Annotated in this window: 57 protein-coding genes and 1 other RNA gene (1 of these 58 running past the window's edge); 9 read left to right on the plus strand and 49 right to left on the minus strand. The window is 31.5% G+C overall.

Features of this window, described 5'->3' with window-relative positions:
• Positions 1 to 75 precede the first annotated feature (75 nt).
• Together CN925_RS04975 and CN925_RS04980 are read right to left on the minus strand one after the other, a co-directional pair.
• Positions 76 to 261 carry a zinc-finger domain-containing protein gene (locus tag CN925_RS04975; RefSeq protein ID WP_098845168.1) on the minus strand — a complete coding sequence of 62 codons (186 nt, stop codon included), beginning with the start codon at positions 259 to 261 and terminating at the stop codon, positions 76 to 78.
• Between the two features lie 16 nt (positions 262 to 277).
• The gene (locus CN925_RS04980; protein ID WP_098845169.1) at positions 278 to 934 is read right to left on the minus strand and encodes a reverse transcriptase-like protein; all 657 of its coding nucleotides are present in this window, start codon (positions 932 to 934) and stop codon (positions 278 to 280) included.
• A 133-nt stretch (positions 935 to 1,067) separates the two neighbouring features.
• Here CN925_RS04980 and CN925_RS04985 point away from each other — a divergent pair, with 133 nt between their 5' ends.
• Both CN925_RS04985 and CN925_RS04990 read left to right on the plus strand, forming a co-directional pair.
• Positions 1,068 to 1,448, plus strand: a complete 381-nt coding sequence (locus CN925_RS04985) for a reverse transcriptase-like protein (protein WP_098845170.1) — start codon at positions 1,068 to 1,070, stop codon at positions 1,446 to 1,448.
• 16 nt (positions 1,449 to 1,464) lie between these two features.
• Positions 1,465 to 2,400 carry a DMT family transporter gene (locus CN925_RS04990; RefSeq protein ID WP_180232855.1) on the plus strand — a complete coding sequence of 312 codons (936 nt, stop codon included), beginning with the start codon at positions 1,465 to 1,467 and terminating at the stop codon, positions 2,398 to 2,400.
• Positions 2,401 to 2,637: 237 nt separating this feature from the next.
• Here the strand turns inward: CN925_RS04990 and CN925_RS05000 are convergent, their stop codons facing one another.
• The 8 genes from CN925_RS05000 to CN925_RS05035 all read right to left on the minus strand — a co-directional run bounded on the left by CN925_RS05000 (position 2,638) and on the right by CN925_RS05035 (position 13,847).
• Positions 2,638 to 3,471, minus strand: coding sequence for a sulfurtransferase (locus CN925_RS05000; RefSeq protein ID WP_286138272.1), 834 nt, complete (start codon positions 3,469 to 3,471; stop codon positions 2,638 to 2,640).
• A 21-nt stretch (positions 3,472 to 3,492) separates the two neighbouring features.
• Positions 3,493 to 7,089 carry a dynamin family protein gene (locus tag CN925_RS05005; protein WP_098845172.1) on the minus strand — a complete coding sequence of 1,199 codons (3,597 nt, stop codon included), beginning with the start codon at positions 7,087 to 7,089 and terminating at the stop codon, positions 3,493 to 3,495.
• 289 nt (positions 7,090 to 7,378) lie between these two features.
• Positions 7,379 to 7,882 carry an isoprenylcysteine carboxyl methyltransferase family protein gene (locus CN925_RS05010; protein WP_098845173.1) on the minus strand — a complete coding sequence of 168 codons (504 nt, stop codon included), beginning with the start codon at positions 7,880 to 7,882 and terminating at the stop codon, positions 7,379 to 7,381.
• A complete protein-coding gene (locus tag CN925_RS05015) occupies positions 7,882 to 8,973 on the minus strand; it encodes a type III polyketide synthase (RefSeq protein WP_098845174.1) in 1,092 nt (363 codons plus the stop codon). Before CN925_RS05015 ends, CN925_RS05010 begins: the two co-directional genes overlap by 1 nt.
• Positions 8,974 to 9,234: 261 nt before the next feature.
• A complete protein-coding gene (locus CN925_RS05020) occupies positions 9,235 to 10,764 on the minus strand; it encodes a carboxypeptidase M32 (protein ID WP_098845175.1) in 1,530 nt (509 codons plus the stop codon).
• A gap of 308 nt (positions 10,765 to 11,072) precedes the next feature.
• A complete protein-coding gene (locus CN925_RS05025) occupies positions 11,073 to 11,534 on the minus strand; it encodes an RDD family protein (protein ID WP_098845176.1) in 462 nt (153 codons plus the stop codon).
• 232 nt (positions 11,535 to 11,766) lie between these two features.
• Entirely contained in the window at positions 11,767 to 11,970 is a 204-nt protein-coding gene (locus CN925_RS05030; protein WP_098845177.1) for an aspartyl-phosphate phosphatase Spo0E family protein, read from the minus strand.
• A gap of 362 nt (positions 11,971 to 12,332) precedes the next feature.
• Complete coding sequence (locus tag CN925_RS05035; protein ID WP_098845178.1) at positions 12,333 to 13,847, minus strand: carboxypeptidase M32; 1,515 nt, start codon at positions 13,845 to 13,847, stop codon at positions 12,333 to 12,335.
• Between the two features lie 160 nt (positions 13,848 to 14,007).
• Between CN925_RS05035 and CN925_RS05040 the strand changes: the two genes are divergently transcribed.
• Complete coding sequence (locus CN925_RS05040; protein ID WP_098845179.1) at positions 14,008 to 14,637, plus strand: NAD(P)-dependent oxidoreductase; 630 nt, start codon at positions 14,008 to 14,010, stop codon at positions 14,635 to 14,637.
• A gap of 14 nt (positions 14,638 to 14,651) precedes the next feature.
• On the opposite strand, the gene CN925_RS05045 is transcribed toward CN925_RS05040, so the two are convergent.
• A complete protein-coding gene (locus tag CN925_RS05045) occupies positions 14,652 to 16,583 on the minus strand; it encodes an ATP-dependent DNA helicase (protein ID WP_098845180.1) in 1,932 nt (643 codons plus the stop codon).
• A gap of 209 nt (positions 16,584 to 16,792) precedes the next feature.
• Positions 16,793 to 17,719: a Gfo/Idh/MocA family protein gene (locus CN925_RS05050; protein ID WP_098845181.1), complete on the minus strand. Its 927-nt coding sequence runs from the start codon at positions 17,717 to 17,719 to the stop codon at positions 16,793 to 16,795.
• A gap of 160 nt (positions 17,720 to 17,879) precedes the next feature.
• Here CN925_RS05050 and CN925_RS05055 point away from each other — a divergent pair, with 160 nt between their 5' ends.
• Positions 17,880 to 18,098: a hypothetical protein gene (locus CN925_RS05055; protein WP_098845182.1), complete on the plus strand. Its 219-nt coding sequence runs from the start codon at positions 17,880 to 17,882 to the stop codon at positions 18,096 to 18,098.
• Between the two features lie 121 nt (positions 18,099 to 18,219).
• Here the strand turns inward: CN925_RS05055 and CN925_RS05060 are convergent, their stop codons facing one another.
• The 4 genes from CN925_RS05060 to CN925_RS05075 all read right to left on the minus strand — a co-directional run bounded on the left by CN925_RS05060 (position 18,220) and on the right by CN925_RS05075 (position 20,937).
• Positions 18,220 to 19,371 (minus strand): THUMP domain-containing class I SAM-dependent RNA methyltransferase, encoded by a 1,152-nt coding sequence (locus tag CN925_RS05060; RefSeq protein WP_098845183.1) that lies wholly within the window; start codon positions 19,369 to 19,371, stop codon positions 18,220 to 18,222.
• Between the two features lie 151 nt (positions 19,372 to 19,522).
• An RNA gene (gene rnpB / locus CN925_RS05065) (RNase P RNA component class B) lies at positions 19,523 to 19,910 on the minus strand.
• A gap of 78 nt (positions 19,911 to 19,988) precedes the next feature.
• Complete coding sequence (gene gpsB, locus CN925_RS05070; protein ID WP_088010652.1) at positions 19,989 to 20,294, minus strand: cell division regulator GpsB; 306 nt, start codon at positions 20,292 to 20,294, stop codon at positions 19,989 to 19,991.
• Positions 20,295 to 20,370: 76 nt separating this feature from the next.
• Positions 20,371 to 20,937: an SLOG family protein gene (locus CN925_RS05075; RefSeq protein ID WP_098845184.1), complete on the minus strand. Its 567-nt coding sequence runs from the start codon at positions 20,935 to 20,937 to the stop codon at positions 20,371 to 20,373.
• 676 nt (positions 20,938 to 21,613) lie between these two features.
• On the opposite strand from CN925_RS05075, the gene CN925_RS05080 reads away from it, so the two are divergent.
• On the plus strand, positions 21,614 to 22,342 hold the full coding sequence (locus CN925_RS05080) for a GntR family transcriptional regulator (RefSeq protein ID WP_098845185.1): 729 nt from the start codon (positions 21,614 to 21,616) through the stop codon (positions 22,340 to 22,342).
• A 30-nt stretch (positions 22,343 to 22,372) separates the two neighbouring features.
• On the opposite strand, the gene CN925_RS05085 is transcribed toward CN925_RS05080, so the two are convergent.
• Entirely contained in the window at positions 22,373 to 23,161 is a 789-nt protein-coding gene (locus tag CN925_RS05085) for a YppG family protein (RefSeq protein ID WP_142339188.1), read from the minus strand.
• A 200-nt stretch (positions 23,162 to 23,361) separates the two neighbouring features.
• Between CN925_RS05085 and yppF the strand changes: the two genes are divergently transcribed.
• Positions 23,362 to 23,538, plus strand: a complete 177-nt coding sequence (gene yppF, locus CN925_RS05090; RefSeq protein ID WP_098845186.1) for a YppF family protein — start codon at positions 23,362 to 23,364, stop codon at positions 23,536 to 23,538.
• A gap of 141 nt (positions 23,539 to 23,679) precedes the next feature.
• Here the strand turns inward: yppF and CN925_RS05095 are convergent, their stop codons facing one another.
• Positions 23,680 to 23,931, minus strand: coding sequence for a hypothetical protein (locus tag CN925_RS05095; RefSeq protein WP_098845187.1), 252 nt, complete (start codon positions 23,929 to 23,931; stop codon positions 23,680 to 23,682).
• Positions 23,932 to 24,423: 492 nt separating this feature from the next.
• Positions 24,424 to 25,431, minus strand: a complete 1,008-nt coding sequence (locus CN925_RS05100; RefSeq protein WP_180232856.1) for a DUF2515 family protein — start codon at positions 25,429 to 25,431, stop codon at positions 24,424 to 24,426.
• Between the two features lie 94 nt (positions 25,432 to 25,525).
• On the opposite strand from CN925_RS05100, the gene recU reads away from it, so the two are divergent.
• Together recU and CN925_RS05110 are read left to right on the plus strand one after the other, a co-directional pair.
• Positions 25,526 to 26,137, plus strand: coding sequence for a Holliday junction resolvase RecU (recU, locus tag CN925_RS05105; RefSeq protein ID WP_098845189.1), 612 nt, complete (start codon positions 25,526 to 25,528; stop codon positions 26,135 to 26,137).
• A gap of 50 nt (positions 26,138 to 26,187) precedes the next feature.
• On the plus strand, positions 26,188 to 28,881 hold the full coding sequence (locus CN925_RS05110; RefSeq protein WP_098845190.1) for a PBP1A family penicillin-binding protein: 2,694 nt from the start codon (positions 26,188 to 26,190) through the stop codon (positions 28,879 to 28,881).
• A 127-nt stretch (positions 28,882 to 29,008) separates the two neighbouring features.
• Here CN925_RS05110 and CN925_RS05115 read toward each other — a convergent pair whose 3' ends face one another.
• The 16 genes from CN925_RS05115 to CN925_RS05190 all read right to left on the minus strand — a co-directional run bounded on the left by CN925_RS05115 (position 29,009) and on the right by CN925_RS05190 (position 43,820).
• Positions 29,009 to 29,512 carry a YpoC family protein gene (locus CN925_RS05115; RefSeq protein ID WP_098845191.1) on the minus strand — a complete coding sequence of 168 codons (504 nt, stop codon included), beginning with the start codon at positions 29,510 to 29,512 and terminating at the stop codon, positions 29,009 to 29,011.
• Positions 29,502 to 30,164: an endonuclease III gene (gene nth / locus CN925_RS05120; protein ID WP_098845192.1), complete on the minus strand. Its 663-nt coding sequence runs from the start codon at positions 30,162 to 30,164 to the stop codon at positions 29,502 to 29,504. The genes CN925_RS05115 and nth overlap by 11 nt, the downstream gene beginning before the upstream one ends.
• Positions 30,165 to 30,209: 45 nt before the next feature.
• Complete coding sequence (locus tag CN925_RS05125; protein ID WP_353616063.1) at positions 30,210 to 30,920, minus strand: DnaD domain-containing protein; 711 nt, start codon at positions 30,918 to 30,920, stop codon at positions 30,210 to 30,212.
• 285 nt (positions 30,921 to 31,205) lie between these two features.
• Positions 31,206 to 32,393: a pyridoxal phosphate-dependent aminotransferase gene (locus CN925_RS05130; RefSeq protein ID WP_098845194.1), complete on the minus strand. Its 1,188-nt coding sequence runs from the start codon at positions 32,391 to 32,393 to the stop codon at positions 31,206 to 31,208.
• A gap of 15 nt (positions 32,394 to 32,408) precedes the next feature.
• Complete coding sequence (locus CN925_RS05135; protein ID WP_098845195.1) at positions 32,409 to 32,873, minus strand: cell wall elongation regulator TseB-like domain-containing protein; 465 nt, start codon at positions 32,871 to 32,873, stop codon at positions 32,409 to 32,411.
• A gap of 11 nt (positions 32,874 to 32,884) precedes the next feature.
• Complete coding sequence (locus tag CN925_RS05140) at positions 32,885 to 33,055, minus strand: YpmA family protein (RefSeq protein WP_082459338.1); 171 nt, start codon at positions 33,053 to 33,055, stop codon at positions 32,885 to 32,887.
• A gap of 107 nt (positions 33,056 to 33,162) precedes the next feature.
• Positions 33,163 to 35,952: an ATP-dependent DNA helicase DinG gene (dinG, locus tag CN925_RS05145; RefSeq protein ID WP_098845196.1), complete on the minus strand. Its 2,790-nt coding sequence runs from the start codon at positions 35,950 to 35,952 to the stop codon at positions 33,163 to 33,165.
• 142 nt (positions 35,953 to 36,094) lie between these two features.
• Positions 36,095 to 36,478 carry an aspartate 1-decarboxylase gene (panD, locus tag CN925_RS05150; protein WP_025671415.1) on the minus strand — a complete coding sequence of 128 codons (384 nt, stop codon included), beginning with the start codon at positions 36,476 to 36,478 and terminating at the stop codon, positions 36,095 to 36,097.
• A 26-nt stretch (positions 36,479 to 36,504) separates the two neighbouring features.
• Complete coding sequence (gene panC, locus CN925_RS05155) at positions 36,505 to 37,350, minus strand: pantoate--beta-alanine ligase (protein WP_098845197.1); 846 nt, start codon at positions 37,348 to 37,350, stop codon at positions 36,505 to 36,507.
• Positions 37,347 to 38,189 carry a 3-methyl-2-oxobutanoate hydroxymethyltransferase gene (panB, locus tag CN925_RS05160; RefSeq protein WP_098845198.1) on the minus strand — a complete coding sequence of 281 codons (843 nt, stop codon included), beginning with the start codon at positions 38,187 to 38,189 and terminating at the stop codon, positions 37,347 to 37,349. The genes panC and panB overlap by 4 nt, the downstream gene beginning before the upstream one ends.
• 381 nt (positions 38,190 to 38,570) lie before the next feature.
• Positions 38,571 to 39,554: a biotin--[acetyl-CoA-carboxylase] ligase gene (locus tag CN925_RS05165; protein WP_098845199.1), complete on the minus strand. Its 984-nt coding sequence runs from the start codon at positions 39,552 to 39,554 to the stop codon at positions 38,571 to 38,573.
• Entirely contained in the window at positions 39,539 to 40,732 is a 1,194-nt protein-coding gene (locus CN925_RS05170) for a CCA tRNA nucleotidyltransferase (RefSeq protein WP_098845200.1), read from the minus strand. The genes CN925_RS05165 and CN925_RS05170 overlap by 16 nt, the downstream gene beginning before the upstream one ends.
• Position 40,733: 1 nt before the next feature.
• Entirely contained in the window at positions 40,734 to 41,864 is a 1,131-nt protein-coding gene (gene bshA, locus CN925_RS05175) for an N-acetyl-alpha-D-glucosaminyl L-malate synthase BshA (RefSeq protein WP_098845201.1), read from the minus strand.
• Between the two features lie 31 nt (positions 41,865 to 41,895).
• Entirely contained in the window at positions 41,896 to 42,597 is a 702-nt protein-coding gene (gene bshB1, locus CN925_RS05180) for a bacillithiol biosynthesis deacetylase BshB1 (protein WP_142339189.1), read from the minus strand.
• A gap of 88 nt (positions 42,598 to 42,685) precedes the next feature.
• A complete protein-coding gene (gene dapB / locus CN925_RS05185; RefSeq protein WP_098845202.1) occupies positions 42,686 to 43,489 on the minus strand; it encodes a 4-hydroxy-tetrahydrodipicolinate reductase in 804 nt (267 codons plus the stop codon).
• A gap of 1 nt (position 43,490) precedes the next feature.
• Positions 43,491 to 43,820, minus strand: coding sequence for a nucleotide pyrophosphohydrolase (locus CN925_RS05190; protein WP_098845203.1), 330 nt, complete (start codon positions 43,818 to 43,820; stop codon positions 43,491 to 43,493).
• Positions 43,821 to 43,956: 136 nt separating this feature from the next.
• Here CN925_RS05190 and CN925_RS05195 point away from each other — a divergent pair, with 136 nt between their 5' ends.
• Positions 43,957 to 44,829: a YitT family protein gene (locus CN925_RS05195; protein ID WP_098845204.1), complete on the plus strand. Its 873-nt coding sequence runs from the start codon at positions 43,957 to 43,959 to the stop codon at positions 44,827 to 44,829.
• A gap of 65 nt (positions 44,830 to 44,894) precedes the next feature.
• Here CN925_RS05195 and CN925_RS05200 read toward each other — a convergent pair whose 3' ends face one another.
• The 14 genes from CN925_RS05200 to hepT all read right to left on the minus strand — a co-directional run.
• Positions 44,895 to 45,575: a zinc metallopeptidase gene (locus CN925_RS05200; RefSeq protein ID WP_098845205.1), complete on the minus strand. Its 681-nt coding sequence runs from the start codon at positions 45,573 to 45,575 to the stop codon at positions 44,895 to 44,897.
• Positions 45,576 to 45,631: 56 nt separating this feature from the next.
• The gene (locus tag CN925_RS05205; RefSeq protein WP_098845206.1) at positions 45,632 to 46,414 is read right to left on the minus strand and encodes a sporulation protein YpjB; all 783 of its coding nucleotides are present in this window, start codon (positions 46,412 to 46,414) and stop codon (positions 45,632 to 45,634) included.
• A gap of 59 nt (positions 46,415 to 46,473) precedes the next feature.
• Positions 46,474 to 47,040 (minus strand): DUF1405 domain-containing protein, encoded by a 567-nt coding sequence (locus CN925_RS05210; protein ID WP_180232874.1) that lies wholly within the window; start codon positions 47,038 to 47,040, stop codon positions 46,474 to 46,476.
• A gap of 167 nt (positions 47,041 to 47,207) precedes the next feature.
• Positions 47,208 to 47,984: a menaquinol-cytochrome c reductase cytochrome b/c subunit gene (locus CN925_RS05215; protein WP_098845208.1), complete on the minus strand. Its 777-nt coding sequence runs from the start codon at positions 47,982 to 47,984 to the stop codon at positions 47,208 to 47,210.
• A gap of 62 nt (positions 47,985 to 48,046) precedes the next feature.
• Complete coding sequence (gene qcrB, locus CN925_RS05220) at positions 48,047 to 48,721, minus strand: menaquinol-cytochrome c reductase cytochrome b subunit (RefSeq protein WP_056466653.1); 675 nt, start codon at positions 48,719 to 48,721, stop codon at positions 48,047 to 48,049.
• 2 nt (positions 48,722 to 48,723) lie between these two features.
• Complete coding sequence (locus tag CN925_RS05225) at positions 48,724 to 49,227, minus strand: QcrA and Rieske domain-containing protein (RefSeq protein ID WP_098845209.1); 504 nt, start codon at positions 49,225 to 49,227, stop codon at positions 48,724 to 48,726.
• 143 nt (positions 49,228 to 49,370) lie between these two features.
• Complete coding sequence (locus CN925_RS05230; RefSeq protein ID WP_098845210.1) at positions 49,371 to 49,820, minus strand: DUF2487 family protein; 450 nt, start codon at positions 49,818 to 49,820, stop codon at positions 49,371 to 49,373.
• Positions 49,821 to 50,347: 527 nt separating this feature from the next.
• Positions 50,348 to 50,887, minus strand: coding sequence for a ReoY family proteolytic degradation factor (locus CN925_RS05235; protein ID WP_025671400.1), 540 nt, complete (start codon positions 50,885 to 50,887; stop codon positions 50,348 to 50,350).
• A 54-nt stretch (positions 50,888 to 50,941) separates the two neighbouring features.
• On the minus strand, positions 50,942 to 52,201 hold the full coding sequence (locus CN925_RS05240; RefSeq protein WP_098845211.1) for a tetratricopeptide repeat protein: 1,260 nt from the start codon (positions 52,199 to 52,201) through the stop codon (positions 50,942 to 50,944).
• Between the two features lie 16 nt (positions 52,202 to 52,217).
• Complete coding sequence (aroA, locus tag CN925_RS05245) at positions 52,218 to 53,501, minus strand: 3-phosphoshikimate 1-carboxyvinyltransferase (RefSeq protein WP_098845212.1); 1,284 nt, start codon at positions 53,499 to 53,501, stop codon at positions 52,218 to 52,220.
• A 197-nt stretch (positions 53,502 to 53,698) separates the two neighbouring features.
• On the minus strand, positions 53,699 to 54,784 hold the full coding sequence (gene aroB / locus CN925_RS05250) for a 3-dehydroquinate synthase (protein WP_098845213.1): 1,086 nt from the start codon (positions 54,782 to 54,784) through the stop codon (positions 53,699 to 53,701).
• Entirely contained in the window at positions 54,784 to 55,953 is a 1,170-nt protein-coding gene (gene aroC, locus CN925_RS05255) for a chorismate synthase (RefSeq protein WP_098845214.1), read from the minus strand. The genes aroB and aroC overlap by 1 nt, the downstream gene beginning before the upstream one ends.
• Before the next feature lie 252 nt (positions 55,954 to 56,205).
• Positions 56,206 to 56,652, minus strand: a complete 447-nt coding sequence (ndk, locus tag CN925_RS05260) for a nucleoside-diphosphate kinase (RefSeq protein ID WP_025671395.1) — start codon at positions 56,650 to 56,652, stop codon at positions 56,206 to 56,208.
• Positions 56,653 to 56,876: 224 nt separating this feature from the next.
• Positions 56,877 to 57,671: the 3' portion of a heptaprenyl diphosphate synthase component II gene (gene hepT / locus CN925_RS05265; RefSeq protein WP_098845215.1), read on the minus strand. It continues 168 nt past the right edge of the window; only the last 795 of its 963 coding nucleotides appear in the window; its start codon lies beyond the right edge, outside the window — the gene reads right to left on this strand; its stop codon occupies positions 56,877 to 56,879.

Below are 57,671 nucleotides of genomic sequence, written 5' to 3' on the forward strand. Positions count from 1 at the left end.
GTTATGAGGAAGTATCTTTCTATTTTTCGCTTGTTTACTTCCTCATGAACCTGTCATAAGTAGGTTCCTTTTTATTTAACAGTCAGAAGTTAATTTTTTACCGATCGTTTTTATTTTTTCTCCAACCGTACATTTATTAATACAAAAAGATTGTGCGAATTTTTGGCTATGGTCTTTTCTAAACTGTTTGTAAACAAAACAACCATCGCAATAAGTCTTTATTAAAGTATCGATTTCGTCCAAGATTTCTTTACGTTCCATTATTCAATTCACCTCTTCATGTAACTTCAATCGTACTGATTATCTTATTCCCTTTAAGTGCTTGTGTTGCTAAATTATGAGCTTCTTTATTATCATTACGTTTAATCAGTTCTAATTGTAAGGTTAATTTTAAGTTTTTACATTTTCTTTCGATTCGATTGATAAATCGTTCATGTTGTTCTTCATAGCAAGGCCAATCTCCATTTAACTGATTAATGACTACTTGTGAATCACCTTTTATAACGATTGTTTGTCCTGTAATATTCATTTCCTCTAATAGTAAGATTGCATTTTCAATTGCAGCAAATTCCGCTTCATTATTTGTTAATAACCCGTCTAATTTTTCATTAAACCTTTTTCGATAGTTTTTACCATTTTGATGAAAGTATAAGCATACACCGATTCCCGAACTAGCTGTTGATTGATCAAATCCACCGTCAAAAAATATTGAAATATTATGAGGTTCTTCTTCAAGTTCTTTTAAATATTTTATTACTTGTTTTTTAGTCCACTCTGTTTCGAATTGATCGATAAAGATAATTTCTCTTGTTCTACCTGTACTCTCAAAATCTTCTGCTAAAAGTAGCGCTTCTTTTATTTCTAACCATTCAGTTTCAAGTGTAATTTGATACTTCTTTTTGGTTTGATACTTCCAGCTGATCCTTAACTTCATCTGACACACCTTTTCTATTGTTTAGTTTAAACGATCCTATCTTTAATATAAAATTACTCTATATTATATTTTAAGTTTTCATTTTTTTGAATATATACTAAAATGATACATATATAAGTGTTGGAGGTTTACTATGATTGAAGTTTATATTGATGGAGCTTCCAAAGGAAATCCCGGGCCTTCAGGTGCAGGTATTTTCATAAAAGGAATTAAAGAACCTGTTTTTTTAAGTATTCCATTAGATTCAATGTCTAATCATGAAGCAGAATTTCATGCATTGTTACTTGCATTAGATTATTGTGTCAAAAATAATTTATCAATTGTTTCATTTCGTACAGATTCGAAAATCGTTGAAGAAAGTATTGATAAGAAATATTCAAAAAACGATATGTTTATTCCTTTATTAGAGAAATCACTTAAGTTAATTAATCAACTTGATCTTTTCTTTATTAAATGGATCCCATCAAGTGCAAATAAGGTTGCTGATGAACTTGCTCGAAAAGCCATAAAATAAAAAAGGAATGGACGATATGAAAAATAAATTAATCGCTTTTTCTTCTTTACTGATTGTGTCCTTTATTTGGGGTTCTTCGCTTTTCATTGTTAAAGAAACACTAAAGTTTGTCCACCCATTTACATATAATGCATTACGATTTATTGTTGCAGCAATTGTATTATTTACAGTTCAAACTTTGTTAAATCAAAAAAATAATAAAAGATATCGCGGAAAACCTGGTTTTATTTTCCCTGGAATCGTCATAGGATTATTTCTATTTCTAGGTTTTGTTTTTCAAACATTTGGTTTACGTTACACTTCTATCTCCAAATCTGGTTTTATTATCGGGATTAGTGTAGCAATTGTTCCTTTTCTTTTATTCTTTAAATATAAGAAAAAACCTACTTTACGGGAAAATTTATGTGCAATTATTGCATTTATCGGATTATTTTTATTAACCCTATCAACAAATTCTAAATTTAATTCTGGTGATATTATTTCATTGTTCAGTGCGATTGCGTTTGCTCTTCATATTATTTATTCAACCATCTACTCACCTAATTATAATTCACTACAACTGGCAACTGTACAAATAACTTTTGTAGCTTTAGCCTCTTGGACATTTGCTCTAATATTTGAAGATTGGCAAGTCATATTCAATCAAGCATTATGGACAAATAAATTTTTTCTTTTTTCCATTCTATTTACTGCCATTTTTTGTACCGCTGCAGCTTTCTTTATCCAAATGTTTGCACAACGTACAATAAGTGCGACAGAAGTAGGGATCATTCTTGCTACTGAGCCAGTTTTTGCAGCGATTACTGGATATTACTATGGTGGAGAAAGATTACAAGAAATTGGTTTATTCGGTTGCAGTTTGATTTTAATTTCGACCATTGTCACTCAAATAAGAAAGAACAAAAGTAAAAAGAAATTATATAAAGAAGAAAAAACCATTCACAAAATGTGAATGGTTTTTTTTCCCGCAAATGCCGTTATTCCTTTTATGCCTAAAGTAAACCGAACTCCAAAGTGGATGTCCTCACAAGTAACGTTCATCCTCCTATAAATAGGCACGATGTTGTTACTTAAATATCGGTCTTCCTATAAAAAATCATTGGTTTAAGGCATAAACTGACAACGCACACAGCAGGTTTTGTTAATTTGTATTCTCATTCTATACCAATTAAAACTATTTTGCAACTCATTAATTTTTCTTATTCACAACATTTTCTTCATAAGATATCCAGTCACTAAAACTTCCTGGATAGAGTTTTACATTCGTATATCCAGCTTCAACTAACCCTAAATAATTAACACAACCCGTGACACCAGAACCACAATAAACAACAGTTTCAATGTCTTTTTTAAATGGTTTAAAGAGTGTTTGTAATTCTTCTTTTGTTTTAAACTCTCCAGTTTCGTTTAAAACATCTTTCCAAAATGAATTTTTCGCTCCAGGTATATGGCCAGCAATTCGATCAATTGGTTCAAATTCACCAATATATCGAATAGATTCTCTAGAATCAATTAAATTGAAATCCTCATTTTTACTTTTCTCTTTAACTTCATCCATCGAACTAACCATATCGTCTTGGAGTTTAATTTCGAATTTTTTCGGTATCACTTCTTCAATTCCAGTAGTTACTTCAAAACCGTTCTCCAACCATTTTTTATAACCACCATTTAGAACAAATGTATACTGATGCCCTACTAAATTACATAAAAACCAGCATCTTGCGGCATTATCATTTGTACCATCGTCATAACAAATTACAATCGTATCATGATCGATTCCTAGTCTTCCTAAAAGATTTCCAAAATCATTTAAATTAGGAAACGGATGTCTGCCACCATGCTTTTGTACAGGACTAGATAAGTCTTTATTTAAATCAACAAAACGAGAAAGCGGAATATGATTTTTCTGAAACTCACTTAAACCATAGTCAGGATTTGACAATTGAAATCGACAATCTAAAAATACAACATTTTTATTCAAGCGTAATTTATTTGCAATGTTTACATCCATAATATTTTTCAATTTTAATTGTCCACCTTCATATTAAATTAATTTTTTGAATAAGTTTAATACGTTTTCATCTACTACTACTTCATTTAAGTTTTCAGTTGCTTTAATTGTTTGCCTAACATCATTTTCGATTTGATTTGAGCAGTTTTGCAATATAGAATTTAATGCATCAACATATTGAGTGTGATAATGCTCAGCAAACAAGCTATTCATATTTGCTAAATACTCTTTTAATGGTGTTCTCAATTCAATAATGCATTCATCAATCATCGTTTCTTTCATGTTATCAACAAAAAAGCTTTTAGGATTTTTAAAGTAATTCTTTAAACTTTCAAATCGGTCTACATTAATAAATTGATCAGGATTTTTTATCGAAACAGGTAAGATTTCTTTCATTTCGCTTTTTTGAACGATAAATTCAGATTGAATCGAATGTATTTCCTCAATTACTCGATCTTGCGACATTGAAATTTCATTCGTTAAAAACTTCTCTAATCTAAATCCAGTTACTCTTAATTCCTTTAAAATCTCTTCTAATACTTCATAAATAAATTCACGAATTTTAGTCACAAATAATTGTTTACTATTTTTCGTTGTACTATTGAAAATACTCGGATTAAAGAAATAAGGGAAAAGATCACGCATCCTTAACTCGATACGCTTTTCGATAAAGAAAATCAATTGCTCGTTTTCTTTCAAAAATGCTCTTGGTAATTCAGTAGGTTCTGCATTATTAATCGTTTCTTTAACTTTTTTCTGAATTTGCTCAAGTTCTTTGAAGAATTGACCTTTTTCACGTTTTATTCTTTCGAAACGATTTATCGTATCGCGCAAGATTTTTTCAATTGTTAATAGGTCATTAATAAAAGTTTTAAAGACTTCGTTCGCAATTTCAAATTGGAAGAAGTTTTGGATTTTCGTATTTAATTTCTTATAATTATTTTGGATTTCTAAATTTAAATCTGAATCGCCGTATCCTTTCATTTGAAGCATACTTGAAATAGCAAACACAGATGGGAAACGGACTCCTAGTTTCGTTAATTGGTTTACAAAGAAATTTTGCACGATTTCAATTTCGTTTCGATCCTTTGCTAAATCCGAAGCATTTAAGACAAAGTAAACTTTATCACTATCAAAACTCTCTCTCATTCGTCCGATTTGCATTAAGAAAGACTCATCTTGACGTGTAAAAGCATGTTGATAATGTGCAACATACAAAATTAAATCAGCTTTTTTCAAATAGTCGAATGCGAGTTCAGTATGTCTTGAATGAATACTATTTCCTCCTGGTGTATCCACTAATACAATACCACTTAACGTGATATCACAATCAAAATAAACAGTACTTTCTTTTACAAAACATGCTCTATTTTCTTCACTTATCACACTTACATACTCACTTAAGTCATATCGCTTAGTCGTACCTAGTAAACTTCTCATTTCTTCATAATTTTGACATACGCTTTCTGCATAGACGAACGCATCAGTAGGGATTTTATCCTTTTGTTTCTTAATTAAAGATTGAAGTGTACTAAACCACTCTTTTTCATTAGCTTCCACACCCCATTTTTTGAAGAAATCAAGAAACTCTTCTTTTAAAGATTCCTCTGATTTATAACTCACATCAGCTTTTTTATTACCAGATTCAACTGTTGATCGTTTAATTTTACAAATTGCCGCTGTAGTTGGGTGTGGAGAAACAGGTAGTACACGATCGCCAAGTAAAGTATTTATATACGATGTTTTTCCTGAACTAAACGCTCCGAATAATGCAATTGTATATTCGTTTGATTTTATTTGTTCTCTTTTTTCTTTTAAAATACCGATTTTACTCTGAATAAATTTATTTGAAGTTAGTTCATCTAATAGTAAATCAGCCACTTCATATTTAGCTTGAATTTCTTCGTTTGAATATTTTTTGGTATTCGTTTCTTCAATTTCGGTAATAATTTCTTCTTTTAGTTCTGGTGCTTGAACTGTTAAAATATTATGATTCATTAAATCACTTACAGATATTAAGGTAGGTTTAATTTCTGGTAGATCTTGATTAAATGCTTGATCATTATTTAAAATCGCCTTTATTTCTGTCACCATATGTGAAATTTTTTGATTATTAAACTCTAATTCATCAAATCCTTCTATTTTTGATTGTAAGGCATTTATTTTATTTTTAAGCTTTAAAATAGTTGATTCATTTTGTACCTTAAGTTCCTTTGAAAGTGTATGAATAAACTCGGAAATACTTTTTCGATATACCGCCTTAATCCCTTCACTGACTTCCTTTGTGTACTGTAATAAATAGTTTCCACCTGTATCAATTAAATGGGATGGTTTTGGACAAATAATCTCTTCACTCAAATTAGGCTCTAAAAGTTGATCAAAGTCACTGCTATCAATTTTATTATTTTCAATTTGTTTTACAGTTCGAATTGCCGCTTCTTTTACAAAATACTCAATTTGTTTATTAGTTAATTCTTGTACTTTGTGAATAAATTGACTTTTCGATTCATGTACAGCATTTTCAAGTTTTTTTCTTGATTGAAATAATCCTTTATTTTGCAAAGCTTTTTCTGCTTCTAAATAGTTTGATGCTAATTCTCTCATCTCAAATGGTGTAATGTTAGAATTCGATAGTACTTGTTGTGTAGATTGCAAACAATTTTCCTCAAATGAAGAAACTGAGTTTTCAATCGCTTCAATTTCAAGATTTAAATCATTATATTCTTTTCGAATCTGATCAGCATTTTGATCGAGATCAATGTAATCGTTCTCAAGTTGTTGTATTTGTTCGTTCATTATTGTCAAAAAGCTTGCATAATCATTTTCGATTTGCACTACATCTTGATGAATGTATAAATCATTTAAATAATTAATAAATTGGTTATATTCGTTGTTATCAACAGATTTTTCTCTTGTAGAAATATAAAAAACTTGTAAATTACCTAATCCTTGTTTTTTTAAGTTTCCAATTACTCCATGTTTAAACTCATCGAACGTCAATTCTGTTTCATCGTGTTTATCAATACATGTAATGACTAAACAAACTTTATTATTTTTCTCAACTAAATTATGAATAAAATCGATATTTGTTTTTGAATGAACATGTTGATAATCCATTAAATAAAAAATACTATCCGCTAGATGAATGACTGAATTGGTCGCCTCTAAATGGTCCATATCTGTTGAATCAATTCCTGGTGTATCAATTAAAACAGATCCAGTTGGAATTTTAAATTGTTCTTGTGCCCACTCGAGCTCAATAATTGAACCACTATCAGATGCTAACTGTTTAAGTTCATCTACTTGAATATCCTCTTGAATCTGATACATTTCACCATCTTTAAGCGTAATTAACATTTTACTTTCGCCATTTTTTAACTTTACTACGTTTGCACTTGTAGGAATTGGGCTTGTAGGTAGTTTTTCTACTTGTAAAAGATCATTTAGTAAAGAGGACTTACCTGCAGAAAAATGCCCACAAAATACGTAATAACTTTCTTTATTTTGTATTTTGTATGCTAATTTTTTTAATTGAAATAATTCCTTCGAATTTCCTTGTTCAGAAAGTAAATTGATTCCTGAAGAAACCTTACTCAGTAATTCCCCTCTGTTAATCTTAGTGTTTTGCAACGTGATTTCCCCATTTCATTTCATACTAAAAATCATTTCCCTAGCATTATTTTATCCCCATATATATTAATTTGGAAGAAGAATGTATAGGCATATGCATATAAAATAAAAAAAACTAGGTAACATCACCTAGTTTTGAACTTGTTTAAGTACATATTTAGTTAATAAAAAGTATAAAAGAATTGTTGCTGACACAAATCCAAGAACCATTTGACGCACAACCTTTCGAAGTTGATAATGATTTTCATTCTACATTAATCATAATCAGTTATTTTCCATTTGTCAATAACTATTCGATTGAATGTAAAAGCGCTTTATTTTCTTCTCGGATTCGTACTTTTAATAAAAATAAATTACAAATAGAAAAAATTACTGCTGTTATATATGCATGAAACATAATTGGTATGACTAATAATTCAATCGTAACGATTATGTAATTTGGATGCTTGACATATTTATAAAGCCCACGTTTTACTAATTTTTCATTAGGTAAAATAATGATTTTTGTATTCCATCTTTCCCCTAGCGTTGAAATAACCCATACCCTTGCTAATTGTAAAATGATCAGTACGATTAGCAGAAAATGTAAAAATCCAACTTCTATATATTGAATGAAATAATTCTCAATTAGTATTGATATAAAAAACAGGCTATGTAAGATGATAAAAAATTTATAATGCTCTTGTCCAAATTCAAGCGCACCCCGCATTTTTAATTTTTTTTCATTATTCTTTGCTATACATAGCTCAATCACCCTTTGTATGATGATGAATAAAAAAATAATCTTTAACATTAGCATTCTACCCATTTTAACAAAGATAGTTCCGAACTAAATCCTGGCCCTAAAGCACAAAGAAGACCGTATTCATCTGTTTTTCCTAACTTCATAAACTCACTTAACACAAATAACACAGTACTAGATGACATATTTCCATATGATTTTAAAATATTTAAGGAAATCTCGATTTTCGTTTCGGGAAGATCTAAGGATTCGATATATGCATCCAATACTTTTTTTCCTCCAGGATGAGCAATGAAGTGAGTTATATGCGTCATTGTTAGCTCATTTACCGTTAAAAAATTAGAAACAACGGGTTGCAACCAATTTTTAACAATTGTTGGTATATCCCTTGAAAAAATGACAAACAAACCATCATTTCGAACATCCCACCCCATTACATCTAACGAATTTGGCATTAAAGTTGAATTAGTTTGTTCAATTGATGGTAAAGATTTATGTATCGTTCGATTTTTCAAATCACTCTCATCACCGATAACTAATACCGCTGCTGCTCCATCAGCAAATAATGAAGTTCCTATTATATTACTTTTGGAAAGATCTTCTTTTTGAAATGTTAAACTGCATAATTCAACCGCAACTAGTAAAATATTCGATTTTGGATGAGCTTTACAATAATCAAATGCTCTAGAAATCCCACTAGCCCCACCTGCACATCCTAATCCCCATATTGGTATTCTTTTAATTGAAGAATTAAATGGTAGGATATTTGCTATATGAGCATCAATTGTTGGAGTAGAAATTCCAGTTGAAGATACAAAAATGATTCCATCAATTTGTTCATATGGAACTTCTGAAGATAAAAATTCATTACTTGATAAACAATTTTTAATAGCTTCAACTGATAATTCAATCGAGATTTCTGTGTAAGCCTGATTTTTCTTTTCAAAGCTATGCTCTTCGCTATACCAAGAAAGCTCCTTAGCAATATACCGACTTTGAATCTCACCATTTTGAAATACAGATAACAAGCGATCGATTGAAGGGTATCTTTTCAAAAAAAGCTCTCGAATAAAAGGTACTACATTTTCCTGGTCGATTTTATATTTAGGCACCGCTTTCCCAACAGATAAAATTAAAGGCATAATTTTCCACTCCTTATAGTTATTACCTTTTGTATCTAGTTGGAAAATTATTCTTTTACACATGAAAAACATATATAAACAAAAAAAGACAATTCACTATTCATTCATGGACCATGAACAAATAATAAGAATTGTCTAAACGTTTCAAAGGAGTTTTCTTTCTGTTGTGCAATTTTAGTATATCTCATTTATTAAAAATCTACATTCGCAATTATTTCCATTAACCGAGTACTAAAAATTCGCAGCTCTTCTAAAAGGTAATTAAGACTTATTTACTTCTTTTAGTTCATACAGTTTAGTATATTTTGACTCTAAATAATCAATAAAATAGTTCACGTTCAATTCTTCACCAGTTACATCCTTCAGAATTTGTTGCGGTTTTTTCATTGCACCATATTGATGAATATTTACTTTTAACCAATCAAGAATCGTTTGAAAATCATTCGTTTCAACTAATTCATCAAAATTTGGTAATTCTTTTTCCATTGTTGCTTTAATTTGAGCAGCATACATTGCACCTAAAGCATATGTTGGAAAGTATCCAAAATGCCCCATTGACCAATGCACATCCTGTAATACACCTTCTCGATCTGTTTTAGGTATTATTCCTAAATACTCCTCATATTTCTGATTCCAAATTGAAGGAAGATCTGTCACTTGGATTTTGCCATCTAATAAATCCTTTTCAATTTCATAACGAATCATTACGTGTAAAGGATACGTTAATTCATCCGCTTCAATCCGAATAAATGATGGCTTACTTTGATTTATCACTTTATAAAATTCATCTAAAGTAACATTTTCTAACACGCCATTCAGTTTCTTTTTTAACATTGGATAATTTGATTTCCAGAATTCATAGCTTTGTCCAATCATCTTTTCATATAAAAGTGACTGAGATTCATGAATACCTAAAGACGCTCCTTGAGCAATCGGTAAACCCTCCAATTCTTTGGAAATGTTTTGCTCATATAGAGCATGACCACATTCGTGAATCGTACTAAAAATGGCTTTTTCAAAATTATTTTCATGATATTTCGTTGTTACCCGAACATCGCCTAAATTAAGAGAAGTTGCAAAAGGATGAGGAGTAGGATCTAATCTTCCGGCATCAAAATTATAGCCAAGAGTAGCTAATAATTCTTCACAAATTTCTTTTTGCTTTTGCGTCGAAACGAATGCTTTCATCTCTACTTTTTCAAAGTTTTTCCCGCTAGTCGATACGGCTTTAACAATCGGTACTAATTTATTTCTTACTTCCGAAAATACTTCGTCCAGTTTCTTTACAGTCATTCCAGGTTCATATTGATCTAAATATGTATCATATTTACAGTCTTTGTATCCTAAATATTCAACGAATTTTCGTTTATACTCAATTATTTCCGTTAAATAAGGTTCAAATTTAGCAAAATTATTTTCTTCCTTCGCCTCTGCCCAAACACTCTCAGAAATTGCTTGGCATTTAACAAAGGCTTCAAACTCATCAACTGGTATTTTTGTATTTCGATCGTACTGCTTTCTTAAGTATTTGACAGTTTGTTCAACTTCTACTGAACATTTGCCTGCACTAATCGCTTCTTCCATTGTAATTAAATAATGCGCCATGTCTTTTGAAGTACTCATTTTAAACACATCGGCTGATAATTGACTAATTACATTTGAACGCTGACTTACAGCATTTTTAGGTGCACCTGTTCGAAGATCCCAATATAAAACACTAATTGCTTCCTGAATGTTTAACATTTTTCTTACATATTCTAAAAACGAAGCCTCATATTCTTTCAAGCTCATCAAAACACCCACCTTTTAAATTCAAATTTTTTTGTCAGCTAAATAGTATCATAAAAAATTTACAGATAAAGAAGAAATATCTCACTTTTTAAATAATATTTCTCGACAAAATGAATATTGTCTAACCGCTACAACCTAATAAAAGACTCTCAAATAAATGCCATTGATTGTAAATTTGAATGCAACAATTATTATAAGTTGAGAATCTATATAACAAGGCGTTATTTGTACCTTTGACCAAATTAAAAAAAATAAAAATACCCTTTAAAGCTTGTAACTAGCTATAAAAGGTATTTTTATTTGCTTTATTAAAAATAAACAACTTTCGTTTTAGCGATTAAATCATGCAATGTTCTCTGATCTTTTCGGAAGATGAAAAATAGATCGATGAGATACAAAATAGCGATTGCTTCTATCAATATTGGCAAATTTAGCTGACAACTAAAAGCAAAAATTGAACGTGATGTCATTGTTTTAAAATCTACTAAGTCCTCTGTATCCTTCATAACCATAATACTTAATAATCTTTTTCCTATTGTTTGTCCGTTCCAAATATAAGTAGGTACTATGACATAAAATAAAAAAATAATGAATAGCGACCAAATTGAATAGAAAAACAGTTGCTTACTACTAAACATAAATAAGTCTAAAATATCTTTACTTTCTAACCCAAGGATTAGTAACCCTAGTTTAGAAAATAAAAGATTTAATGAGCCATCGATCCAAGCTGCAAACAATCTTCTAATACGACTTGCCAGTTCAAAATCCATCTAGAACCTCATTCCACATTTTTATAAAAAATGGATCGTAATCGATATACTCTATTATACTTAAGGTATTCTATTTTTGATTAGTGATTTTTAACTATATGTACGAAATTTTTTATACAAGCTACATAAATAGCATTTTTCACTATAAATCTTCTTATTTAGAAAGAAGATCTTTCCACTATGATTAAAATAAGACCACAATAAATAATTTGTGGTCTTATTACTATTTTTTTCAAATTGGTTTAATGTTAACTTTAGAATTTTTTCCTGCAACCGTTTTCAACAATTTCTGTAGTTCTCTTAAATCAGTGTCCAACTGATGACGAATCTTGACTACTTCTTGATGATTGTCATTATTTTGATTTTGAGCTTCTTGCAACTTGATTCGTTTTTCTTCAATATTTCGTTGTAAAGATCTGGCTGTCCTAAAAAACATTCAAATTACCTCCTTTTCAAAAAAAGTATGAACACGCTTTCATTTTTATCTATAATACTATAAAAAAATATGTTAAGACTTTCTAAATGTGAATATTTTTTGAACTTAATTTCGGTTGCTTTAATTCTTTAAAATTTCCTTTTATAAATTCAACTCTTCTTAATTAACATCCGTGAACACGCTTTCATTTTTATCTACTATACTATAAAAAAGTAATTTATTAAATATCTAAATTTGTCTATTCTTTGAACTTATTAAAAAAACATAAAAAAATGATTAACTTAAATATAAAAATTTGTTTATTTTCGCTTAAATGATAAGTATGGGGAGGTTTTTAAAAACCTCCAGCCACCTGAATTGGATTATACTAAATTATATAATTTAGCGTATTTATCTTCTAAGTATTCGATAAAGTAATTAACATTCAAATCTTCACCTGTCACATCAACTAAAAGTTCTTTCGGTTCTTTTAGTTTTCCATATTGGTGAATATTAAGTGTTAGCCAATTAATAATTTGATGAATTTCTCCGCTTTTTAAGATCATTTCATAATCGGTTAAATCCTGTTTCATTTTATGTTTAAACTGCGCTGCGTACATTGCACCTAACGCATACGAAGGAAAATAACCAAAATCTCCTCCTGCCCAGTGAACATCTTGAAGTACGCCTTCTCGATCGTTTGATGGAACAATTCCTAAGTATTCTTCCATTTTTTGATTCCATACTTTTGGTAAATCCTTAACTTGTAAATCTCCATCAAATAGTTCTTTTTCAATTTCATATCGAACCATTATATGCAATGGGTATGTACATTCGTCCGCTTCAATTCGAATTAATGAAGGCTCACTATGGTTTATTGCTTTATAAAATTCTTCTACCGATAATTTTTTTAAATAATCACCAGTTTTTGCAATTAAATTTTCATACTGTGCTTCCCAAAACTCTTTACTTCTTCCAATCATATTTTCAAAGAAAAGTGATTGTGACTCATGAATTCCCATCGATGCACCTTCACACAATGGTGTCCCAATTAAATTCGATGATAAATTTTGCTCATAAAGTGCATGGCCACATTCGTGAATGGTTCCAAAAAGCGCACTCATAAAATTATTTTCTATATATTTCGTTGTCACTCGAACATCACCAGGATTTAATGTAATCTGAAATGGATGTACCGTTTCATCTAAGCGACCTGAATCAAAATTATAACCTAATTTTAATAGTATATCTTCACTTACTTCTTTTTGAAGATCAATAGAGATTGGTTGTGACAGCTCTTCGCGAATTAGATTTATTTGCGATTTAGAAATTTTGGCTACTAATGGTACAAGACTTTCTCTTACTTTACTAAAAACCTCATCAAGCTTCTTTGTTGTCATACCAGGCTCATAAAAGTTTAATAAAGTATCATATTTCTTATCCTTGTAACCCCAATATTCAATAAATTGCTTTTTCATTGCTACAATTTTTTCTAAATATGGTTGGAACTTACTAAAGTCACCTTCATTTTTAGCGTCTTCCCAAGCATTTTCGCTTAGCGAACAAAGCTTTACATATTCTGCATATTCATTTTTGGGGATTTTACAATTTAAATCATAATTTTTTCTACATTCCTTAACAGATTTTTCAATGATTTCATTTAAGTTTCCTGTCCCTATTTCTTTTTCTAATAAATTCAAATAGTTTTCCATCGTACTTGATGTTGTCATTTCAAATACATCTGCAGAAAGTTGACTAATCACATTTGATCTTTGTTCTGCTCCATTTTTAGGCGCTCCAGTTCTTAAGTCCCAATACATAACATTAATTGCTTCATTATAATTTTCGATTTTCTTTAAATAATCAATAAATTCTTCTTGTATCTTATCTATTGCCATTTTTACCCCTCTTTTCTAAATTTTGTCTGTTTATCTCATTCTATCATATCATTTATATTGAATTCATATTTAACTTAAAAAGCACTTTCATTATCAAAATACAGTTAATATTAAAGACATAATGAATAAAAATATTGTACAATACACCCTAGGTGATGTTATGAAAATATTAGTATTAGGAGCAACTGGAAGAGTTGGTTCATTTTTAGTGGATTTATTATTAGAAGCTAAATGTGAAGTAATTGCTTTCGTAAGGGATGAACAAAAAATAACGATTCGTCATGAAGCTCTTACAGTTTTAAAAGGAAATACACTAAATGAAAAAGATTTAAATTTGGCTTTAGAAAACGTTGATGGAGTAATTTCTGCTTTAAATACAGGGGGTGAAAATATATTGTCTAAAACAATGGAAATACTGATCCCTCTTCTTGAAATGAAAAAAATAGATAGGATCGTGACCATTGGAACTGCAGGTATTTTACAATCTAGAGTCGATCCAACCGTTCTTCGTTATTTAAGCTCTGAATCAAAACGAAAATCAACAACCGCAGCAACCGATCATGAAAAAGCATATAACTTATTAAATGGAAGTCAGTTAAATTGGACGATTGTTTGCCCAACCTACTTACCAGATGGTCCAGTAACGAAAAATATTCGTGTAGAAAAAGATTTCTTACCGATTGGTGGCGAAAGTATCACGACTGGAGATACAGCTTTTTTCGCATTTAAAGAATTTTTCGAATGCAATTTTAGTAAATCTAGAGTCGGAATATGTAATGAAAAAAGCTAGCGAATGCTAGCTTTTTAAGATGGATTAACAGGCAAACTGTTTAAGATTTTTTCTTTCGTTTCACTGTTCAGATCATTCTCGATAAATAACACGATTCTTCCTTTATCCTCATGACTACGGATTAGACGTCCAATTCCTTGGCGTAATCTTAATAGCATATAAGGCTCGTCGATCTCAGAATAAGGGTTTTGTGAATTTTGACGTTTTGATTGGAAGACTGGATCATTTGGCGGGAATGGTAGTGCGTGTATAATCACTTGACTAAGTGACTTACCTTGAATATCTAATCCTTCCCATAAATGAACAGCACATAAAGACGCGTTAAGATCTTCTTGGAATTTTTGTACAATCGAACTAATTTCCTCTTCACCTTCAAAGTATAAATTGAAGTCTAATTTTTCGTTTTCAACTTGTAATTTAAATTTTTTCATTTCTTGAGTTGAATTGAAGAGAATTAATGTACTACCATTATTATCTTTTAACTTCTCAATAATCTTTTCATTTTTTTCCTCAAACTTGGTTGGGTCAACTTCATTTAGCTCTATCTTCATTTGTTCATCATAATCAAACGGAGAATTCACTGAAAATGATAGGTAATCTTTTATCCCTAAACTACTTGCAATATAATCAAAAGAATTATTTTGTGAAAGAGTTGCAGATGAAAATACGATTGGCATTTTCTGATTAAATACTTTTTCTTGTAAAAGTTCATTTACAGCCTTTGGCATGATCACAAGTGTTAATTCATTTTGATTATATTCAATCCATTGAATGGCAGTAATTTCATTAATAAATAAATTTAAGCAACGCTCAACATCATCTAAGTGCTCATCAACAATATTTAACTGATACTCATCAATCGTATACATTTCACTTTCAAAGACTAATTCATCACCAATATTACTAATTTGAGACTTTAATCTTCTTGCTAATTTAATTAATCTCTCATTCATATTTAGCTTAAAACGTCTAGAACCTTCAACTTCTTCGGTATTGTTATCTAATTCATAAAAGAATTGGTCATACGTTTCTAATGTATCTTCTAGTAACTGTTGGAAGCTTTCACGTGTACCTGATTGCATTAAAAATGATAAAAATGTATTTAATGTCTCCTGTTGAAGACGATAAGTTAACGATTTTTGACTTGCAAATTCTAGTAAATGTCCTTCATCAAATACTACACAACTTGGATTAGGTAGTAACGGTAATTGACCTTCACGTTTTCTTGATTCTACTGTCCAAATATGTTCCATATAAAATTCTTGTGAGCATACAATTAGGTCAGTTGCTTTACGATAATGCTCTCTTGATAGAGTTTGTCCACATCTATGTCTTTGTTCACAAGTAGAACAATCTTGGAAATAATCATATGAAATTGTATCCCACTCTTCATCTGTTAATTCCTTATATTCAGTACGGTCTCCATATGGAGTAAATTTTTGCAGTGTTCCATAATCATTTACAAAACTAGGTAAATTTTCATAAACCCCTAAAACAGCATCCGACACATCAATTTCTGAACGTTGTAAATCTAATTTTTTTAAACATAAATAATTTGTAGTTGATTTAGCTAATCTAACATCAATTGACAAATTTAAAGCATTCGATAATTTTTCGATATCCCCATTTTTCTTTACAAGCTGTTCGATTAAAGATTCATCAGCACATGCGATAATAGCTGGCTTACCAGTATATCTTGCATAGCATAAACAATATAGCAAGTAGACAAACGTTTTACCTGTACCAACACCTGCTTCAGCAAAAATAACTTTCTTTTCTTTAAACGCTCTTTCAATCTGATAAGCCATAAAGATTTGCTCATCTCTTAATTCATAGCCAGCATCTGGTAATAAATCGTAAAAAACGTCCCCAATCCATTCCCCTAGTTTTTCAATGAATTGGTCTTTTTTTCCTACCTCAAAAGGTAATTTAGTTGAATGACTCATTGCGACCCCCAAAATGTAAATTAAAAAGAAAAAGTCCTCATGTGAGAACTTTACATTTGCAAATTTATTCGATCCATTCTATTTAATAAAAATTGTCTCTACCCGCTATCATACAAAAAATGCGGTGGAAAGGCAAGAGAAATAAGATACGATCACCTAAAGACTAAAGGATTCTTAAGTGGCGTATTTAAGACACTTTTTAATGATCTTTACCAGCCTTTTGCTTGTTTTATCATTTCTTCAACAATAATCTGAGATTTTAATGCTTCTTCTCCATTGATCGATGGTTCTTCATCAGAGTATATACAATTGATAAAATGGTTAATACAATCCTCAAAACCTCTTTGCTTTAATGTTGTGTCCCATGATGATGAAAACGAATTATTTATTGAATTATTTTTTTCAACTTCAAAGTTGCTCATATTTTTTACCCTTATAATCGAACCTTCTGACAATACTTCTAAGCGCTCAAGATTAGTTCCTGACTTTCGATGCATTACTGTATTAATAGTTGTTCCCTCAAACGATTCATATTGGTGAGTAGCGTACACTAATTGATTATTATGAGTAAGTTGCACTCTTCCATTTATCAAGCTAACATCTCCATCTGCAAACCATCTAATCGTATCAACTAAATGTAAATAATCATCAAGCATCGTAAACTCGAATGAATTTGACCCAATTTTATTCTCTCGATGTTTTTCAAATCTAATTAACGCTATATTCTTTACTTGTTCTTTTGCCTGCACATACATTGGGCAGAATCGGCGGTTAAACCCAACCATAAGTTTTCGATTTAGTTTCATACTTAATTCAGTCAATTTTTCGGACTCTTCTAATGTAGCTGCTAATGGTTTATCAACATATACATCTTTACCTTTATTTAATAAATACGATACAACTTCAAAATGTGAACTAGTTGAACTATGTACAAATACTGCATCACTTTTTTCTGCAAGTAAATCCAAACTTTCAAAATCTTGAATTCGGTATTGTGAACATATTTTCTTACGTTTTTCATTATTTGGAGAAAATGCACCGATAAATTCCCAGTTTTCTTCTTTTGTCAGAATTGGTAAATATGCTTTTTGTGCAATATTACCTAATCCCACCATCCCGATACGTGGTTTTTTCATATTTGATCAGTCCTTTAAAATGCGTTATTTTTCTAAATTTATTGTAACAAATAATGATAAGAAAATGATTAGATTACGAAAGAATCTATTGGCAATAACATTTTAATTATCGGGAAATCTATAAGATAAAGATAAAAAGTAGTCATTTGGAGGTGTTTATTTGTACTTATATTCTTTAATTCAAACTAATTTTGATACAAATGATGATATAAGTGTTGTAAGAGACCTTTACTTACTTCAGCATGAAAAGAGTTTTACGAATGATGAATTCCATGATTTAGTCACTAGATATAAAAGTAGTGCAGAAACGAATTGGCATGTTGCACACTTGCTTGAAAAAAATCACGGATTTAGAATTGTACCTGCTATAAATTTATGATGTTAACAAAACAAATTGTTCAAATTTTGTTCGTAAGTACTTTAACGAAATCATTATAATAAAAATAAAAAGGTGCCCCAATCGTCTAAAATGGACAATTGGGAACACCTTATTAACTTTTTTACTCTTCAATCCTTCTTGGCGGTCTTTTACCAAAGTATTGATAATAATCAGTTTTAATGAATCCATTAAATAATTTACGTTTTTTTGTTGCTGGTTTACCGTAAAATTGTTCAAATCCCTCATGACTAGTAAGTACATACACTGACCATGTATCCAATTTCGTAAATACATCCCCCATATCTGAGTATAACTTTTCAACATAAGGTCGATCGTTTAATCGCTCACCATATGGTGGGTTTGTTACAACATACCCATACTCTGATTTAGTAGTAAAGTCCTTAACTTGCATTTGTTTAAAAGCAATTGAATCGGATAATCCAATTTCATCAGCATTCGCTTTTGAAACATTAATCATTCGATGATCAATATCTGACCCGATTATTTCAAGTTTTTGATCATAATTTGCTAAATCTTCTGCTTCTTGTCTTGCTTCATTCCATCTTTTTTTGCCAATCCAGTGCCAATCTTCAGACGCAAATCTTCTAAACGATCCTGGAGCAATATTATGTCCAATTAATGCAGCTTCAATTGGAATCGTACCTGATCCACAAAATGGATCAACAAAAGGTAAGTCAGCATTCCAATTTGTTAGTAACACTAATGAAGCCGCAAGTGTTTCTTTTAATGGTGCTTCACCTTGGTCTACACGATATCCTCTTTTATGTAACCCTTCACGACCTGTAGTATCAATAGTTAACGTTACGATATCTTTTAATATAGAGACTTCCACTCGAAACAATGGACCATCTTCAATTAACATACCTTGAATATTTTGGATCGTCTTTAATTTATCAACAATTGCTTTTTTGACGATTGCCTGACAATCTGATACTGAAAACAATTTTGATTTATGAGATTTACCTGACACAGGAAATTGGCCGTTTCTTGGTATAAACAGATGCCAAGGTAAGGCTTTCGTTTTTTCAAATAATTCATCAAATGATGTTGCCTTAAATTCACCAACACGAAGTTTCACTCGGTCAGCTGTTCTAAGCCATAAATTCGCTTTCACAATGCCAGCTTCGTCTGCTTTAAATAATACTCGACCATTTTCAACTACTACATCTTCAAAACCTAGGCTTTTTATTTCTCTAGCGACTAAAGCTTCGATCCCCATTGCAGCAGTAGCAATTAATGTATATTTCGCCAATTTTACCACCTATCTCATTCAAATTAAGAATGAATTTTTCTTTTCGTATTTTCATTTTAATTCCTATTTTCATTATGAACAATTTACGTCAAAATTACAAAAAACTCTCCATAAAATGAAGAGTTTTTAAACAGTTTCATCATTTCAAATGTTCTGTAAGCCATGTTCTGTACCATTCGCACTTCAACCGGCTCTCGCCTCGTACTACTAGGTGGTAATCATCTATCTACAGAATAATCTGTCCCTTTCTCAGTTCAATTCCTTTGAAAGGATTCCCCTACCATAATTTGGGTTTCTCGCTCGTGGGGTTTACCGCGTTCCACTCCTCTCATTTCTTCGAGGACTACGTCACTGTGGCACTTTAAAGGTAGTAGAACCATATCCTAAAATAGGACTTAGGTCCGTTCCCTGCCGTTAGCTGATTTCACAGCTACCCTATCTTATGACTTCGATAGGCACGAACACTACAGCCATCGCAGGACTGTGCGAGCATGGACTTTCCTCAACAACGTCTAGCGTTGCAGCGATTACCCGAACATATTGAAACGAACATTTATTAGTATAGTAAATTATACTTAAGTTTGCAATGCTTTCTTAAAATATAAATTTAGTTAAAATTATTCGAATAGTTTACTTCCAAAAACATGCTTCTCTAAATTTGATAATCTTTTTAGAACATCCGTATTCGTATTATTAAACGGTGAAGGTGGAGGTGTAGCTGTGTTCTTTTGATCCTCCAACAATTTTTTATACTTTGCATTTTCTTGTTGTAGGGCTACGATTTGATTTTGAAACGATTCATAATCTTTAATGATAGTGTCTAAGTATTGATCCACTTCCTCTTGATTATATCCTCGCATTGAAACTTTAAATTCTTTATTTAGGATATCTTTTATACTTAGTTTAATTTTTGTTGATTCCATGTGTGTCACCCCAAAACATTTAGAAATATTTACCTTCTATTTTTTCAAAGACTTCATAAATTGTCAATTATCTATTCTATATTTCCCTATATTTATTCTCATCATTCTCAAATGACTCTTCTGCAATCACTTGTAAATCATCAAATGTGATGGTTTCTACAGGATAATTAAATAGTTCATTTTTCTTATATGCTAAATCATATAAATATCTAGGACTACCTTCTTTTTCATTATCGTAAAATAAAATACACCCTTCACTTTTACTAACTAAAAATTCATTTTTTGCTTTTAACTGGATTGGGGATTCGTATGGTTTTCTTGAAATTGAGTCGACATGATCTGCTCCAATTAAGATTTCATTATAATATTCTTTATTTGCTTCATTCCAATTTTTCTCTTGATTTTCGTATGGTGTAAAAATACCTAGCTTTAAATTTGGATAATCAAGTTGAAGTTCGAATACTACTTCTGCTGCCCATAATTCTGTCCCCATTTGACCAGAAATAATAATCCATTCTAGTTCATCTATAAATAAAAGTATTTTATTTTTTATGGCTTTTTTTATGTAATTAACTGCCTCATGTTTATTCGAAAAAATTCCTAATTCAAATGATTTATAACCAGATATTAGTAGTATCTTCATATTACCTCACAATAATAAATAGGAAGAACTAAATGTTCTTCCACAAATTAAATTTTATTTTATTAAATACTCTGCAATATTTCAAATATTTAGTAACAAATAAACATTGTAAGTATAAATTTTTCTGGCAAAAATCTTAATTAAAATAATATTCAAATGTAGAATTTATATTGAGGGAATCTAATATTTGACTTTGCATAGTAGTCGTAAGCTTAGTGGAAATCAACTATTAAGACATTTAAGATTAGTATTTAATATTTGATTGCTACTCATAGAGGATATTTTATTCCCTTTTAGATTAGTTATGATGATAGGAATATTATTGTTAAAATTTTTTCATCGAAATTTTACAAATTTTACTTATGATAAAATTACATATAAAGCTTGTTTAAAACTCGTAAAAATAATTAATGTTAATGTAATTGTGAAAAAATATAAAAAAAGTATTTTCTTCAAAATGATCCTCTCCAATATCCTAAATATACTTTAATGTCAACTTTTTTATTTTATTAGGTTTGAACATATTTCACAACAATAATTTTAACAATGTTTAAAAGTTTAAATATTCTGATTTTTATGAGTATAGACAATGATTGCCGAAAGCATTTTATTCCTTTAAAATGAGTTATGAAATCGTTTTAAATACAGATAATTAATGCAATTCAAGGAGTAAAAAATGATTAACAAAAATTCCCCAATACCAATTTATCATCAGTTATTAGAATACATAAAATGTAAAATCGCATCAGGTGAATATCCTGCTGATGAATTGATTCCATCAGAAAGAGAGTTTTCAGAGAAATTCCAAATATCTCGTATGACCGTTCGACAAGCATTAAATAATTTAGTTCAAGAAGGTATAGTTTACAGACAAAAAGGTAAAGGAACATTTGTTAGTCGTCAACAAGTTGAAAAAAAAATTAGTAGATTAAATAGTTACACTGAAGAAATGATTGAGAGAGGTTTAAAACCTAGTAGTAAATTAGTTCAATTTGATATCATAAATTCTGATAAAACATTATCCAATTTACTAAAAATAAAAGAAAACGATCCAATTTATTTTATAAAACGCGTTCGTTTAGCAGACTCAATTCCGATGTCGATTGAAAGTATCTATGTCTCATGTGAGATCGCACCAAACCTAAATCAAAGTGTTCTTGAAAAATCATTTTTTGATTATGTAAATGCCAATATTCCCGACCCTATTCAATATGCTGATCAATCAATTCAAGCTAGAATGCCTTCGGAGGAAGAAGCAAAATTATTAGAAATCCCAATGAATTGTCCCGTATTAGCAATTTATCGTACGACATATTTAAGAAGCGGAAAAATTTTAGAATACGAATTAACAGTATATAGAGCAGACCGCTACAAGCTTGTACATTCTTTATCTAGAAATGATTAAGATTAAAAAAGCCAGGGATTCCTGGCTTTTTTATTTGAATAAGCCACCAATTTGTTTAAATAATCCACCTACTTGATTCATCGTATTCATCATTTGACCAGCAGTAGACATCATTTTAGGTACATCGTATGAACCTGAACTATTTTTAAATTGATTTAATATTGAAGAAAACTGAAAAGATTGGCCATTATTATTTTGCTGGTTTAATTTTTTGGGGTGAGCAGGATAAGGTGTACTAGGCGCAAACATTGGTGGAGTTGTGAAAGGACCTTGTTGTAACATTTGAGCTTGTTGAGATTGCACTCCAAACTGATTTTGAGGGCTTGTGAAATAGTTCGTTTGATTACCGAATTGTGAAGGATTCATTGCCATATATGGATATTGGCTTTGCATCCCCCCGTAATAAGTAGGATCGTATTGATATACTTGGTTATACATAGCAGTAGGATTTTGGGCTGTATAGTGCTGAGGTGCTAAAACAGGTTCTTGACTTAACTGACCATAATGACCAGATTGTATTTGTTGTCCCCCATAAGGAGATGGTTCAATCATATGTGATTGTTGTTGGGCTTGAGTTGACTGTGCTTGTTGCATCGGCTGTGCATGCTGTATCTGTTGCGATTGTTCTGGCACTTGTTGTGTATTAATTGTAGGGTTTTGTGTAAAAGGTTGAATTGTATTCCCATAGTAACGCTGATCTTCATTCATAAATTGATTGATTTCTGGATAATTAAAATTCTCATCAATCATTTGATTTTGCTTTCTAAACCACTCAAAACTGTTATCTGAATGGTTTGGAGGAAACATTTGAGATTTCATATACTCACATCCATTATAAGTTTTCTCATTTATAAATATGTTACAATTGCCTATTCTGTTACTTCTATTATGTTATGCGCTATTTGTCATAATATGTCGGAAGTTTAAATTTTTAAAAAAATTTAAATCTTGAATATTTATGGTACATTTTAATTAGTTATACAAGTTACTAATTAAATTTTAATGTTGGAGGGGTAATAATGACTTTACAAGAATTAAAGAACAAGTTTATTTCATCAAAAAGTTTCGAACCAATTGACTTTAATCAATTAATGGACTTTTTACAACAAAATTACCTAAATGGCGAGGTTACTATTCAACATTACAGAGAATTAGTTAAAGAACTTGAACGATTTGGTGCATGTAAGCCTATTTAGTGATCGCAAATATTGGAAAATTTATTTTATATGAAAAAAAGCGATACACTTTTACAATTTAATAAAAGTGTATCGCTTTTTTCATTTCGATTATTGATGGATCCAATTTATTCATATTAAACGATTGCTACTATCTATTTATTAAATATTAAAAGCTAATTGTCTTCCTAAAAATGGTGTTGAGATCCAACTTCCATCCTCTTTTGCTTGACTTACTTTCTTTTCAAAATGATGAAGATGCACTGTTGTTGACTGGACCTTATTTAAAAGTAAATTTTTTTCTTCATCACATGTTTGATCAATTCTTAAAGCTAAAGATTGCTCAATGAATTCAACCTCATTTAAAAATTCATCAATTGCTCGAAAAAAATCATCTCTTTGAATTAATTCCATACAGATCAACACCTCTTCCCAATTTTCTTTATAAATAAATTCAACAGCAGTTCATCTACCTCCTTCTCCATTGACAAAACTAGTACTATTTCGCTAAACAAAGTGAATAAAGGTATTATCATCTAAAATTTCGACAAAAAAACTTGTAATGCAATACAGAATTGGGAAAGTTATATTACATGGAGGTGTTTTTCAAATGGCAAAAAATAAAAATGTAAAAAAGAAAAAACAAGAAAAAAGTAAAAGTCAACAAACTGGCAATCCAAAATTAGATGGGCCTAACTTCCCTGCTACATAAAAATGGCGCTATTTCTCCTATTGAAAAACTGATTTGAAAGTAAAAAGCTAGCATCTGTTTGCTAGCTTTTTTCAGCTAAAAAAAATCCCGACTTGAAAGTAAATATCCTTTTGTGCAATTCATGTCTAGTTACTTTCTTTCCGTCTTAAATTTTGAAATGTTTGTGCTTTTCAAATCAAAAAAATCTAGCATTTTTATTGAAAAATTGATTTTAATTTTAACAATGAACTAAGTAACTCTTGCTTAATTAAAAAAGATTGCTTAAAGCTATCTTCATTCGTAACTTCCTCATTTTCATACCATATAGTTAAAAATTTACTATTTATATACCAGTCATCATCAACTGTTCGAGTATGAGGAATGACTGGATAGACATCTCTTAACTTCGGATTATTTGAGCTTGTAATTCCAACTAAGGCTTCATAATCACTTCTACTGCCTGTGTGAATAGTTTGCTTAGCAAAATCGGTAAATTCAACATGTAATTCCTTATGAAATAAAATTGAATATAATTGTTTACCAATTTGTATCCTTTTCGTTAAATCTTCAAATTGGTAAACAACAAGTCCATACAGATCCCCCTTACTTGATGGGAATAGTACATAACTAAGTTTTAATTGTTCCTGAAGTTTAAATGCTAAAGAATTAAAAACTTCACTTTTAAAAAATTTATTTTGAATGACTGGTCTTTCAATCATATTTTGTTCGTTAATGATCAATGAATAGACTAGTCTTTTTTTATCTCGATCCGTCCAATATTTTTCCCATTCAATTTCCATAAAACTAGATACAGAAAAATATTTCAACAAATAAAAAAATGGTTTATTCTTTCTTTTTGAATATTCATAAAGAAGTAACTGTGGAAAAGCATCTAAAAATATAATCCAATTTGCCCGTTCATACGTTATAAAAAGTTGTTTTCTTTGTTTTTCACTTAGTCCATTAACGAATAATTGGTTTTCCAAATCGGTCATGTTATAGCCTGCATTACGTGAAACCATACTTGCAAGAAAAGACCATTCAATTTCACTTTGTCTAAAAAAATATTGTTGGTATGCAATTGTTCTAGAAATATTATCAGCATTATACTTAACTGTTTCCTTCTTAATTAAATCAATAAGTTTACCTTCATCCTTTGATAATTTATGATCTTCTCTTCTTTTTTTTATAAACCCTTTCCAGCTCTCATGGTTTACATTCATTGACTCACCCCAAACAATCTGGTATTTTTTTACACGAACATCTGTTTTAGTGCTATAATACATGTTGTATGTAAATTAAGGTGGAGTTGGTTTTATGACAATAAGTTACCCAAATAGAAGGAATAATGTAGTTCAAAAAAGTCAAAAAAATAACGAAATAAAAGAGAAATCAAATAATACTTATAGTAATCGTGGAATGTCACTTGAAGATGATTTAAATGCTACTAATACGTATTATTTATCAAATAACATCGCAAACATACATAAAAAACCTACACCTGTACAAATCGTAAAAGTAGACTATCCAAAAAGAAGTGCCGCAGTTATTCGTGAGGCCTATTTTAAACAACCTTCAACAACTGACTATAATGGCATCTACAAAGGAAAGTATATTGATTTTGAAGCTAAGGAAACCAATAATAAGACTAGTTTTCCTTTACAAAATTTCCATTTACACCAAATACAGCATATGGAAAATGTACTGAATCACGGTGGAATTTCGTTTGTCATAATAAAATTTTCATTATATAATGAAATTTATTTTATGAAAGCAACTGATATTCTTACCTTTTGGAAAAGGCAAACAGATGGTGGAAGAAAATCAATATCAAGAGATGAATGCAAAGAGTATGGAACGTTACTTAAACCAAGTTATCCAATCATTGTTCCTTACTTAAAATGTATCGATGAACTTTTTGTAATTTAATAGTTTACTAATTTCATTAAGTTCATTTGAAAGGCAGGAGAAACAAAAAAATGGAAAAAGCGTATAGTTCACGACAAGAACGTAAACAAATGGAAATGGAAAAGCCTTCAAATGGAAAACCAAAAAAGCGTGAAGGTTTATTGAAAAAAATTACTTTAACAATTTTGACATTAGCGGTACTTTGTATTCTTGGGGGAGTGGGAACTTTCTATTATTTAGTAAGTGATGCACCAAAACTAGATGAATCAAAGCTAAAAGTACCCCTTTCGTCTACTATACTTGATAAAAATGGGAATGTTATTGCAGAGTTAGGAACTGAACAAAGAACGAAGATTTCATATAACGAGATTCCTAAAGTAGTAGAAGATGCATTTATTGCTACTGAGGACGTACGTTTTTATGAGCATAAAGGTGTCGATATCCGTCGTGTGATTGGTGCGGTTTTAGCTAATATTACTGGTGGATTTGGATCACAAGGTGGTAGTACAATTACTCAACAAGTTGTCAAAAACTCATTCTTGTCTCCACAAAAAACAATTAAACGTAAAGTACAAGAATGGTATCTATCATTCCAACTTGAACAAAAATATTCTAAACAACAAATTTTAGAAATGTATTTAAATAAAGTTTACTTCTCAAATGGTTTAAAAGGTCGAGGAGTGTATGGTGTAGCAAAAGCAAGTGAAACATATTTTAGTAAAGATATATCAAAAATTACGTTACCTGAAGCAGCTACACTTGCTGGTATGGTACAAAGTCCAAATAACTTCAATCCAGCAAAACATCCAGCTGAGTCAGAAGCAAGAAGAAATGTTGTATTAAGTCAAATGAAAAAATATGGCTTTATAACAAATGAACAATATACTAATGCAAAAGCAATTCCAGAGAAAACATTAGTTAAACTTCATGAGAGTGGTCAAACAAAATATTCAGCCTTCATTGATGTCGTTATGGATGAGGTAAAAAAATACGGTGGTGCAGATATAAATACAGATGGATTAACAATCGAAACGACTTTAGATCCAAAAGCACAAGCTAAAGCAGATGAAATTATTAATCGAGGAGCTGAATTTTATCCGAGTGATGATTTCCAAACTGGTTTTGTATTAACTGACACTAAAACAGGTGAGATCAAAGCTGTAGGTGCTGGAAGAAACACAACTAGTGGCGGTCTAAATTTTGCTACAGATATAAAAAGACAACCTGGTTCAACGATTAAACCAATCCTAGACTATGGTCCTGCAATTCAATATTTAAAATGGTCTACTAACCATCAAATTGTTGATGAGCCATATCAGTATTCTAATGGAACACCTATTCGAAACGCAGATAAATCATATAAAGGTAAATTATCGATTCGTAAGGCGTTAGCCGGTTCAAGAAATATTCCTGCTTTAAAAACAATGCAGGAAGTTGGATTAGATAAATCACGTGAATTTGGTAACGGACTCGGCTTTAACTTCCAAAAGAACAGTTTTTATGAGTCTCATGCAATCGGTGGTTTTACAGGTGTATCTGCAATGGAAATGGCAGGAGCATATGCAGCCTTTGGTAACGGCGGTGTTTATATAAAACCACATGCTGTAACGAAAATAATCTATCAAGATAAAACTGAAAAAATATTATCTCCTGAACCAAAACAAGCAATGAGCGATTACACAGCATATATGATTACAGATATGCTACGTGATGTTGTTAAATCTCCTGGCGGTACAGGTGGTAGAGCTAATGTACCTGGTCTTGATATGGCAGGTAAAACTGGTACAACAAACTACCCTCAAGAGGTAAAAGACAAGTATGGCTTCCCTTCAAACGCAACTCGAGATAGTTGGTTTGTTGGTTATACTCCAGATGTTACTATTTCTGTATGGACTGGATATGAGAAAAATAAAGAAGGCCATTATTTAAGTAAAACATCAACAAATTTAGCTAAATATATTGCAAGAGATATGTTAGCAGCAACAGCTGATCGTTCATCTGAGTTTCATAAACCGAGTTCAGTTATGAGAATTCAAGACGAATTATATATTAGAGGTGAAAAAATAGATGATTATCCTACACCTGATAAATTAGATTCAGCGAAAAATGTTACTGCGAAATATGATGAAAAAACGAGCAGTGTTACGTTAAATTGGAAGTATCCTGCTGAGTTACTGGCATCTACTACTTTTGAAGTTAACTATGATATAAACGGTGTTAATGGCCAGACTCAAAAAGTAAATGGAACATCAACAAAAATTGACGGAATCGTAGCTGGAAACAAAGTTAAAATAACAATCGTAGCAACTAATGGCGAAACTAAGAGTGCAGCTGTAACTGTTACAGTCGATTTAAGTACTACTGAGGAGCCAACTACCCCACCAGATGATAAAGACCATGGTAAGGGCAATGACAATAATAAAGATAAAGACAAAGACCATGGTAAAGACAAAGGCGATGGTAAGGGCAACGATAACGGTAAGGGCAACGATAACGGCAATGGTAATGGTAATGGTAATGGCAATGGTAACGGCAATGGTAACGGCAATGGTAACGGCAATGGCAATGGTGATGGCACAGGTACTGGTGACGGCACGGGTACTGGTGATGGCAATGGTGATGGTAATACGAATCCAACTACACCTCCTACCACACCAGATCCAACTAAACCATCAAAACCAACTAATACGAATCCAACTTCGTATAACTCAGATTCATACTCTACTGATCGATTTAATAAGTTGGAACGTAATCTTATTGCATAAATTAAAAACCTCCTCATTTTTTGAGGAGGTTTTGCTATGTAATAAATATTCTATACGAATTCACTTGCCTTTTTGGAACACTAATCCTAGGAATTGCCAATTTTCCATATATATAAAATAAGCCTCCTTACCTTGAGGAGGTTATTTTTTGTTTATAATAAAGTTTTTCTAACTCCGTATATAAGCCGGAAAGTTGAATAAAAGAGTGATAGTGGTCGGGTTGATTTAAAACAAAACGAATACGCTCGTCTAAATTGATTGGCTTAACCTGTAATTTATCTAACTCAATCAATAAATTAGTTAAATTAAGTAGCATTTTGCCATTTATCCATGTAAGAATTGATATAAAATTTGCTAAGCCTCTAATCATCGGCTCATAAGCAAGTTTTCGATTCCGTTGTTTAAAGTAGTTAGAGATGTGTTCGGATTCCTCTTTCCACTCATTAAACATTTCTTTCATAATTTCATCACTTTCATTCGGTATGTTAGAGCTTTTATTAACTAGAATCTGATTACTTTCATAAAAAAACGGTTTATTTTTAATTTTAATTTCTTCATTTATTATTTGATCACTTGTATTGTCTTTATAAAATGGCGTTACGATAAATTCTTTATAAATATTATTTGTCATTTACTTTCTTCACTTTCATTCGTTTTTTTCCTTCTCTACACATATCAAGTAAAGGACATACCTCACAACTTGGTCTTTGAGCTTTACAATGGTATCTTCCAAAAAATATTAGTCGATGATGAGTTACTCCCCAATCTTCAATCGGAACTTTTTTCATTAATGTCTCTTCTACTTCTAAAACAGAATCTTTCCAACGGCATATCGCTAATCTTTTTGAAACCCGCTCAACATGAGTATCTACAGCGATTGCTGGAATATTAAATGCGACTGACATTACTACATTAGCTGTTTTTCTTCCAACTCCAGGCAATTTTACTAACTCTTCTCTAGTACGTGGGACTTCTCCATTAAATTCATTAATAATCATATGACTTAATTTTTGGATATTTTTTGCTTTATTCCTAAAAAGTCCAATAGATCGAATATCATTTTGTAATTCCTCTAAAGAAACATTTAAATAATCCTGAGGTTCCTTATATTTTTCAAATAGATTTCTTGTCACTTTATTTACTAAAACATCAGTACATTGTGCAGATAAAGCAACCGCTACTACTAATTCAAATGGATTCTTATGATTTAACTCACAATGTGCATCAGGGAACATGTCACCGATTATATTAAGAGCTTCATTTATTTGTTGTTTGTTTAACATTTTTAACACTCCTTACTAAACAAAAGCGAGGAGCATGTCCTCGCTTTATTTTTCAAGCCAATTATAAAAAGGAATTGATCCTGTATACTTTGTATCGTTTTGTGGTTCTCTTGTTTCTCTTTTTCTAAAATGCTTACTATAATTCATAGCTTGGTCCACTTCTTTAATACCGTTTTTCTTCCACTCAAAAAGAATACGATCTATATAACGAAAATTTAATTTCCCACTTATTACTGCTTCTTTAAGTGCAGCCTTAATTAGTTTTTCATTATGATCATCTTGGTCCATCCACATTGTCAGCGTTTCAATCTCAAATGGAGATAATAATCTACCAAATTCTTTTTCGAAGACTAAGTAAATTGATTCCTCATCTTGTTCAATTATTGAAGTAATAGCTTGCTTTTCTTTTGATTTTTGACCATTCTGGGTCAAGTCAATTAATTTTAACCATAATGGGGAAAGTGAATATGCTTCACATCTTAAATTATGATGGTCTATTTCTTCTGTAATTTCTAATAAACCTTTTTTAAGAAGTTCTCGAATAACTTCCATGCATTTTTGTTCGTTTATTGACATAATCTTTGCTAATTGAGTAGGTGTTGGAAACGTATGACCTTGTTGTTGAAAAGAGTAAAGCTGTAGAATCATGACTAGTTCTTCTTCATTAATATTTAACGAAGAATAATGACTGAGAAGTATATTTGGAATACTAATATTCCCAAATTGAATCCAGTTAAGAATGCTATTATTATTCACTTCGAACACCTCTAGCATAGTATAGCATGATTACATAAAATATACAGTAAAAGAAACTTGTGAAATAAAAATAAATAGAGGCATGGAACTCACACCTCTATTTTATTATCTCTATTTTATATTTAAAAAACCAACTAATAAATTAGTTAATTACGGATATAGTTCAGAAAGTGGATTTCACATTATCATACTTCTAACTCGTACAAAATCTTCCCATGAAAAAAGCTAAGCATTCGCTTAGCTTCACTCTTGTTTATCATACGAGTTTTTTCGTACTGATTGAAATTAACTTAATATATTTGCTTTCATAAATTGCTCAATGCGATCTAAAGCTTTATCTAACTGTTCTTGAGATGTAGCATATGATAAGCGAATATTGTTAGGTGAACCAAATCCTGAACCAGGTATTACCGCAACATTAGCTTTTTCAAGTAATTCAGTAGAGAATTCATCTACATTTTGATATCCAGCCATTTTAGCTGCCTCAGTCACATTAGGGAATAAATAAAATGCACCATTTGGTTTAACACAACTGAATCCTGGAATTGAAATTAAACGCTCATACGTTTTATTTAAGCGATCTTCAAACGCTACTCTCATTTCTTCTACAGGACCATCGCCTAACTCATATGCTTTGATCGTAGCAATTTGAGCCATTGTAGTTGGATTTGAAGTAGAGTGGCTAGCAAGATTTGTCATGGCATTAATGATTTCCTTATTACCAACAGCATACCCAATTCTCCATCCAGTCATTGAATGAGACTTTGATACACCATTAATAATAATCGTTTGCTCTTTAAGTTCTGGGCTTAATGAAGCAATTGAAACATGCTTTGCACCATCATATACTAGTTTCTCATATATTTCGTCAGAAACGATTAATATATCATGTTTTAAACAAATTTCTCCGATTGCTTTTAATTCTTCTTCGTTATAAATCATTCCAGTTGGATTACTTGGTGAATTTATAATAATCGCTTTTGTATTTTCTGTAATTGCAGCTTCGATTTGTTCTGGTGTTACTTTAAATTGTTGATGTTCATATCCTTCAATAAAAACTGGTACACCTTCTGCTAATATAACTTGCTCTGGATAACTTACCCAGTAAGGAGTCGGAATAATGACTTCGTGACCAGGATCTAAAATTGCTTGGAAAAGTGTGTATAGTGCATGTTTTGCTCCATTTGTGACAACAACTTCTCCTGGAGAATAAGTTAATCCTTGATCGTTCAATAACTTGTCACAGATCGTTTTTCTTAAAGCTGGTAAACCGTTTGAAGGTGTATATTTAGTTTGGCCTTTAAGCATTGCTGAATAAGCTTCTTCAATAATTTCTACAGGTGTATTGAAATCAGGTTCACCTGCTCCTAATCCAATTACATCGATTCCTTGATCTTTCATTTCTTTTGCTTTTGCAGTAATAGCTAGTGTAGTTGATGGTGTTAGTGCACTTACTCTTTTTGCTAGTTTCATCTTGTTAATTTCCCCCTAAATACTATAACGTTTTAAAAGCTCTCCATTTTCGAAAGCAGCGTAGTAAAAATTATATCTGCCATTTTGGTCTATATATACTACTTCCCAAAGTGGTATTTTGTTCTCTATTCCTAATTTTACTTTATGTATTTTTTTTGGGTTTCTCTCACTGACTACTTTGTCAATGATTTGTTTTTTGGTCAATCCTTCACTTTTCTTTCGTGTAATAACTTCTCCATCCTGTATCCACGCGATCATTTCATTATTTGCATCATCTTTACCACTTACAACTATTGCTTGTTCTTTCCCATGGAAATAATCAATCGTATTGACAGATTTTAAATATCCTTGATTTAAAACAAGCTCTTTTGCATGTTTTTTATCATCACTTAGCTTTGAAATTGATGATTGGTAAGTGGCGATTAAAAATAATGAAAGAAAAATGATGCTTAATCCTAGGATGACTAACCATTTTTTCATATATACCTCATTTATGTTCGATAAATTGTAAATACTGCATATTCTTGGTCTTCTTTATCAAGTGCTAGTCCAAACATTAAATCTTTTTCTTTTAAAGTGCGATTTAAACTATCAACAATTTTGTATAAATCTCTAGTATATTCAATTTTTGTTGTTGATAATACTTCAATATTTGAATTCATGTTGCTCCTCCTAAAAATGTATTATAAATACATTACAATTTATGTCATTATACCACACGTCTAGCCTGAAATCCCCTACTATTCACATGCTAAATTTTGAAAAACTATTAAAAATCTTTTAATAATTCATCAATTGTATTTATTTTTATTTTACTTTTTGGGATTAACTTTAAAAACTCTGCACCATAACTAGTATTTATTATGCGATTATCTAAAACAAATAATGAACCTTGATCTTTTTCATTTCGAATTAGACGACCATAACCTTGTCTAAACTTAAATACCGCTAATGGTAAAGCCAACCTCGAGAAAGAATTTTCTCCAGCTTTTTTTAATAAATTTGATTTAGCAATAAACATGGGCTTTTCAGGGTTTGTAAACGGTAAACGTACAATGATTAAACAATCTAATTCTTCATTAGGTAGGTCAATTCCTTCCCAAAAAGTGTTTGTACCTAATAAAATTGTTTGTTTAGATTGTAAAAACTGTTTTATTAACTTTTGTTTTCCTCCAGGAGAAACACCTTGAGCTAATACAGATGAATTCAGTGAGTCTATATCTTGTATTAATTGATCATAAGTCTGTTTTAATAAATCAAAAGCCGTAAATAAAACTAATGTTCTACCTTTTACTACGGTAACAATTTTGCGAATTGTATTCGAAGTTTGTAATGCATACTCTTCTTGCGTAATCTCTTTTATTCCCAATAAATCTGAAGGAATATATACTTGCATCCCTTGAGCAAAATCATTTGGTACGGGATATATTTTTTCAATGACATTGGCATTATCACTAATTCCTAATGATGACTTTATAAATGAGAAGGACGAATCAATCGAGAGTGTAGCAGAAGTTAGTACAATTGAATTTCTTCCACTAATTAAATAATTTTGTATTAAATCTGCATTTTCTACTTTCTCACAATAAAGCATCGTAGTATGAAATGATCCTTTTGCTTCAGTTTCCATCCAGCATATATAATGATCATTTTTATCGAATAATATTTCATATAGACCATTTTTCATGTTTTTCAATTGGTCTATAATCATTTTAAATTCCGATAAGATAGAACGATGAAACGCTGATACTTTCTTCTCTTCAATTAGATTCAAATACTGTTCGCATCCTGAAAATAACGTATTATTCACATGGATTAATCGATTAGCACATTCTTGTATAACCTTCCAATTTTGGCTAGCAGTATTTTTATCACTAAGTGTAATTGACTGTCTAATATTTTCTTTATCTAGATCATTTTGTTTGCTTAAAATAAAGTCTCGTAATAATCTAAATAACTCTTCTGATTCATATTTGATTTCTTTTACTAGGTGATCGACTTTTTTCCACCATTTTTCACGATTAGGTATTCCCTCATCAAATTTATATAATCGGTGAACGAGTTCATTACTATCAGTTGTACTTAATCTACTTAAATATTGATAATATTTTAAACAAGAAAAAGTGATTCCAAAGGTTTTTGATGCAGTCTCTTCAAGAGCATGAGCCTCGTCAATTACAATCGTTTTGACAGAATTAATCAAATGATCCTTATTTTTTAAAGTTGATAATAAATAAGCATGGTTTGTAATTATTATATCTGCTAACATTAATTGATTTTTAGCTCTTTGATAAAAACATTTGTGAAACCACGGATTTGTTCTCTTATTTTCACTTTCTTCATTACAACAAACGCGATCCCATAAATGTAAACCACCTGAAGGTAGCGATAATTCATCTAATTCTCCATTTTCAGTTTCAGTTAACCAAACTGTTATCATTGCTTTAGATAAAATACTATCGTAATTATCATCAAATTGTTCGCCAACAATGTATTCAAATTTTTGCAGACAGAGATAATTTCTTTTACTTTGTATAGACGCTATTTTCAATTGGAATGGAACGATTTTTTCAATCGTTTTTATATGTTTTTTAAGTAATTGTTTTTGTAATGAGATGGTACTTGTACTGATAACAACTTGTTTACCGAACTGTTTTGAGAAAAATGCTGACGGTATTAAATATCCAAATGTCTTGCCAACGCCTGTACCAGCTTCAGCTAAGAGAATATTATCCTTTTGAAATGCATCGAATACATCATGCATATAGGCAAACTGTTCTTCTCTTTTTATAAAATTGGGGATTTCTACAGCCATCTGATCTACAAGTTCACCCTTTAGATGCTCTTCGAATTCAACGAAATCTTCTTCCTCTTGAGGTAAACTAAAGCTTCTTTTTTTAAGAGCTATTCGTCTAAATTCTTCGTAATCCACAGATTTATTTGAAAATGATTCAGATTGCTTTTGAAGTATATCCGAAATATAGTATGTAATGTCACTTTTAAAACTAGTACTAAGTTTTTCTAATATTTTTAACGATGCATATGGTAAGCTTTCCAGTTTTTTTAATAAAATTGTTAATAACTCAGCAGTTACTTCAGCATCACTATCAGCTTGATGAGGATTTTCATGTTGTATATTGAATACTTTTGCTAAATCAGATAATTTATAACTCGTTAAAGTTGGATATAAAATTCTAGTTAACTCAACTGTATCAATAGCTAAAGGTGAAATTTTTGGTAGACCGATCCGCTCAAATTCTTTTTGTAAAAATGTTAAGTCAAAATGCACATTGTGCGCAACAAAATAGGCGTCATTAAACATAGGGTATAATTCTTCAACTATTTGTTCAAATTGAGGAGCGTATTGAACCATTTCATCTGATATTCCTGTTAATTCAGAAATAAAGGTTGGAATCGTCATATTTGGATTAATAAAACTTGAAAACTGTTCAATTACTTCTCCACTTTCCAATAAAAAGGCTGCAATTTGAATAATTCGATCTTGACCTCTATTATTATTTCCGGTTGTTTCTAAGTCAACGACCACAAATTTATTCATATTTTGCCACCTCCAAATTCTCTATATAGATATTATTTTGCATAAACAGATTAAACAATACAACCAACAAAAAAATCCCCTAAAGAAGGGGATTTCAAATTGCCCTTAAAACGCTTGTTTTCTTCCTCGTTACTCTTGTCTATTACTTAACAGTACCTGCAATTTCTTTGCCAATCATTTCGACAATCTCATTTGCATCATTTAAAATAGCAATCTTTGGTTCATGTTGATCCAGTTTCTCTTCCTCTACCTGACCATATGCAATAATAATAACTTTGTCGCCTTCTTGAACCAGTCTAGCTGCTGCACCATTAAGACAAATTACACCACTACCACGTTTTCCTGGAATAACATATGTCTCAAGTCGTGCACCGTTATTATTGTTTACAATTTGAACTTTTTCATTTTCAAGTACATCAACAGCATCCATTAAATCTTGATCGATTGTAATACTTCCAACATAATTTAAATTAGCTTCTGTAACCGTAGCTCTATGAAGTTTTGCTCTCATCATTGTGCGAATCATGTCATTTCCCCCTAGTTGTTCCTGCTTTATATAGAAATAATAATATTATCGATTAGGCGAGCATTAGAAAACTTTACTGCCAACGCAATAATTACTTTTCCATTTATTTTATTTAAAGGCTTTAAATCTGGATATGAATAAATACTTACGTAATCTACAGTTCCAGATGTTTCGCTTTGTATTGTAGAAATAATATTTTGCTTAAGTTGATCTGGATTTAATTGCCCATTATTTATATCATCAACTGCTTTTTGTAAACTTTTATAAAGAACAGGTGCTTCTTGTCTTTCTTTTTCTGTTAAATAGACATTTCTAGAGCTTTTGGCTAATCCGTCTTCTTCTCTTATAGTTGGAACTGGATTTATTTTTACAGGAATATTAAAGTCTTCAACTAAACCTTCAATAACTGCAACTTGCTGAGCATCCTTTAATCCGAAATATGCCTGATCTGGTTGAACAATATTAAATAATTTTGTTACGACTAATGCAACGCCATCAAAATGACCGGGCCTTTTTTCACCACAAAGGACGTCTACTCGTTTTGTTACTTTCAAATTAGATTTTAATTCATTTGGATACATTTCTTCAACTGTTGGATAAAAGAGGCAATCTACACCAGCATTTAGTGCAATTTTTTCATCTCTTTCAAAGTCTCTTGGATATCGATCAAAGTCTTCATTTGGGCCAAACTGAGTCGGATTAACAAAAATACTTAATACAACGATATCATTATTTTTTCTAGCTTCTTCTAATAATGATGCATGACCTTCATGTAAAAAACCCATTGTTGGAACAAATCCAATCGTTTTATCATTTTTTCTGTGAATGTTTAATTCGTTTCTTAAATCCTTTATCGTGTGAAACACTTTCATTGCGAACTTCCCCCGTATAATGCCTTTAACTGTTCTTCTTTCATTGTAAACGAATGTTTAGTATCAGGAAATTGTCTTGTTTTAACTTCTTGTACATATGAAGCAATTGCATTTTCAATTGTTGTTGATACATTCGCATACTGTTTAACAAACTTTGCTACTCGACCAACGCCATATGTTATTAAATCATGATAAACAAGTACTTGACCATCTGTATCTACACCTGCACCAATTCCTATTGTTGGAATTGAAAGATCCTTAGTAATATCCTTTGCAATTTGTTTTGGAACACATTCAAGTACGATTGCAAAAGCGCCTGCTTCTTCACATTTTTTTGCATCGTTAAATAATTTCATTGCACTTTCTGAGTCACGTGCTTGCACTTTATATCCACCTAAAACACCTACAGATTGAGGAGTCAATCCTAAGTGAGCTACAACTGGTACTCCCGCAATTGTTAATGCTTTAATCACTTCTAAAACATTCTCATCAGCGCCTTCAACTTTAACAGCATGCGCATCACCCTCTTGTATAATGCGACATGCACTACGTAATGCCTCTTCTTTTGAAAAATGATAAGACATAAATGGCATATCCGTCACAATAAATGTATTTTTTGCCCCGCGCTTAACAGCTTTAGAGTGATGAACCATGTCATCAACTGTAACCTTAATTGTAGAATCATACCCTAGGACAACATTCCCAAGTGAGTCACCGACTAAAATCATATCTACTTCACTTGCTTCTGCTAATAATGCTGAAGGGTAATCATAAGCTGTAATCATGACGATTGGGTCATTATTTTGTTTCATGTTTAAAAAATCTTTTGTCGTTTTCATCTTTTTTCCTCCTTTTAAATGAAGAGGAAATGGGGGCTACAATAAAAAACCTTTGCTCTTAATTTAGAACAAAGGAAAATTGTAAACCGTCTCATTCCTCTGTCCCAGTCCTTAAAGGATCAAGGCAGACACATTTTTAAAATTGATTTTTTTAAACCTGGTGTAGTTCTTCTTAGGATACTAAAGTTTGATTGACCCTATTCAGATACCACCCATGAAGCATCCACGTAAGTCGCGACCCTTCCAATACAGTTTATAGTAAGAATAGCAATTAAGTAAAGAAAAAACTTGGTATTATTTACAAATATACGTGACAATTATACAGCAATAAAAATAACTCTCTTTCAATCATCAAAAGAGAGTTGTTTTTGTTTGTATACATTATTTATTAAACGAAATATCTGCAGAATAGATAGTATGAACATTACCTAGGTGATCTTCAATCAATAATTGACCTTCATCAGTAATTCCAATGGCATTACCTACAATTTCTTCTGTTAAAGTCGTTGCTTTTATTTGTTTGCCTAACGAAATTGCATAGCTTTCCCATAAAATTTTAATCGGTTTAAATCCTTTTTCTAAAAATATTTCATAGAACTTTTCAAATTCAACTAAAATAGCTTGAATTAAACTAGCTCTCATAAAGGTTTGTCCTTTTTCAATACGTAATGAAGTTGCGATATCTGACAGTTCTAATGGGTAATCTTCTTCAACTTGATTTACATTGATTCCGATACCAATGACAACGCTTTTAATGCAATCAGCGTCTCCTTGCATTTCAGTTAAGATGCCACAAACTTTTTTATGATTGATTAAAATATCATTCGGCCATTTAATATTTGGATGTAAACCGGTCACTTTTTCAATTGCTGAAGCAATGACTACAGCCGTTAATAATGTAAGTTGAGGTGCTACTCTTGGTGAAATAGCTGGTCTAAGGATCACACTCATTGCTATTGCTTTTCCATCTGAAGTTAACCAATTTCTTTGTAATCTACCTCTACCTAGTAATTGACGCTCAGCCAAAACAATTGTGCCTTCAGGAGCATCATTTAGTACCAATTCATTAGCGATTGTTTGAGTTGAATTGGTTTCTTCCTGGTACACGACATTTCTGCCAAATTTTTTCGTTTCTAACCCAAGTTGAATATCTGTTGGAGTTAATCGATCAGATTTGCCTGTTATTTTATATCCAAGTTTCCTAACTGCATCAACTTCAATTCCTTCGTCTTGCAATTCTTTCATGTATTTCCATATTGCAGTACGTGAAATTCCTAATTCATCACTTAAAAATTGACCTGATAAATATTCATTACTATTTTCTGTGAATAATTGTATGATTCTTTCTTTTACTTTTGAAGCCAATTTATAAACCACTCCTTAATTGCAAGTTGGTTATTCTCAAGCTGGTTCTCTACTATTTGAAATTCTAGTTCACTTAATACTTCTTTCAACCAAGGGCCACCTTTTAATTGTGACCATTTTAATAAATCATTACCTGTAATACATATATCTGACTTTGAATAAATAGGTAATTGATTATATAAAGCCTTTAATAAATCCTCATTCAATTCATTTGCATCGATTTTATCAATTACACACTGTAATCGCTCATATTTTATTGCATCTGTTAATCCAACTTGATATAACTTTGTATTGCTCCATTTAAATTTCGTTTCTTTTAACAAATAATACAGCTTCAATATTTGTTTCATGCGATTATTCGACATCTTCCAACTTCTTAAAACCAGTTCTGGATCGTCAAAATTACATTTATATAGTATTAGCGCCCAAATCTCTTCAATTGTTTTTAACGATTGAAGAGGAAGTTCTAGTAGCTCATGAAACTGTTTTGTATAATCTTTTAAGCTTGGAAGATGATTTACTAAATTTGTTTCTATTAATAGTTCTATCCCTTTTTTAGGTGACATTCCTACTAACATTTTTTCGATTTCTACCGAAATGCGTTCAATTGCGATATTCTCAATCAAATGTTTATGTGATTTAATGCCGTTAAACGTTTCATCTTGTAAACGAAAACCTAATTGACTTACAAATCGAATACCTCTTAGCATTCTAAGCGCATCTTCCTGAAATCTTTCCTTAGCTTCACCAACACATCTAATTAAGCCATCATAAAGATCAATTGTGCCATTAAAAGGATCGATTATTTCATTGTTTGTCGTCATAGCAATGGCATTCATTGTAAAATCTCGTCGTTTTAAATCTTCTTCGATTGATTTTACAAAAGTAACTTCAGATGGTCTTCGATAATCATAATATGTTGATTCTGTTCTAAACGTCGTAATCTCATATGGCTCGCCATTTTGTAAAACTAAGACTGTACCATGCTGTAAACCGGTAGGAACTGTTTTTGGAAATATCGACATAACTTCTTCAGGCAAGGCTGAAGTAGCAATATCAATATCTCCAATTGTTCTATTTAATAATTTATCTCTTACACAACCGCCGACAAAATAGGCTTCATAACCATTTTTAATTAATTTATCTAAAATGGGCTTTGCTTTATCAAAAATTTCCATATTATTTCATTCCTAATATCTCATTATAAATGGATAAATATTGTGAAACGATTTTATTTGATTGAAATCTTTCTTTAACAATTTCTTGGGCACGATTTGATATGCGCTTAAATAGTTCTTCATCTTGTAATAAGTTGAGCGTATAGTAAGCGATTTGTTCAATATCTCCTAGTTCACAAATATATCCGTTTTCCCCATGTTCGATTACTTCTGGAATTCCACCAACTCTTGTACCGATACATGGAACTCCGCAAGCCATCGCTTCAAGTAAAACTAAACCAAAGCTCTCTTTTGATGAAAGAAGTAATTTGATATCACTCATTGAAAGTAACTCTTCAACATTTTCTTGTTTTCCTAAAAATAAAACATCTTTCTCAATTCCAAGCTCTCTTACTAATTTGCATAAACTTGAGATTTCTGGACCATCACCAACTAATAGTAACTTGGATGGAATTTCTTTTCTTACTAAATTAAATACATCTACTACATCTTTTGTACGTTTAACTTGACGGAAATTAGAAATATGTATAATGACTTTTTCATGTTCTAAAATGCCATACTCTGCTTTTAATGCCCGACAATTTCTTTTGTAATACACTCTTTCATCAATAAAATTATACACAGTTTGGATTTCTTTATCAGGGTTAACTAATTCTACTGTCTGCTGTATTAAATCATTTGAGACCGCAGTTACAACGTCTGATTTTTCAATCCCAAACTTAATTAGCTCTGTTAAAGATGGATCATAACCAAGAACTGTTATATCAGTTCCATGTAATGTCGTTACAATTTTAATATCGTGATGAATCATTTGTTTTGCTAGAACAGCACATATTGCATGCGGAATCGCATAATGTACATGTAAAATATCTAATTTTTCACGGTTTGCAATTTCAGCCATCTTACTCGCCAATGCTAAATCATATGGTGGGTATTGGAATACCGAATATTGATTTACTTCAACTGCATGATAATAAATATTAGGATATACTTTATTTAAACGAAACGGCATACTTGATGAAATAAAATGAATTTCATGTCCTAGTTCTGCTAATAACTTACCTAGCTCAGTCGCAATCACACCAGAACCGCCTACTGAAGGATAACATGTAATCCCAATTTTTAATTTCATTTTTTTCTCTCCTAAACTTCTTCATTTCTACTTAAACTAACCAATCTGCATTTAAGAGAAGTGGTTTCTTTGTCATAAACCCTTCCCCGTACGGAACTCCAGCTTCTTTGCCAAAAATTTTCTCTCTTGCAATTACGCTATTTACATAGTCGTTTGTTAAAGGCGTAACAACACCATCTGGACCAGGAGTAAATTGACTTTCATATGCTTCTAATGCTGCTCTTTTAATTTCAATCGTTTCTGAAACATCAACAATAAAATTAGGTCGATGAAACCCATTAATCATATATTGAAAAACATGTTTTACCTTGTGAGCTTCATGATTTGTATTTACATTAAATTTTCTTATCCCTGATGAAAATACTGCTTCTTCAACTATTTTTGTACAATTACCATGATCAGGATGACGATCGACTTCATAAGGTGAGAAGATTATACAAGGCTTGGTCATTCGAATTAATGCAGCTACTTGTTTAATCGCTTCCTCAGATAAGTATAGCCCTCTATCTGGTAATGATAAATTAAAACGCTTTGATACCCCTAAAATTTTATCTGCTTCTTCTGCTTCTTTTCTTCTAGTAATCGTATCCCCATTTGATGAGAGCTCTGCTTCAGTTAAATCACAAATTGCAACCTTATAGCCCAACTTCGTAAATTTAGCAATCGTACCTGCCATACCGATCTCAACATCATCTGGATGCGCTCCAAATGCTAGTACATCAAAATATTCCACATATCTCACTCTCTTTTCAACTAACTAAAAAATTTTAACAACTGCTTAAGTGGTTTGACTATTTGTTACCACTAAAGGACATGGAAAGTTAGTCCATTATATTTTCTAAACCATAGACTAGCTCTGATAGTTTCATTACTTCCTCAACTGCTACTTGAACACCGGACATAAAAGAAGCTCGGTTCATTGAATCATGTCGAATTGTTAATAGTTGACCATCACCACCGAATAAAACTTGTTGATGCGCAACTAAGCCAGGTAATCTTACGCTATGAACTCTCATTCCGTTTAAATCAGCACCCCTAGCACCTCTTTTTGTTTCAACTTCATTTGGATGTCCTTGTACTTTAGATTCACGAACTTCCTCAATCATTTGAACTGTTTTAAGAGCTGTACCTGAAGGCGCATCTAATTTTTGGTCATGATGTAATTCAATAATTTCAATATCTTTAAAATACTTCGCTGCCATTTGTGAGAACTTCATCATTAATATAGCACCAATTGCAAAATTTGGCGCAATAATACAACCTAGCTCATTATTTGAAGCTATTTCTTTTAAATCATCAAGTTCCTCTTCTGTAAAACCAGTAGTACCGATTACAGGACGAATACCATTTTTTAAAGCTAAAAATGCATGTTTTTTTCCAATTTCAGGTGTTGTTAAATCAATAAGTACATCAAAGTCTTCATTTTCAATACATTGCTCTAATGTTTCATATATTTTTGCTTCACCTTTAAACTCAGGGTTAACCTTTTGAATTTGTTCTCCACCTAATTTATAATCTACTGCTGCAACAAGTTGAAAATTCTCAGTTCGATCAATTAATTGTAAAGCTTCCATGCCCATTTTACCTCTAGGTCCTGCTAATACTACTCTAATTACTTTTTCCATTTTAAACTTCCTTCCTTGTCCAACGATCTTTATCTCGAGTATTAAACTTCTTCATCACCATATCATGTGCCTCTTGTAAATCTATATTTAGGCTATTTGCTAAACAAATCATCACAAATAATACATCACCTAGCTCTTCTTCAATTAGCTTTTCTTTTTCAGTACTTTTCTTTGGCTTTTCACCATAGGTGTGATTGATTTCTCTAGCTAATTCACCCATTTCTTCAGTTAACCTTGCCATCATTGCTAAAGGACTAAAATACCCTTCTTTAAATTGACCTATATATGTATCGACTTCTTTTTGCATTTCTTTCATCGTTTTTTCGTGCATACTAATCTCAACTCCTCAATTAAATCTTATCGAATTGACCACTTTTTGACAAATTATATATTATTTTACTTGAAAAAAATACAAGATAAGATAAAAATAAGAGTTTAGGGTAATTTTTATAGTATGGAGGAAGTATATGAATTTTAAATTGAAGTTACGCAATATTTTATTTATTATTTTAGGTTCTGCAATTTTTTCTTTTGGAATTATGAATATCAATATTCCAAACAATCTTGCTGAAGGTGGCTTTACGGGAATTAACTTAATTCTTTTAGCAGAACTAAATATCCCCGTTTGGATCTCAAACTTAGCTTTAAACGTTCCTTTATTTTTTATTGGTTGGAGATTACTCGGTACAGTGACGATGCTTTATACAATTATTGGAACTGTTGCAGTCTCTTTCTTCTTAAAATTATTTGAGAAATTTTCGTTCAATATAGATGTTCACGGCGATTTAATGTTAGCTTCATTATTTGCTGGTGTATTTATTGGTGTTGGATTAGGCATTATTTTTAGATTTGGTGGTACGACTGGTGGAGTTGATATTATTGCCCGTTTAGCCTATAAATACAAAGGGATTAATATGGGGAAAACGATGTTTATTTTTGACTTTGTTGTCATTACGCTTTCACTATTAACTTACTTAAAAGCATACGAAGCAATGTATACTTTAGTAGCGGTTTTTGTTGGTGCTAGAATAATTGATTTTATGCAAGAAGGTGCATACGCTGCACGTGGTGCAAATATTATTTCTGAGAAAAATGACCTAATAGCGGCTCGTATTATGAAAGAAATGGACCGTGGGGCAACCTATTTAAAAGCTACTGGAACTTTTACTGGAGAAAGTAAAAACGTTTTATTTTGTGTCGTACCTAAAAATGAATTAGTTCATTTAAAAAACATCATACAAGATATCGATCCACACGCTTTTGTAGCTGTTACAGAAGTGCATGATGTACTTGGTGAAGGCTTTACATTAGATGAAAATAAAGCCCCTCTTCACCCTTAAATTTAAAATTAAAAGAGGTTCTTAGCACTAATTGCCAAGAACCTCTTTTAATTTTTGAATTGATATTAATCATCACTACGTGTCATACCTGTATAAATCAAAATTAATCTTAATAATTCTGCGACAGCTACAGCAGCCGCTGCAACATATGTCAATGCAGCTGCATTTAAAACACGTTTTGCATAAACATGTTCATTCGAATTGATAATCCCCAAAGTCGTAATCTGTTTTAAAGCTCTACTCGAAGCGTTAAATTCAACAGGTAGTGTAACAACTTGGAACAGTACACCTAAGGCTAATAAAACGATTCCTATTAAAAACGCACCTGATAATTGTGAAAACATGCCAATTAATATAAATATATATGAAAAATTGGAACTGAAATTAGCAATCGGTACTAATGAATGACGGAATCTTAAAAAGCTATAGTCGTTCGCGTCTTGAATTGCATGACCCACTTCATGAGCAGCAACTGCAGTACCAGCAACTGAATATCCATGATAATTTTCAGTTGATAATCTGACAACTTTTGCACGAGGATCATAATGATCAGATAAATACCCTCGAGTCTCTTCTACTGCAACATTGTATAATCCATTTTCATTTAAAATTTTTCGCGCTACTTCTGCACCCGTTAAATGCGATGTAGAACCAACTTGAGAATACTTTTTAAAAGTTGATTTAACCTTCATTTGCGCATAGATAGGTACAATCAACAAAATTAAAAAGTAAATTAAATAACTCATTGTAATTCCTCCAAGGTGTGATTTTACGATATTGTAATAACTTTTAGAGAAATTTGTCAATCATTATGTTCTCTTCTTTTATTGTTCTTATTTCGATCACCTATATATTTTCTCCAACCTACATAACTTAATGTACCGACAATAATTACCCCTGTTGTAAAGATTGTCCAAATGGAAACAGGTGGAATGATTGAGTTACCCTGATCAAAGATGAATAATAATTCACTTTTCGTCTCGTCCAATTTTTGTTGAAAAGCTGGTATGGAATCTTGGTTAATTCGATAATCATCTAAAAACGAAACAAGTGAATTTAATTTTTTTACTTCATCATATGGAAGATCCATAATAAGACTTGGATAAATGATTTCAAATTGGTGTAAAAATAGATTTAATTGTGTTTCATACGCTTCAGAATTACCACGTTTATATGCTGAATCCATATTCTCTAGTGGCGTCATAACCGACTTTTTCATTTCCTTCCACATCGGCTGCATTGTTGTTTGTCCAGCATCAATCAATAATCTTAAACCAAGTACATCAGCAACTTTTTCCTGTGGATCAATTGCATCATTTGTTAAAGATACAAGCGCATTTTGAAAAGTAACTGAAATGGTTTCTAACTCTTTAGGTGTATAATCCTTATTCTTTTTTGCTTTTTCCATATACTTTGCTTCTAATTGCTCTAATAAATTAGCCCCATGTACATAATCACCATCTTGTACTAAAGAGAGCGATTTTTCAATTAGAGAAGTTTCTTGATCTATTTTAGCGTACCCTTTTACGGTATTAAATGAAAAAAATATAAAAAAAACACTGATCCCCGCAATTAATTTTTTCATCAAACCCCTCCCTCATAACTACTAATAATTATGAGAGAAAGGACAAGATTAGAACTTTTTCAACCACGAGCTCTTTTTTTAAAAATTAACTGGTAATAAGCAATTAAAATAACAAATATAGTTAACCAAAATGTAACGAAAGCAATCCAAATTCTGTAATCAGAAAGCATATAGTATTCTGGCATTGTTCCAAAAACATAGTCAAAAATAAGATCTTGTAAGACCCAAATACTTGCAACTGCTAAGTGCCACAATTTAACGTTAAAAGCCGGAGCATACAAAGCCGCCTGTATTGCCATAGCACCATGCGAAAAAATTAATAAGTATGCAATCGCATCAAGCCCACCTGATAAATAAAGAACCATTCCGTTCATTAAAACTGCCCATATACCATATTTCATTAAGCTTACATATGCTAGTGCTTCTATTAACCCATTTTGTTTATTAAAGATGAAAAGCAGCAATACAATACAAAAAAATAATGATGCAGTTGGACTATCAGGTACAACTACTTTTAACCAACCAGGTGTAATATCAAGTTGATACCGATACCAATAGTAGCCATAGATCGTTCCAAGTACATTTATGATAAATAAGGCAATTAAGTTAGGTTTAAGGCGTAACATAGTGTAAATTCCGTTCACTGTTTCACTTCATCTCACTTTCACTTTTGAGATTTTATAAATTTATAACACAAAGTTCACAATTTATATGTATCATCACATTTTTTACATGTTATTATTTCAGTATACAATACAACAAAAAAAGAGTCGAAAATTCGACTCTCTTTTAATTACTCTGTTTTACCTGCTTTTGAAACGAATTCAGCTAGCACTTTAAGTTCTTCGTCAGTACCTTTAAATACACCAGCTGGCATCGCTTTTCGACCGTTTCTTGCAATATGAGCGATTTCTTCAGGTTTTAAACCATTATTTTGAAGACTTGGAGCTGCTGCGCCACCTTCAAGATTATCGCCATGGCAAGATACACAAGTATTTTTTTGCAATAACTTATATGCTGGATCTTCTTTATTTAATTCAACAAAAGTACGGATTTTACCTTGTTCTTTTTGTTTTTTCCAGTCATGGTGAGCCGCAGCTTCCCATGTTAAATAAATAACACTAGATAAAGCCAATAACATAAAGCCTGTAGCTAATGGACGTTTAATTGGTTTTCTATGTGGACTACGATCTAAGAATGGCGCTAATAATAAGCCACCAAACGCTAATCCAGGAATTACGAAAGCACCAATTATGTTATAGTCACCAGAAGCATAGCTATATTTTAAGAATTGATATAAGAATAAGAAATACCAGTCTGGTAATGGCGTATAACCAGTATCAGTTGGGTCTGCTACCCTCTCAAGTGGAGATGGATGTGCAATTGTTAATGTTAAGTATCCAATTAAGAAAACTGCTCCTACCATCCATTCTTTTAATAAGAAGTTTGGCCAGAAAGCTTCAGTTTTACCAGGATATTCTGAATAATCCTTTGGAACATTAGGTTTACGTCCTGCCATTGCAGGTACACGTGAGTCACCTACAAATTTCATTCCTTTACCGCGATGCATGTTCTCCCTCCTTTATTTCGACACACTTTAGTCATTTTTACTAAAGCCCCATGCACTAAATCTTATAGTGGACCTGAAATACCTTGCTTACGAATAATTAAGAAATGGGCACCCATAAGAGCAAGTAAAGCACCAGGTAAGAAGAATACATGGATTGCGAAGAAACGAGTTAATGTTTGTGCACCGATGATTTCCGGATTACCTGCAATTAACGTTTTCACTTGCTTACCAATAAATGGTGTTTGTTCAGCAATTTGCAGACCTACTTTAGTCGCAAATAACGCTTTCATATCCCAAGGTAATAAATATCCTGTAAAGCCTAATCCAAGCATTACGAAGAAGATTAAAACCCCTACAACCCAGTTAAGCTCACGAGGCTTCTTATATGCGCCTTGGAAGAATACACGTAAAGTATGTAAAAACATCATAACAATTACTAAACTTGCACCCCAGTGATGCATACCACGAACGATTTGTCCGTATGCAACGTTGTTTTGTAAGTAATAAACTGATTCCCATGCATTTTTGATATCTGGAACATAGTACATTGTTAAGAACATTCCAGATAAAATTTGAATTACTGTAACGAAAAATGTTAATCCACCGAAGCAATATACGAATGCTGAAAAATGGTGTGCTGGATTAACGTGTTCTGGTACTTCATGATCAGCGATATCTCTCCAAAGAGGCGTAATTTCTAATCGCTCATCTACCCAGTCGTAAATTTTGTTAAGCACGATTATTTACCTCCTGTATTTGGTTCTAGTTTACCAAGATAGAAAGAATCACCTTTCACTTTTACCGCATAGTTGTCTAGTGGACCAAGCGGTGGCGTACCTTTAATGTTTTTACCATCCTTCTCGTAACGACCGCCATGACATGGACAGAAGAATTGATTTGGAAAATCTTTATTGTCGTTCCAACCAACTGTACAGCCTAAATGCTTACAAGTAGGTGATAACGCAACGATGTCTCCATTTGAATTCTTGTACACCCATGCAATGTGTGACGCATCAGATTTAACCCAACCATCTACCTGTTTAACTTTAAAGTCAAATCGTTTTGGTTCAGTCGTTAAATCTTTAACTAGTCCAACTTGCACCATTGCTCCAGCTTCTTCTTTTTGTAAAACTGGGTCAATGGCAAAACGAGCCAATGGCATAAGCATTCCTGCCGCCATAAAGCCGCCTACACCTGTTAAAGTGTAGTTTAAAAACTGGCGTCTTGAAACCTTTTCACTCATGAAAATTCCCCCCTCTATCACAAGTACTCCTGTACGGACAACAGCTATAATAATAAAACTAGGACACTTTCATAATATAATAACAAATTTAGAAGGTCAATAATATCCTAATAATAATCATAGTAATAATGTTGTTTTTATTTTTATCCCCATATTTTAGAAAATAATGCATTTATGTGTGATAATTGTTTATCTACTATTACTCGTTGTGATGATTCATCTAAACTATTGATATTTAAATTAGGTAACCAAATTAATGACTCATTCAGTTCAGATTCTAACTGTCTCCAATCAAAATCACATGTTAAATAAAAAACATGCTTAATTCCACTAGTCTTAAACTCTTCATACCAAGCTTTTAATCGGTTTATTTTATTAGGTTCTTCAGGTAAATAAGTAAATTCCGGAGCAATTACAACTCTGCCTTTATATGTACGTTCAAGTTCCGAAGTAAGTATTATTAAGTCCTCTCTTTGCTCAGCTAGACCAATATTTTCTTTTTTCAAAGAAACAGGACAAAGTGGAATAATGATCGTGTCGATGTACTCCAGATTCTCAATCACTTGATTTAATTCATTAGTTGTCCATTTCATCAAAATTACCTCTTTCTATTAAAATAATTTATTTATAATTGTGAAATTTTTGTGAACAAATTTCCATTTCCAATTTAACCATACAATACTATTTTAAGAAAGAAAAAAGTCCGTTCATAAAGGAATTTCTAATGGATGAATTCATTACAAGCACCTCTATGAACAATTTGCTAATTAATTAAAAAGTTGGGAATATAATTGAGCTTCCATCTTGAAGTATTTAATTAAGAAACAAAGTCTATTTCAATTTTAGTGACTTTTTTACTATTTTTTATTAGAGTATAGTTTTATGAGTAGTAGCTAATCTTAAATTTACTACTAAATTTAACTTATATGTTGAAAAAACGCTCGAATACTCATAGTATTACATGAATACTAAAGAGCTAAAAGGGATAAATATGACGAGAAAGAGGATGTATTTTGCATCGCTTTACCTCACATATCTTATATTTAATAATAATAAATAATTGTGTTCAATTGCAAAAGTAAAAAAGTCCCCATAAATGAGGACTTTTTTCAAGTTTTCATTAAGTTAATGAATTCAGTTGCTTCGTTAATTCTTGGAAAAGCTTTTTGTCTTGTTGATCTAATGCTTCATCAATCATTTTCATCAGTCTGTCTTTTTGGAAATTAATAATTGAATCTGATAATAGCTTTTCAGCGATTACACGATCTTTTTCGTTACTATTTAAGTTCTTTGGTATATGTGGGTTCTCTTCTAAAACTGAAACAAACATCGGATATTGAAAAGAAGATTTAAAATTCAGCTGGATATAAATATCCTCATCCCTATTTAAACGAATATCATGAAATGATTTTTCTGCATCTGTCGTCATAACATTTTGTTTATAAAAATGAAATGGGACTTCTTTAACACAATTTGTCGACATCACTAATCCGCGTGGACAATATTTAGACTGTTCTACAAAATGAACCTTTTTCATTAAATAATCATGACTCATTAAGTAATTTAAAATCCATACACATTCTCTTTGCTTTAACTGAAAATTACTGAGAAACCATTTAACAAAATCTTTCTTCTCATTCACAGATACAGGGGTTGCCATTATTAAATCCCTCCTCTGTCCTTTAAATTTGTCCCCTTTTCTGAATAAAGAAAATTACAGAATTTCATTTATTCTTTCAAGACGTTCTCTTACTTCTTCTTGCAGATATTCATCGTCTACAAGTTTACTATAAACCTCTTTTGCTTCTTGTACTAAGCCTTCTTCAAACAATAGGTCTCCGTATTCCTTTAAGAAGGAAATTTCCTGGTTAAAGTCATTATATGCTAGACGATATTGTTTTAATGCCAATTCATAATTTTCATTTCCATAATATGCTTTGCCTAAGTCCCAATTAAAGTGAGGATCTGAAGCCCCATGCTCAATTGCTAGTTCAATTGTACTAATGATGTCATCGAAATCTTCTTCTTCAAAAAGAATTCCGACTAATAACTGAACTGCCTCAATTAGCGAAGGATCATAAATTAATGCTTCTTGTAAATGCTTTTTACTTGCGTCTATATTTTTCAATTTTCGAGCTAATTTTGCTGCTGATAAAAGGCATTCTACATTTGTTTCATCAACAAGTAAAGCTTTTTGTAATATATCATAGCCTTCTTGAATTTGCCCTTCCAAATCATGTGCTTTACTTAGCCATAAATGTGCGACTAAATATTCAGGATCAAAGAAAATTGCTTCTTCAAATACTGGTATAGAGGCTGCATAGCGTTCAGCTTGAAATAACGTAATACCATATCCTAATAAGGTATGGAAGTCTTTTGTTTTCTGAATTCCTTTTTCATAATAGGAAATTGCATCTTCCCATTCACCTTCAGCACTTAAACATTCAGCAAGTCTTAAATCTTTATTTACTCCACTCACTTCAATTTCTTGATTTGTAAGTTTTTCGTAAAATGGAATGGCTTTTTTATAATCATATTTACTAAAATAGTACTCCCCTAACGCAAAATCTACTACAGGTTCATTAGGTAAAATTCTTTTAGCTTCAAATAATTTTTGTTCAGCAACTTCATCAAGACCTTGGACTTGATATAGATCAGCCATTAATAACAGCGCTTGAACTCGACTCTCACTATCTTCCTTTATTGCAAGTAAAATTTCTAATGCGTCGTCTTCTAAATCAAGATCCAACAATATTTCTGCATACATTATTTTTAGATCGTCGTCGTCATCGTATAAGTAAACTAAATCTTCAATGATATTTTTTGCATCACTTACAAATCCTAATGATTGAAAAATAAGTGCTGCTTCGTATTTTTCTTCATCGTTTGCAGTTTTTACATTCTTTCTTAATAAATCTAATCCCTTTTCAGTATGACCGTTCTCTATTAATTGAACAGCTTCGTATAAACTCATTCTTACACCTCTATGACTACTTAATTAAATCATTTAATTGCTCTTTAAAGTTTGGAAAAGATACTGCTATACATTCTGTATTTTCAATAATTGTATCACCTTTAGCAAGTAATGCAGCAATTGAAAGCATCATTCCCATTCGATGATCTCCATGTGAATTGACATTTGTACCTTTTAAAGAACTATTTCCTTGTATAATCATACCATCTTTTGTTGCTTCAATGCTTACACCAAGATTTGTAAGTTCTGTTACAACTGTCTTTATACGATCAGTTTCCTTTACTCTTAGCTCCTGAGCATCTTTTATAATTGTCTCTCCATCCGCTAAAGCTGCTGCTAATGCCAAGATCGGTAACTCATCAATACATGTAGGAATTTCAGCTCCACCGATTACAGTTGATTTTAATTTAGAAGATTTCACTCGAATATTCGCAATTGGTTCTCCGTTTACAACTTTTTCATCTTCTAATGTTATATTGGCGCCCATTCTTTCTAAAACAGTTAATATCCCTGTTCTAGTAGGGTTGACACCGACATTTTTTAACAATATTTCGCTATTTGGTACGATTGACCCAGCTACTAAGAAAAATGCTGCTGATGAAATATCCCCTGGTACAATAACATCTGTTGCAGTTAATTCTTGGTTTCCATTAATTGAGACTTTGTTATTCTCAACTTCTACCTCACAACCAAATGCCTTTAACATTCTTTCAGTATGATCACGAGACTTTTCTGGTTCAGTCACAGTCGTTGTACCTTTTGCAAATAAACCAGCTAGTAAAATTGAAGATTTAACTTGTGCACTTGAGACAGGAGAAGCATAAGAAATACTATTAAGTGAACCTCCTCTAATAGAAATAGGCGTATATGTAGCATTTTCTCGTCCATCTATAGAAGCTCCCATCATTTTTAATGGCTTAGTAACACGCTTCATTGGTCTTTTACCAATCGATTCATCACCAATTATAACTGAATGGAAAGGTAAACCACTTAATATTCCCATCATTAGTCTTGCTGTTGTCCCCGAATTTCCTACATCAAGTACTTCATTTGACTCGTTAAGTCCTTCAATTCCTTTACCATAAACGATAACTTCATCTTCTGATACTTCGATTTGTACACCTAATTTTCTAAAACACGCAATCGTACTTAAACAATCTTCACCTAATAGAAAGTTAGTAATTTTTGTAGTCCCTTTCGCTAATGATCCAAACATAATTGCTCTATGAGATATTGATTTATCTCCTGGAATTGTCACATCACCAACTAATCGGATTTTTTCTAACTGGGAATTTCTCATCATCGTCACCTTATCTAACCTTTCTATATGTATTTACATTCCATTTTTTACTAAATCAAACCTTTTTTTTCTCTAAAATTCTATTCGACGAATTGTCCTATGTTTTTCATTTCCAATGATCAGTTTAGCTTAATTTAGAAAAAGAAAATGATATTTTGATTTAACTATTGATCAAAACACCATTTTCAGGTAAGTATTTATGAAATTACTCGTTTTAAAAAACGTTCTAAATTTTCTTTAATAAAGTCTGCCTCTAATTCGCAAATCACTGGATTTCCAAAACTTTTTAATAAGATATATTTTATTTTCAGATCTATATTTTTCTTATCTTGTTTCATTAGGTTTACAATCGTTTCTAATGCTAAATTTGAATAAACAGGATAATTCAATCGATTATACCAATTTAAAATCTCATTAAATTTTAGGTCAATGTCAAAGAACTGTTCACTCAAATAAATTGAAAATAAAGTTCCAAATGCAATTGCCTCACCATGAGTTGTTTTAGCATAACCTAAATATGCTTCAATTGCATGGCCGAGTGTATGGCCTAAGTTTAAAAATGCTCTTTCACCAGTTTCGCGCTCGTCCTTAGATACAATTTCATTTTTTACACTTATTCCCATTGTCACACATTTTTCCACTAATTCATCATCTAAATCTTTAAGTGAAAGAATATGATCCATTAACCAATTCAAATTGTCAGAAGAAGAGATCATCGCTTCTTTACTAATTTCAGCAAAGCCTGATCTCCATTCCTCTATTGGTAATGTCGTTAAAAAGTTTAATTCATATAGTACTAATTCTGGCTGATAAAATGCACCAACGATATTTTTAGCTTTTGGAAGATTGATTGCTACTTTACCGCCTATTGCACTATCGTGGGCTAGTAAAGTAGTTGGTAATTGGATAAAACGAATACCACGCATATAAGTTGCTGCAACAAATCCTGCTAAATCACCAACCACTCCCCCACCTAAAGCAATTATTAAACTATTACGATCTAATTGAACATCAAAACAATAGGTTAAACAATTTTCATATACCTGAAAACTCTTACTTTTTTCACCATGTGGAATGATAAAGTGTTCAACTTTATTTGCTTTATTACAATTTTGTAGTACTTCCTCTAAATAAAGTGGAGCAACTTGATCATCTGTAATAATTAATATTTTTGAAACCTTAGGGACTAAGCTATCCACCTTTGTCTGCAGTTGACTCAATACACTAAACCCTATACAAACATCGTATTGTTTAGAGCTTGTATTTACCGTGATCACACTCATTAAAAATTCCTCGCATACTCACGGAAATCTTCAATATTACGTTTTAGGCGCTCAAGTTGATCTGATTCAAATTGTTCAGTTATTGCTTTTGCAACTTCAAAGGCAACAATATGCTCAGCTACTACACTTGCTGCTGGAACAGCACAGCTATCAGATCGTTCGATACTAGCTTCATAAACTTCTTTTGTTTCAATATCAACGCTCTGTAACGGCTTGTATAGCGTCGGGATGGGCTTCATTACTGCTCGCACGACGATAGGCATTCCTGTTGTCATACCGCCCTCAAAACCGCCAGCACGATTCGATAATCGATAGTAGCCTTCTTCTTTAGAATAAGCAATCTCATCATGAACTTCACTACCTGGTAAGGATCCAGCTTGGAACCCAATGCCAAATTCAACACCTTTAAAGGCATTAATACTTACGATCGCACCTGCAATTTTTGAATCTAGCTTTCTGTCATAATGAACATAGCTACCAACACCAGCTGGCATTCCTTCAACGACAACTTCTACAATACCACCAACTGAATCTCCATTTTGTTTTGCTTCATCAATTAATGATTTCATATTTTCTGTAGCTTCTTCGTCTATACATCTTACTTCAGAGTTTTCAGCTCTATTATGTAAGTCTTCTGCATTTTTATAGTCTAAATTTTTTGCTTTAACTCCACCAATTTCAATTACATGGCTAGCAATTGTGATTCCTAGCTCACTCAACAATTTTTTTGCTACCGCTCCAGCTGCAACACGTACAGTTGTTTCACGAGCTGAAGATCGCTCTAAAACATTTCGTACGTCTCTAAAACCATATTTAATCGCTCCATTTAAATCGGCATGCCCTGGTCTTGGTTTTGTAATGCTTCTTTTTCCTTCATATTCAAGATTATCCAATGGTTCGGCACCCATAACATTAGTCCAATGTTTAAAATCGTTATTTTCAACAACCAATGCGATTGGAGAGCCTAAAGTATAACCATGTCGAACACCGCTAGTAATTTGAGCAGTATCCTTTTCTATTTGCATTCTTCGACCTCTTCCATATCCACCTTGACGTCTACGAAGTTCAACATTTATTTCTTCTGCTAATATTGGTAATCCTGCTGGAACGCCTTCAATAATTGTAGTTAATTGTGGACCATGTGATTCACCAGCTGTTAAATAACGCATGTCAACACCTTCTCTTTATGTAAGTTTAAAATTATTTAGTTACTACTATACCACAACCTAATCTGAATTTAACATAAAAAAAGAACCATAATTTGGCTCTTTTTTTGATTTTTTGCAAAAAAATGAAATATTCTACACGAAAAAAGTTATTCAATGCGTAAATTTTTGTCATACTTTGAAACGAGATCATTATTTTCATATAAAAGAAAAAGCCAGCAATTATGCTGACTTTTCTTATGCAAATCTATTTTATTAGTATACCCACTCTTTAATTAGTTTAGAGTATTCAACTAATTCGTTTTGATTGAAGAAAATTCCAATTTCACGTTCTGCACTAGCAGGTGAATCTGAACCGTGAATAATGTTTTTTCCTACAGTTGCAGCATACTCACCACGGATTGTTCCTGGTGCTGAATCTTTAGGGTTTGTTGCTCCCATCATTTGACGAGCGGTAGCGATTACATTTTCGCCTTCCCAAACCATAGCGAATACTGGGCTTGAAGTAATGAAGTCAACTAATTCACCAAAGAAAGGACGCTCTTTGTGTTCAGCATAGTGAGTTTCAGCTTGTTCTTTACTCACTTGCATTAATTTAGCTCCAACTAATTGGAAACCCTTTTTTTCGAAACGTGAAACGATTTCACCAATTAAGTTACGTTGTACACCATCAGGTTTTACCATTAAATAAGTTCTTTCCATTATGCTCTACCTCACTTGAATTCAATTATGTATAAACAACACAGTTAGAATAGTAACATCAATTTATAAAATTATCAATAGTTTAAAATCTTGTTATATTATAAAAATTGCAATCGCTTCCAGATTTTTGATTAACTTTTATTAAAATACTTGAAACAAATGACATTCTTAGGTTAAAAAAGCCAAAAGAGGCAGTTGTAAATGCACTAGCATTTTCCCCGCCTCTAGTTTTTTCGATTTCCAATATTTTTAGCAATTAATATTAACATTTCCTTTGCCTCGTTATTTGGAAGGCCACTTATACTGTTTAAAGATTTTTGTAAATATGCTTCGCTAACTTTTCTAGCTGCATTAATATATGTACTTTTTCGAATTTGATTGATAAGTGGTTTAACAGTTTCCGGATTAATTCCTTCATAGATCGATTCAATTTTCTCTTTAAAAGCTGAATCATTCATCGCAAACAAGACAGGTAATGTAATATTACCTTGAATTAAGTCGCTACCTGATGGCTTTCCTAATTCTTTCTCAGAAGCCGTAAAATCAAGAATATCGTCCATAATTTGAAAAGACATACCTAAATAGTATCCGTAATCTTTTAAACACTTTTGATAAGCTTTAGAGGCTCCTGATGCAATTGCACCTATTTCACAACTTGCTGAAATTAAAAGTGCAGTTTTTCGTTTAATTCTTCTTAAATAACATTTTAAATTTTGGTCAAAATTATATTTATCTTTAATTTGTTCAATCTCACCTAAACAAATCTCTAAAATAGTCTCAGATAATTTTTGATGGGCCAATGGGATTTCGATTTCTGACATACATTCCAATGCCTTTGCAAATAAAAAATCCCCTGCATACATCGCAACACGATCATTGTAAGTTGAATTGATTGTCGGTTTACCCCTTCGTAAACTAGCTTCATCAATTACATCATCATGAACTAATGATGCCATATGTATGATTTCCAAAGTAGCTGCTACATTTTTAATCGATTGAAGGTTATATTGTCCAAATTT

This window comes from Bacillus sp. AFS055030, from assembly GCF_002574545.1.
In the GTDB taxonomy this organism is placed as follows: Bacteria; Bacillota; Bacilli; order Bacillales; family Bacillaceae_G; genus Gottfriedia.

What these genes read in the sequence shown, in the direction of transcription:
- panD (WP_025671415.1), bottom strand. Translation starts at nt 36,478, where the DNA reads ATGATTCGCACAATGATGAGAGCAAAACTTCATAGAGCTACGGTTACA.
- panB (WP_098845198.1), bottom strand. Translation starts at nt 38,189, where the DNA reads ATGAAAACGACAAAAGATTTTTTAAACATGAAACAAAATAATGACCCA.
- CN925_RS05205 (WP_098845206.1), bottom strand. Translation starts at nt 46,414, where the DNA reads ATGAAAAAATTAATTGCGGGGATCAGTGTTTTTTTTATATTTTTTTCA.
- panC (WP_098845197.1), bottom strand. Translation starts at nt 37,350, where the DNA reads ATGAAAGTGTTTCACACGATAAAGGATTTAAGAAACGAATTAAACATT.
- CN925_RS05085 (WP_142339188.1), bottom strand. Translation starts at nt 23,161, where the DNA reads ATGAAATCTCAAATGTTTCCTCCAAACCATTCAGATAACAGTTTTGAG.
- CN925_RS05115 (WP_098845191.1), bottom strand. Translation starts at nt 29,512, where the DNA reads ATGACAAATAATATTTATAAAGAATTTATCGTAACGCCATTTTATAAA.
- ndk (WP_025671395.1), bottom strand. Translation starts at nt 56,652, where the DNA reads ATGGAAAGAACTTATTTAATGGTAAAACCTGATGGTGTACAACGTAAC.
- CN925_RS05100 (WP_180232856.1), bottom strand. Translation starts at nt 25,431, where the DNA reads ATGAATGTAAACCATGAGAGCTGGAAAGGGTTTATAAAAAAAAGAAGA.
- CN925_RS04975 (WP_098845168.1), bottom strand. Translation starts at nt 261, where the DNA reads ATGGAACGTAAAGAAATCTTGGACGAAATCGATACTTTAATAAAGACT.
- dapB (WP_098845202.1), bottom strand. Translation starts at nt 43,489, where the DNA reads ATGGAAAAAGTAATTAGAGTAGTATTAGCAGGACCTAGAGGTAAAATG.
- CN925_RS05130 (WP_098845194.1), bottom strand. Translation starts at nt 32,393, where the DNA reads ATGAAACTAGCAAAAAGAGTAAGTGCACTAACACCATCAACTACACTA.
- yppF (WP_098845186.1), top strand. Translation starts at nt 23,362, where the DNA reads ATGACTTTACAAGAATTAAAGAACAAGTTTATTTCATCAAAAAGTTTC.
- CN925_RS05235 (WP_025671400.1), bottom strand. Translation starts at nt 50,887, where the DNA reads ATGGCAACCCCTGTATCTGTGAATGAGAAGAAAGATTTTGTTAAATGG.
- CN925_RS05025 (WP_098845176.1), bottom strand. Translation starts at nt 11,534, where the DNA reads ATGGATTTTGAACTGGCAAGTCGTATTAGAAGATTGTTTGCAGCTTGG.
- CN925_RS05035 (WP_098845178.1), bottom strand. Translation starts at nt 13,847, where the DNA reads ATGGCAATAGATAAGATACAAGAAGAATTTATTGATTATTTAAAGAAA.
- gpsB (WP_088010652.1), bottom strand. Translation starts at nt 20,294, where the DNA reads ATGGAATCAACAAAAATTAAACTAAGTATAAAAGATATCCTAAATAAA.
- aroB (WP_098845213.1), bottom strand. Translation starts at nt 54,784, where the DNA reads ATGAGTGTGATCACGGTAAATACAAGCTCTAAACAATACGATGTTTGT.
- CN925_RS05190 (WP_098845203.1), bottom strand. Translation starts at nt 43,820, where the DNA reads ATGCACGAAAAAACGATGAAAGAAATGCAAAAAGAAGTCGATACATAT.
- CN925_RS05230 (WP_098845210.1), bottom strand. Translation starts at nt 49,820, where the DNA reads ATGAAATGGACAACTAATGAATTAAATCAAGTGATTGAGAATCTGGAG.
- CN925_RS04980 (WP_098845169.1), bottom strand. Translation starts at nt 934, where the DNA reads ATGAAGTTAAGGATCAGCTGGAAGTATCAAACCAAAAAGAAGTATCAA.
- CN925_RS05215 (WP_098845208.1), bottom strand. Translation starts at nt 47,984, where the DNA reads ATGCATCGCGGTAAAGGAATGAAATTTGTAGGTGACTCACGTGTACCT.
- nth (WP_098845192.1), bottom strand. Translation starts at nt 30,164, where the DNA reads ATGTTAAACAAACAACAAATAAATGAAGCTCTTAATATAATCGGTGAC.
- CN925_RS05080 (WP_098845185.1), top strand. Translation starts at nt 21,614, where the DNA reads ATGATTAACAAAAATTCCCCAATACCAATTTATCATCAGTTATTAGAA.
- CN925_RS04990 (WP_180232855.1), top strand. Translation starts at nt 1,465, where the DNA reads ATGAAAAATAAATTAATCGCTTTTTCTTCTTTACTGATTGTGTCCTTT.
- CN925_RS05200 (WP_098845205.1), bottom strand. Translation starts at nt 45,575, where the DNA reads ATGAGTTATTTAATTTACTTTTTAATTTTGTTGATTGTACCTATCTAT.
- bshA (WP_098845201.1), bottom strand. Translation starts at nt 41,864, where the DNA reads ATGAAATTAAAAATTGGGATTACATGTTATCCTTCAGTAGGCGGTTCT.
- CN925_RS05030 (WP_098845177.1), bottom strand. Translation starts at nt 11,970, where the DNA reads ATGTTTTTTAGGACAGCCAGATCTTTACAACGAAATATTGAAGAAAAA.
- CN925_RS05170 (WP_098845200.1), bottom strand. Translation starts at nt 40,732, where the DNA reads ATGGAAATTTTTGATAAAGCAAAGCCCATTTTAGATAAATTAATTAAA.
- dinG (WP_098845196.1), bottom strand. Translation starts at nt 35,952, where the DNA reads ATGAATAAATTTGTGGTCGTTGACTTAGAAACAACCGGAAATAATAAT.
- CN925_RS05225 (WP_098845209.1), bottom strand. Translation starts at nt 49,227, where the DNA reads ATGAGTGAAAAGGTTTCAAGACGCCAGTTTTTAAACTACACTTTAACA.
- CN925_RS04985 (WP_098845170.1), top strand. Translation starts at nt 1,068, where the DNA reads ATGATTGAAGTTTATATTGATGGAGCTTCCAAAGGAAATCCCGGGCCT.
- CN925_RS05140 (WP_082459338.1), bottom strand. Translation starts at nt 33,055, where the DNA reads ATGAATTCAAATATTGAAGTATTATCAACAACAAAAATTGAATATACT.
- CN925_RS05020 (WP_098845175.1), bottom strand. Translation starts at nt 10,764, where the DNA reads ATGAGCTTGAAAGAATATGAGGCTTCGTTTTTAGAATATGTAAGAAAA.
- CN925_RS05075 (WP_098845184.1), bottom strand. Translation starts at nt 20,937, where the DNA reads ATGAAGATACTACTAATATCTGGTTATAAATCATTTGAATTAGGAATT.
- CN925_RS05040 (WP_098845179.1), top strand. Translation starts at nt 14,008, where the DNA reads ATGAAAATATTAGTATTAGGAGCAACTGGAAGAGTTGGTTCATTTTTA.
- CN925_RS05045 (WP_098845180.1), bottom strand. Translation starts at nt 16,583, where the DNA reads ATGAGTCATTCAACTAAATTACCTTTTGAGGTAGGAAAAAAAGACCAA.
- CN925_RS05050 (WP_098845181.1), bottom strand. Translation starts at nt 17,719, where the DNA reads ATGAAAAAACCACGTATCGGGATGGTGGGATTAGGTAATATTGCACAA.
- recU (WP_098845189.1), top strand. Translation starts at nt 25,526, where the DNA reads ATGACAATAAGTTACCCAAATAGAAGGAATAATGTAGTTCAAAAAAGT.
- CN925_RS05015 (WP_098845174.1), bottom strand. Translation starts at nt 8,973, where the DNA reads ATGCCTTTAATTTTATCTGTTGGGAAAGCGGTGCCTAAATATAAAATC.
- CN925_RS05110 (WP_098845190.1), top strand. Translation starts at nt 26,188, where the DNA reads ATGGAAAAAGCGTATAGTTCACGACAAGAACGTAAACAAATGGAAATG.
- aroC (WP_098845214.1), bottom strand. Translation starts at nt 55,953, where the DNA reads ATGCGTTATTTAACAGCTGGTGAATCACATGGTCCACAATTAACTACA.
- CN925_RS05095 (WP_098845187.1), bottom strand. Translation starts at nt 23,931, where the DNA reads ATGGAATTAATTCAAAGAGATGATTTTTTTCGAGCAATTGATGAATTT.
- CN925_RS05135 (WP_098845195.1), bottom strand. Translation starts at nt 32,873, where the DNA reads ATGAAAAAATGGTTAGTCATCCTAGGATTAAGCATCATTTTTCTTTCA.
- CN925_RS05195 (WP_098845204.1), top strand. Translation starts at nt 43,957, where the DNA reads ATGAATTTTAAATTGAAGTTACGCAATATTTTATTTATTATTTTAGGT.
- CN925_RS05010 (WP_098845173.1), bottom strand. Translation starts at nt 7,882, where the DNA reads ATGTTAAAGATTATTTTTTTATTCATCATCATACAAAGGGTGATTGAG.
- aroA (WP_098845212.1), bottom strand. Translation starts at nt 53,501, where the DNA reads ATGAGAAATTCCCAGTTAGAAAAAATCCGATTAGTTGGTGATGTGACA.
- CN925_RS05210 (WP_180232874.1), bottom strand. Translation starts at nt 47,040, where the DNA reads ATGTTACGCCTTAAACCTAACTTAATTGCCTTATTTATCATAAATGTA.
- CN925_RS05240 (WP_098845211.1), bottom strand. Translation starts at nt 52,201, where the DNA reads ATGAGTTTATACGAAGCTGTTCAATTAATAGAGAACGGTCATACTGAA.